Raw genomic sequence first — 57,671 nt, 5'->3', positions numbered from 1 at the left:
GCTTCATGCCATGCTCTCCGCTTTTTCCAGCACCGGCCTGGCAGCCTTGCGCCGCACCACCCACAGGTAGACCCCGCTGCCGAGCACGATGATGGTCAGCACATCCAGGGTCGCCCAGAGGATCTTCATCGGCATGCCGCCGTAGTCACCGAAGTGCAGCGGCTGCGACATGCCCATGGCGTCCATGTACCACGGTCGTTCGGCCACGGCGGTGACTTGCAGGGTGCTGGCGTCGATCAGTACCGGCGTCAGCAGGTGCGAAGTCAGGTGCGTGCTGCCTTTCATGAACACCGCGTAATGGTGCTCGCTGGAAAAGCGCGTGCCTGGGAAAGCGATGAAGTCCGGCTGCATGCCCGGCGCGACATCCTTGGCGATGTCGAGCAAACGGGTCGCGGGCGCGAGTTGCGTCAGTGGTGGTGCATCGCGGTACGGCGCGACCATCGCGCTCAGGCTGTCGTTGCGCCAGGCGGCGATGATCAGGTCGGCGCAGGCACTGATCACGCCAGTCACGCCGACCACCAGGGTCCAGGTCAACGTCACCACACCGATCAGGTTATGCAGGTCGAGCCAGCGCAGGCGTGTGGACTTGTCCTGGCGCACGGTGGCGAACTTCAAGCGGCGCATGAACGGCAAGTACAGCACCGTGCCGGAAACGATCGCCACCACGAACAGAATCCCCATGAACGCCAGCAGCAACTTGCCCGGCAAGCCGGCAAACATGTCCACGTGCAGGCGCAGCATGGTCATCGTGAAACCGCCGTTGGCCGATGGCGTCTCCAGCGCTTCGCCGGTACGGGCGTCGAGCATGAAGGTGTGGGACGAGTTCGGCTCGGTGCCTGCGGTCGCGGCCATGATGGTCAGCACCGCGTTGGGCTCATCATCCTCGAAGCCGAAATACTGCAGGACTTCGCCAGGGCGATGCTTCTCGGCGGCCTGCACCAACTGCTGCAAATTCAGGTGCGGGGTATCCGCCGGCATTTCCTTCACTTCAGGCGCATCGCCCAGCAAGTGGTCGATCTCGTGGTGAAAGATCAACGGCAGGCCGGTCAGTGCCAGCAGCAACAGGAACACCGTACAAATCAGGCTGGTCCAGGTGTGGATCGCGGACCAGCGGCGAATTGTTTTACTTTTCATTTCATAGCCTTCAGAAAAACCAGAACCGTCCACGAAGGACGGCCTGGTCATTGGGCGTGTCAGCTCAATGCGTTACCACTTGTAGGTTGCACTCGCGACGACACTGCGCTGGTCGCCGTAGTAGCAGTAGAAGCTGTCGCAAGTCGAGATGTAGTCCTTGTCGAACAGGTTGGTCGCGTTAACGGCCAGCGAAGCGCCTTTGAGGCTGTTGTCGAGGCGACCGAGGTCGTAGTGAACCACCGCGTCGAACACCGTGTAGGCACCGGCCTTGCCCAGCCAGGTGTTGGCCTGGTCGCCGTAGGTGTTGCCGGTGTAGCGCGCGCCGGCGCCGATGCCGAGGCCATCCAGCACGCCGTTGTGCCAGCTGTAGTCGCCCCACACCGACGCTTGCTGGTTAGGCATCAGTTGCAGGCGATTGCCCTTGTAGATGCCCTCTTGCACTTCGGATTTAGCCAGGGTGTAGGCCGCGGTGACCTTGAGGTTTTCGGTCACGTCGGAAACGGCTTCCAGCTCCAGGCCTTTGACTTTCACTTCGCCGGTCTGGCTGGTGACCGTCACGTTGCCCACGTTGTTGGTAACGGAAACATTTTTCTGGGTCAGGTCATACACAGCCGCCGTCAGCAGGGTGTTGCTGCCCGGTGGCTGGTACTTGATCCCCAGTTCCCATTGCTTGCCTTCAGTCGGCTTGAACGACTCGGTCGGCGAGGCGACGGCATTGCTGGTCGGCTGGAACGATTCGGCGTAGGACAGGTAGGGCACGAAGCCCGAGTCGAACACATAGCTGATCGCCGCGTTGCCGCTGAAGTTCTTGTCGCGTTCGGTGTTGGTGGCATCGCCCTTGTTGAAGAACGTGGTACCGGTGTGGACCCAGTCTTCACGACCACCGAGGGTCAGGCGCCATTGGCCGAGGGCCATCTGGTCCTGGAGGTACAGGCCGGTCTGCTGGGTCTTCTGCTCGTAGTCGTAGAACGCCGTGGAGCGTGCCGGACGTTCAATCGGCAAGCCATAGATCGGGTCGTTGACGTTGATGCCCGGCGCGGTGCCGAAGATCGAGAGGTAGTTGGTGGTGTTGCGCTGGTGGTCCAGGCCGATCAGCAAGGTGTGACTGACATCGCCGGTGATGAAGTCGCCCTGGAAGTTGTTGTCCACGGCGAATTGGGCGATGTCTTCGTCGACATTGGTGGTGCCACGGCCGGTGTTGCCTTGATCGTCGACGACAAACCCGAACTCGGCAAAGTCAGGGTTGTAGCTGTTGACGGTCACTGCCTGGAACGACAGCTCCGACTTGGTGTAGCGCAGGTTCTGCCGGAACTGCCAGACATCGTTCAGGCGGTGTTCGAAGGCATAACCCAGCGCGTAGTAGGTGCGGTCGTAGAAGTCGTAGTTCGGATCACCCAGGTTCTTGTGGTGGGAGATCTCGCCGAACGGCATGTCGATCTTGGTGCCCTGGATCGGATAGAACTGACTGGTGATACCAGTATCGTCACGAGTGAACTGCGTGAGCAGGGTGAATTTGGTGTCTTCGTCGATGTTCCAGGTCAGGCTTGGCGCAATGTTGTAGCGCTTGTCATCGATGTGGTCGATGGGCGTGCCGCCGTCGCGCAGCACGCCGCTGAGGCTGTACAGGAACTGGCCTTCGTCGTCGATCTTGCCGGTGCTGGCGAAGTTGATCTGGCGATGATTGTCACTGCCGTATTGCACTTGGATCTCGCTGCTGGCTTCGGCGCTTGGGCGACGGCTGACCATGTCCAGCAGGCCGCCCGGCGGGGTCTGGCCGTACACCGAGGAGGCCGGTCCGCGCAGCAGCGCCAGGCGGTCGAGGTTCCAGGTTTCCTGTTTAGGGTTGGAGTACACACCTTTTGGCAGTGGCAGGCCGTCGAGGAATTGAGTCGGCTCGAAACCCCGCACACGCAACCAGTCGGAACGGGTGTCGCTGCCGAAGCTGCTGGCGGTGATGCCCGGCAAGTAGCGCACGGCATCATCGAGGGTGTGCACGTTGCGGTCGTCCATCTGCTCACGAGTGACGACCGAGATCGAACGCGGCGCCTCGACCAGCGCAGTGTCGGTCTTGGTGCCGGCGGCGGTGCGCTTGGCCAGGTAGCCCTGTGCCGGGCCCCAGGCGCTTTCAGTGTCTTGCACACCGATCACGCTGGTGGCCGGCAGGTCCATCACACCCTCGGGCACGGCCACCAGGGTGTAGGTGCCCGCACTGCCCTGCTCCAGTTGCAGGCCGGTGCCACGCAGGGCTTCGCGAAGGGCGCTGGCTGCGTCGAACTGGCCTTTGACTGGCGCCGAGGTCTTGCCCGCCGCCAGGGATGGATTCAACGACAGGGCCAAACCCGCCTGGCTGGCGATCTGGTTCAGGGTATTGGTCAACGGCGCGGCCGGCAGGTTGTAGGCGCGGACGCTGGACGCCTGTTCAGCGGCGATCAATTGGCTGCTGGCCAAAGGGGTGCAAAGGGCAATGGCGACCGCCAGCAAACTGCGGCGCAACAGGGAGTCTAGCGAACGAGGCATACAGCGGCTCCTGAATGGAAATATTTCTCAATTGCCTGTGTGCCGAATGAAAATCAAAAAGTGATAGGGCTGGATGAAAATAATTTCGATTCAGAAGTCGGTTGCGGCTGGTATTGGGTCAAACCGGTTTTTGCGGGGAGTCGAGCGCCGCCATCGCGAGCAAGCTCGCTCCCACATTTTGAAATGCATTCCAGTGTGGGAGCGAGCTTGCTCGCGATGACGGTTGATCAGACACAAAGCTTTTCAGGGCTTGGCATTGGCCTTGGCCACCACCTTCACCCACCATTGCGTGTGCTGTTCGATCTGCACCGGCAGGGTTGGCAGCAGGGCATTGAGTGCCAGGTCGGTGTTGCGCAGCGGGAAGCTGCCGGTGATGCGCAGGTCGGCCACTTCCCGTGCGACGCCGACGTAACCGGTTCGATAGCGGCCGATTTCATGCACCAGGTCTTCCAGCCGTGTGTTGTCCACCACCAGCATGCCGCGGGTCCAGGCATCCGCGCCGAGGTTGACGGCCAGCACCGGGCCCAGGCCATTGTTGCGGATCAACACTTGCTGGCCTTCGCGCAGAATCTGTTCGTCCGGGGTGGATTCAGGGTGAACTGCCACCGCAGACTGCAATACGCTCAGGCGCGTTCCGTCTTCCTCACGCTTGACCAGAAACCGCGTACCCAGCGCACGCATGCTGCCTTCACGAGTTTCGACGATGAACGGCCGGGGATCGCCATGGCCGGTTTCCACCAGGATTTCGCCCTCCTGAAGCACGATGCGCCGCTGTTTTTCATCGAAGCGCACATCCAGGGCACTGTGGGTATTGAGATTGATCAGCGTGCCGTCAGCCAGACGCAGGGTGCGCTGCTCGCCAACGGCGGTGCGCTGGTCGGCCAGCCAATAGTCGATCGGCAGGTAACGATCCCAGGCGAACAGGGCCAGGCCGATCACAGTAACGATACTGGCTACACCGCTACTCAGCTTGCGCACTCGCCGACGAATGCCTTCGCGCGATTGCAGCAGGGCCGTGCGGGCCGGGCCACTGGCCACGCTGAAACGTTGGTCGAGCATGCCCAGCTGGCGCCAGGCGCGGGCGTGCTCTTCGTGGGCCGCGTGCCACTTGGCGAACTCTTCGCGCTCTACCGGGTTGGCACAATCCATGGACAACTGCCAGGCAATCGCCGCGTCCAGCACGTTGGCCGATACCGGTTTGGAACTGAGCGGATTCACGTCGGCTCACCATACAACGCGATGTAGCACTGGCGAATGCCTTGGGCCAGGTACTGGCGCACCCGCGGCACCGACACCCCCAGGCGCTCGGCGATGTCTGCGTGGCCGAGGCCGTCGAGACGGTTGTAGAGGAACGCCGCCCGGGCCTTGCTGGAAAGCTTGCCGAGTAAACGATCGATATTTTTCAGGTCTTCGAGAATCATTTGCTGTTCTTCAGCCGACGGTTGTTCGGCCTCGGGAATCAGCATCAACTCGGTGAGGTAAGCCTGTTCCAGCGCGGCGCGGCGGAAATAATCGAACAGCAGGCCCTTGGCGATCGCCACCAGGAATGCCCGGGGCTCGTGCGGGACCTTCAGTTCCTCACGGCCCAGCAAGCGCACGAACGTGTCCTGGCTCAGGTCCTCGGCCCGCTGCGGGCAGGCGATGTTGCGTCGAAGCCAGGCCAATAGCCAACCGCGATGGTCGCGATACAACGCACCGACGAGCTCATTTTGAGGGCTTGGGACTGACGACACGCCGCACACCGATTGGGAAATATTAACTAACGAGAATTGTTCGCGATTGTCTCAGAGGCGAGGGAGGTAAGCAATTGGCGTTGGTCGGATGGGAATTAGGCGACGGCCCCTGTAGGAGCGAGCCTGCTCGCGAAAATCGTCAACGATGACACGGTTTTCTGGAAAGACCGAGGTGTCAGGTGATTTTTCGCGAGCAGGCTCGCTCCTACAGTGATTGCGTATAGGTCAGAAGGACGGCGCCTGCTGCCGGCGCTTCCACTGATTCAAGCGCTGTTGCAGATTCAACGGGCTATGAATCTGCTGCTGTCGCGCACGGCTGAACAGGATCAGCATCAGTTCGGCGGTGGCCAGGGCGTCGGCGCTGGCGTGGTGGCGCTCGAAGACTTCGAGCTTGAACCAGTCGATCCAATCGTCCAGCCCGGCCTCGCGAATGTGCGCCTGGGGGCATAGCAGCGGCGCAATGTCCGCCACATCCAGAAACGGATGCTGCAATTTGAAACCCAGGTGATCTTTCAATGCACGGCCGAGCATGTGCTGGTCAAACGGCGCGTGGAAGGCCAGCACCGGACTGTCTCCGATGTACTCCATCAGGTCGAGCAGCGCTTCTGCCGGGTCGCTGCCCGCCGCAATGGCGCTGGGGCCAATGCCGTGGATCAGCACGCTGGGGCCGAGTTTCACTTGTGGATATTGCAGGGTGCGTTCGAACTGCTGGCGAAAGTCGATGGCCCCGTCCTCGATCACCACCGCGCCAATGGACAACACGTGGTCCTTGTTCAGGTTCAAACCGGTGGTTTCCAGATCGAGCACCACCCAGCGTTGCTCGCGCAGGCTGCACTCAGACAGGTCGGCAGCCGTCGGTAATTGATCCAGCCGATGTTGCAGATGAGCTGGGAGGGTGGGACTCGCCGGGCGCAGCCATGAAAACAGGCTCATAACTGATACCGCAAGGTCAGACTGCTTTGCAGGCGTTGTGCCTGGCGCAGGGACTCACGCAGGATGCGTCGGTCCAGATGATTGAGGCTGTCGGGATCGACCCGATTAGAGTAAGGAAAATTCTCCCGGGTCTGTAGTTGATGTTGCTGCATGCGGGTTTGCTGGATGAAGTGATACGCCTCTTCGTACGCGGCGCCGTCCAGGGGATCGATGACCTCCTTGGCAACCAACTGGCGAAAACGCTCCAGCGTGTTGTTCGCTTCGATACCGTGGACCAGGGCCAGCAACCGGGCGCCGTCGACGAACGGTGCCAGGCCCTGAATCTTCAGGTCCAGGGTGGCCTTCTCGCCATTTTTTCGCGCCAGTACGAATTCGCGGAAACGCCCAACGGGCGGGCGATTGCGCAGCGCATTCTCGGCCATCATGCGCTGGAACAAACGGTTGTCGCCGACCTGATCGAGAATGCCCCGACGCAACTGCTCGCAGCCTTGCTCGCTGCCCCAGACCACGCGCAAGTCGAAATAGATACTCGAACCCAGCAGGTTCTCCGGGGTTGCCTCGCGGATAAACGCCGCAAAGCGCCGCGCCCATTCGGCCCGGGACAGGCACAGCTCTGGGTTGCCGGCCATGATATTGCCCTTGCACAAGGTGAAGCCGCACAGCGCCAGGCTCTGATTGATCTGTTGGGCAATTGGCAACAGCTTGCCGCGAATCTCGGCGGCATGGGCCGCATCCCTGGCTTCGAACAGAATGCCGTTGTCCTGATCGGTGTGCAGGGTCTGCTCGCGACGGCCTTCACTGCCGAAACACAGCCAGCTGAATGGCACACCGGGGTCGCCTTTTTCGGCGAGGGTCAGCTCGATCACCCGGCACACGGTGTGGTCGTTGAGCAAGGTGATGATGTGGGTGATCTGCGTCGAAGACGCGCCGTGGGCCAGCATGCGCTCGACCAGTTGACCGATTTCGCCCCGTAGCGCTACCAGGTTTTCCACCTTCTGGGCATTGCGGATAGTGCGCGCCAGGTGCACCAGGTCGACCCGTTGCAGGGAAAACAGATCGCGCTCGGAAACCACGCCGCACAAGCGTTGCTCCTTGACCAGACAGACATGGGCGATGTGCCGCTCGGTCATGGCAATCGCCGCGTCGAATGCACTGTGATCCGGCGACAGGAAAAACGGCGCCCGGGTCATGTACCCTTCGATGGCTTCATTGAAATCACTGCTGCCGTTGGCCACGGTCTGACGCAGGTCGCGCAGGGTGAAAATCCCCAGTGGCGCCTTGAGTTCATCGACCACCACGATGCTGCCGACCTGTTGTTCGTGCATCAACGTCACGGCTTCGCGCAATGGCGTCTGCGGGGCGCATGTTACCGGGTGGCGCATGGCCAATTCGCCCAGTCGGGTATTGAGCGAATATTGGGTACCCAGGGTTTCCACGGCTTTTTGCTGCACTTGCTGGTTGACCTGATCCAGCAGGCTGCTGACGCAGCGCAGGGCGAAGTTGCGGAAGGTATCCGATAGCGAAAACAGGCGGATGAACGCCGGTTTGTTCAATTGCAGGCAGAAAGTGTCTTCGCCGGCCAGGTGCTCGGTGCGGGTCGCCCGTTCACCCAGCAACGCCGCGAGGGGGAAACATTCGCCAGTGGTGATCTCGAAGACCGTTTCGGTGCCACCCTTGGCCGTGTGCGGACGCTCGCCCACGACCCGGCCTTGCTTGACGATATAGAAGTGCTCGACCGGGCCGTCGGCGGGTTTGATGATGCTCTCGCCGGGGGCGTAAAAACGCAGCTGACATTGCTCGACCAGATACGCCAGGTGAGCGTGTTCCATCTGGTTGAAAGGCGGGAAGCGCTGAAGGAATTGCAACGTGCCCTGGATGTTCTGCAACACCGCGGTTTTCCCTGCCTGTGTGAAGGCGTCCGCTTTACTCATAACCATTACCGCAGTCTTTTTTTGAATTGTTGTAGTCGGATGACCAGGACATGGTCGACCCCTGCGGTCGGGGTGCCCATTGGACGTAAGTCTAGGTAGGCAATCAGGGTGATGGAATGTCGGAAAAACCTTACGCAACTGTGAGAAAAACCTCTCTATCCTGCTATTGGAAAAATATCCGACGGGGTGCACATTGATAGTTCGCTGAGCGATGTCTCACCGCTGTGCCAGGGAATAGTATTGAACATATAGGGAAAGCCATGTCCGACCACGATATTTTGAGCGACGCCGAGCGCGAAGCGCTGAGTGCCGTCATGCTGGAACCTGACCTGCCGCAGCAACGGGTGCTGATCGTCGATGACGACGAAGACGCCCGGGAGCTGCTGTCAGAGATTCTGGCGATGGACCGTATTCACTGTGTAATGGCGTCCAGTGGCGAAGCGGCACTCAAGATCCTGCTGGCCAAGGCAGAGATCAAAAAGCCCTCGATTGGTTTAATGATCACCGACCTGCGAATGGGCCACGTTGACGGGCTGGATCTGATCCGTCAGGTACGCGAATCGGAAAGGGCGGCATTGCCAATCATCATTGTCTCGGGTGACGCCGACGTGAAGGATGCGATCGCCGCAATGCATTTGAGCGTGGTGGACTTTCTGCTCAAGCCGATTGATGCCAGTCATCTGCTGACACTGGTAAAACGCGAATTGGGCATTAAATAATTTGTAATTAAAGTTATCTGGTTCGTCTGCGAAAAAGCTACTCACAAATAGCTTTTTTCTTCTTTCGATTATTCAGTTATCGTTCAGCGCTTGAAGGCTGATGCGGGCATTTATTTGATATCGTATTTGGTTTGATAATGTCTGTCGTAGCACTATCCAGGTTGCCAATTTGGTTCTCCGATTCTAGTTGCTTGAGTATCTCGATGGTTGTCGTGTGCTCAATCTGCGGCCAGTTCCTGTAGATAAAACACTGACAAAGGTCAGGTCATTACTCTTTCTGGATTGTGTGGCTGTGTATCGCATTGAGGACGATATGATAAAGAAAATTGAATTTCGCGATCTTGTACTTATTGTCGGCGTGACAATCATGTGGGGCAGCAATTTTACGGTAATTGATATCAGTCTTGATGGCATCGATCCATTCATATTGACAGCGCTGCGCTTTACTTTCTGTGCATTGCCACTGGTGTTTTTCATCCCGAAACCGAAGGGTGTCAGTACTTTTGTAACTATAGTCTACGGTTTGTTGTTTGGTATTGGAATGTGTTGGCTGATGAACTATGGCATGTTTCTTGATGTCAGTGCCGGCGTAACATCTTTGCTCTTGCAGTTCAGTGCTTTTTTCACGGTCATCTGGGGAGTACTGCTGTTTGGCGAAAAAATGACGGCAATACAAGTGGCCGGCATTCTCATGGCGTTGGTGGGACTGATGTTCATTATCCATGTAACGCACGGTGGTGCCGAAAGTTTTGGACTTTTCCTGGTGCTACTCAGCGCATTGTTCTGGAGTCTTTGCAATGTGCTGGTCAAGAGAAGCAAAGTGGTTGATATATTTTCCTTTGTCGTTTGGTCGAGCCTGTATGCAACGCCTCCTTTATATTTGATGACTTACTGGGTCAAGGGGGCAGCTCCTTTCCAGACGTTGCTAACAGACATAACTGCTCCAGTGCTGGTATCTGTCCTGTTCCAGGCCTATGTGGCGACGGTATTCGGGTATTGGGTGTGGAACCGAATGATTGAGAAGTATCCGGCAAGCCAGGTTGCACCCTTGTCAGTGATTGTTCCGATATCGGGTATCTTGACCTCGTGGTATGTACTCGACGAACCCATTGGTGGCGAAAAACTGTTTGCTCTCATCATCACGGTCCTTGGAATTGCCTTGTTCATGAATGCATCGAGAATAGGCCGCCACATCGCTGCAAACGCGTTGCGTTTCAGGAGATAGTTCTGCATTTGCAGGACGCAGAAACAAAAATCCCCCGGTTTTTCAACCGGGGGATTGCTGTGGAGTGAGCTGGTTTACAACCCGTTCTTCGCCTTGAACTCGCGACGACGACGGTGCAGGACCGGCTCGGTGTAGCCGTTCGGCTGTTTGGTGCCTTCGACCACCAACTCGACTGCCGCCTGGAAGGCGATGTTGCTGTCGAAGTTCGGGGCCAGCGGACGGTACAGCGCGTCGCCGGCGTTCTGACGGTCAACCACCGGCGCCATGCGCTTGAGGCTTTCCATCACTTGCTCTTCGGTGACGATGCCATGGCGCAGCCAGTTAGCGATGTGCTGGCTGGAAATACGCAGCGTTGCACGGTCCTCCATCAGGCCGACGTCGTTGATGTCCGGCACTTTCGAGCAGCCGACGCCCTGGTCGATCCAGCGCACCACATAACCGAGAATGCCCTGGCTGTTGTTGTCCAGTTCGTTCTTGATCTGCTCAAAGGTCCACTGTGGGTTCACCGCCAGCGGGATGGTCAGGATGTCGTCTACCGAGGCATGCGCACGTTTGGCCAGCTCGGCCTGACGGGCGAACACGTCAACCTTGTGGTAGTGCAGCGCGTGCAACACAGCAGCAGTCGGCGACGGTACCCAGGCGGTATTGGCACCGGCCAGCGGGTGGGCGATTTTCTGTTCGAGCATCGCCGCCATCAGGTCAGGCATGGCCCACATGCCTTTACCTATCTGAGCGCGACCTTGCAGGCCGGTGCTCAGACCGATATCGACGTTGGAGTTCTCGTAGGCGCCGATCCATTTTTCCGCCTTCATGTCTGCCTTGCGCACCATCGGGCCGGCTTCCATGGAGGTGTGGATTTCATCGCCCGTGCGGTCGAGGAAACCGGTGTTGATGAACACCACACGTTCGCTCGCCGCCTTGATACAGGCCTTGAGGTTGATCGTGGTTCGACGCTCCTCGTCCATGATCCCGACTTTGAGGGTGTTGCGCGGCAGGTCCAGCACGTCTTCGATGCGACCGAACAGCTCATTGGTGAACGCGGCTTCTTCAGGGCCGTGCATCTTCGGCTTCACGATGTAGATCGAGCCGGTGCGGGTGTTTTTGCGCGAGGTGTTGCCGTTCAGGTTGTGCATCGAAGCCAGGCAAGTCACCAGGCCATCGAGAATGCCTTCCGGCACTTCGTTACCGTCTTTGTCGAGGATCGCGTCGATGGTCATCAGGTGACCGACGTTACGCACGAACAGCAACGAACGACCGTGCAGGCTCAGTTCACTGCCATCGACAGCGGTATAGGTGCGGTCGGCGTTCATGGTGCGGGTAAAGGTCTGACCACCCTTGGCGACGCTTTCCGACAGATCACCCTTCATCAGGCCGAGCCAGTTGCGGTAGATCACCACTTTGTCATCGGCATCGACAGCGGCAACGGAGTCTTCGCAGTCCATGATGGTGGTCAGCGCGGCTTCCATCAGGATGTCTTTGACGCCGGCTGCGTCGGTCTGGCCAATCGGGGTGCTGGCATCGACCTGGATTTCGAAATGCAGGCCGTTGTTTTTCAGCAGGATCGCGCTCGGTGCAGCGGCATCGCCCTGGAAGCCGATCAGTTGCGCGTCGTTGCGCAGGCCGGTGTTGCTGCCGCCTTTAAGGGCGACCACCAGTTTGCCGTCGACGATCTTGTAGCCGGTGGAGTCGACGTGGGAGCCGGCCGCCAAAGGCGCCGATTCGTCGAGGAAGGCACGGGCGAAAGCGATGACCTTGTCACCACGCACCTTGTTGTAGCCTTTGCCTTTTTCCGCGCCGTTGGTTTCGCTGATGGCGTCGGTGCCGTAGAGCGCATCGTACAGCGAGCCCCAACGGGCGTTCGAGGCATTGAGCGCGAAGCGGGCGTTCATGACCGGCACCACGAGCTGTGGGCCGGCCATGCGGGCGATTTCGTCATCGACGTTTTGCGTCGTTGCCTGGAAATCGGCCGCTTCTGGCAGCAGATAACCGATGTCTTGCAGGAAGGCTTTATAGGCCACGGCGTCGTGTGGCAGACCGGCACGGGATTGGTGCCAGCCATCGATACGAGCCTGGAAATCATCGCGTTTGGCGAGTAGGGCTTTGTTCTTCGGCGCCAGGTCATGGATGACCTTGTCGGCACCGGCCCAGAACTTATCGGCGGTGAGGCCGGTACCGGGAATGGCTTCGTTGTTCACGAAGTCGAACAGGACTTTGGCGACCTGCAGGCCACCGACTTGAACGTGTTCAGTCATTGCTTGCCTCACTCTGCTCAGCTATTTCGCTTTTCAGCTCTTCAATTTAACAATGAAGCCTTTGGCCATTTAAACCACAAACCCCTCTACCAGTACATGCCCATTACGGGCGGCTGGGTTGGGACCGATCAACGGCTTGGGGCCTTGCTGACAGGGCTTTCAGGGTTGCGAACGTGCCTGCGGCAGACATCGATCCAGCGTTATGTAGTGCGCGCTGCGGCATACTACATGATGAATTGCGGTTGTGAAAATCAGACTAATTACGTCGTTCTGCGACCACATGACGCATTGCGGTCACGGCGCGGAGCAGGATGTTCTCAAAAAACCAGTGGATTGTTCCAGTTAAATATCGAAAGTTGTACACGATTTGTTGTTCGCAGGTTCATCGGTTGCGACCCTATCGCGAGCAAGCTCGCTCCCACAAAGGCCTGCGCGATCCCTGTGGGAGCGAGCTTGCTCCGGGCGGCGTTCCGACGATGACGTCAGACCTGTCAACACCGAGTCAGCCCTTGCCTATACTTGGTTCTCTATAACAAAAGTCATGACCAGAGGGCTGCGCCATGGACCACCTCGTACTCACCGTATTCGCACCGGACAAGCCAGGGCAAGTCGAGCGCATTGCCCAATGCATCGCCGAACACGGCGGTAACTGGCTGGAAAGCCGCATGTCGCGCATGGCGGGACAATTCGCCGGGATTCTTCGGGTGGGGGTGCCGGCCGAGGCCTACGACGAATTGGTCGATGCCCTGCAGGGCTTGTCCGCCCAGGGCATTCGCGTGTTGATCGCCGAAAGCAGTATCGAACAATTCTGCACCTGGAAGCCGATCGCCATGGAACTGGTGGGCAATGATCGTCCGGGGATCGTGCGTGACATCACACGCTTGTTGAGCGAGCAGGGGGTGAACCTGGAGCGGCTGGTCACCGAAGTGCGCCCGGCACCGATGAGCAGCGAGCCGTTGTTCCATGCTGAAGCGATTCTTGCCGTCCCGCTGACGTTGTCGCTGGACGTACTGCAATCGCGCCTGGAAACCCTGGCGGACGACCTGATGGTCGAGCTGGTGCTGCGTAGTGAACCCTGATCGGGTTATCCAGGTTAAACGTGCACCCGCCTGTGGATAACCTGTAGAGACACCCCGCCAGGCCACACCGGCCGGGGTTCTTCAGGATCTGATCAAAAAACCAGCAGTTTCAGGGACTTGCGCACAAACGGCGGGGATCACGCTGTGGATAACCTTGGGAGCGAATGATGCAGGCCACGGGAGACGTGGCCTGTAGGGTTTTGTGTGTTTTTTGATCAGCTGCGGCGGCGCAAACTTATCCACGCATCGACGCTGTAAACCGCCAGACCGGCCCAKATGAACATGAACGCTACCAGGGTGCTGGACGACAGGTGCTCGCCAAACAGCAGGACCGCTTGCAGCAGCACCAGTGTCGGTGCCAGATACTGGAGAAAGCCCAGTGTCGTGTAGGGCAAATGCCGTGCAGCAGCGTTGAAGCAGACCAGCGGCACCAGCGTGATCGGGCCGGCGGCAACCAGCCACCAGGCTTGGGACGTGGTCCAGAATTCGGCCTGGGCGCTGCTGGCCGTCGGATTGAGCAGCAACCAGCCGAGGGCAATCGGCACCAGCATCCAGGTTTCCACCACCAGCCCCGGCAGCGCCTTGACCGGTGCCTGCTTGCGAATCAGGCCATAGAAGCCGAAGGTCAGTGCCAGCGCCAGCGACACCCACGGCAGGCTCCCCACTTGCCAGACCTGTTGTGCCACACCCACGGCCGCCAGACCCACGGCAATCCATTGCATGCGTCGCAGCCGCTCACCAAGAATCAGCATGCCCAGCAACACGTTCACCAACGGGTTGATGTAGTAACCAAGGCTGGCCTCCAGCATGCGGCCGTTGTTCACCGACCAGACGTAGGTCAGCCAGTTGGCCGCAATCAGTGTACCGCTCAGGGCCAGGGTCGCCATCCTTCGCGGGTTCTCCCGCAGTTCGCGCCACCAGCCGGGATGCTTCCAGACCATCAGCAACAAGGCGCCGAACAGCGCCGACCACAGTACCCGGTGGATGATGATTTCCACGGCGGGCACGCTGGCGATGGCTTTGAAATAGAGGGGGAAAAGTCCCCAGATGATGTAGGCACTCAGGCCCAGAATGTACCCGCGACGCGGGTTGGCGGCTTGCATGCAGAATCCTTGCTTAGGCAGCTAACAAAGAGGGGGATTGTAAGGAGATTTGTCTGTGAATGTCTTACCTGAATAGGTAGGTCATTTGTGAACATCGGTCTCTGTAGGAGCGAGCCTGCTCGCGAAGAACGCAAGGGCAACGCGTTTATCCAGGCAGCACGCGTTATCGTTGACGTCCATCGCGAGCAGGCTCGCTCCTACAGGGGGGCGGGTGGGTCAGAAGAGCTTCAGTGGCTCTTCATTGAGCGCCGCCAGTTGTTCACGCAACGCCAACACCTGATCACCCCAATAACGCTCGGTGCCGAACCACGGAAAACTGTGGGGGAATGCCGGATCGTCCCAGCGGCGGGCGAGCCAGGCGCTGTAATGCATCAGGCGCAGGGCGCGCAACGGTTCGATCAAGGCCAGTTCACGCGGGTCGAAGTCGTGGAATTCGTTGTAGCCGTCCATCAGTTCCGACAACTGGCTCAGGCAATCCTGACGATCGCCGGCCAGCATCATCCAGATGTCCTGCACCGCTGGACCCATGCGACAGTCGTCGAGGTCGACGATATGGAACATCTCGTCGCGGCACATCATGTTGCCGGGGTGGCAGTCACCGTGCATGCGGATGTTCTGGTGCGGCGTGTTGCTGTAGGCATCTTCCACACGCTTGAGCAGATCGCGGGCCACCGATTCGTAGGCCGGCAGCAGACTGCGGGGGATGAAATTGCCGTCGAGCAACGTGGCCAGCGAATCATGGCCGAAATTTTTCACCGCCAGTGCTTCACGGTGCTCGAATGGCCGGGTCGAGCCGACCGCATGCAGGCGCCCGAGCAACTGGCCCAGGCGATACAACTGGTCGAGATTGCCCGGCTCCGGCGCGCGGCCACCACGGCGGGGGAACAGGGTGAAACGGAAACCGTTGTGTTCGTGCAGGGTTTCACCGTTATGGATCAACGGCGCCACCACTGGCACCTCGCAGTCGGCGAGTTCGGCGGTGAACTGGTGCTCTTCCAGAATCGCTTCGTTGCTCCAGCGTTGCGGCCGGTAGAACTTGGCGATCAGTGGCTCGGCGTCTTCGATACCGACCTGATAGACGCGGTTCTCGTAGCTGTTGAGCGCCAGGATGCGCGCGTCGCTAAGAAAGCCGATGCTTTCGACGGCGTCGAGTACGAGGTCTGGCGTAAGGGTTTCAAACGGGTGGGCCATGCTGACTCCTGCGCGCAGCAGGCTGCTGCGTCCGGCCAGGCATGGTAGCGCAGACGGTGGGGTTTTAGTGGCTGGACTGAGATGTGTGGTGTCTGGGCTGACGCCATCGTCGGAACGCCGCCCGGAGCAAGCTCGCTCCCACAGGTCATGCGCCAGATTTGAAATCGCGCCAATCCTGTGGGAGCGGGCTTGCCCGCGAAGAGGCCGGATCAGGCGCCGACGATCCCGCCATCTTCCCGGGTAATCGCCATTACCGAAGACCGCGGCTTGCCATTAGGCAGATGCTCGGGGAAGGTTGAACCGCCGTTTTCACCCGGATGCTGAATCCCGACAAACAGGGTTTTCTGATCCGGCGAGAAGCTGATCCCGGTCACTTCACAACCTACCGGCCCGACCATGAAACGGCGAATCTCGCCGGTCGCAGGATCGGCGCAGAGCATCTGGTTATTGCCCATGCCGGCAAAGTCACCGGCATTGCTCACATCACCGTCAGTCAGAATCCACAAGCGTCCGGCCTTGTCGAAGCCCAGGCCGTCCGGGCTGTTGAACATGTTCTGCGGCGTGATGTTCGACGAGCCGGCCTTTGGCGTACCGGCATGCGCACCCGGGTTGCCGGCCACCACGAACAGGTCCCAGGCAAAGGTGTGCGAGGCGTGATCATCACGCTCGGTGCGCCAGCGCAGGATCTGGCCGTAGACGTTCTTTTCGCGTGGGTTCGGCCCGCCCACCGGTTGCCCGTCTTCGCCACGTTTGGCGTTGTTGGTCAGCGTGCAGTAAACCTGGCCATCCTTGGGGCTGACCACGATCCATTCCGGGCGGTCCATACGCGTGGCTTTCACCACGCTGGCTGCGAGACGGGCGTGGATCAGCACTTCGGCCTGATCGGCAAAGCCGTTGCTGGCGTCGATGCCGTTTTTGCCATGGGTCAGTTCGATCCATTCACCCTGGCCTTTCGGGTGATCGGCGTTGCCGTCGCCCGCATCGAAACGCGCCACGTACAAGGTGCCGTGATCGAGAATGTCGCGGTTGGCCTTGGGGTTCTTGTGGTCGATCTTGTCGCGGCTGACGAATTTGTAGATGAACTCACCGCGCTCATCGTCGCCCATGTACACCACGGCATGACCGTCGCCGGTTTCGGCCAGGGCGGCGTTTTCGTGTTTGAAGCGCCCCAGGGCCGTGCGTTTGACCGGCGTCGACTTCGGATCGAACGGATCGATCTCCACCACCCAGCCGTGACGGTTGAGTTCGTTGGGGTTCTTGGCCAGGTCGAAGCGCTCATCGTGATGATGCCAGTTGATCTCTTTGCTGGTCACCACCGCGCCGTAGCGTTTTTGCGCCGGGTCGAATTTCTGCTCGGCGTTGCTGCTGCCGAAGCAGTCGGTGAAGTTCTCTTCGCAGGTCAGATAGGTGCCCCACGGTGTCTTGCCGTTGGCACAGTTCTGGAACGTGCCGAGGACGTTCTTGCCGTGTGGGTCGGCGCTGGTTTTCAGCAGGGCATGTCCGGCGGCAGGGCCGCTCAGGCTGATCGGTGCGTTGCCGTGAATGCGGCGGTTGTAGCGCGAGCCCTGGACAAACTGCCATTGGCCGTTCTTGCGCTGCACTTCAATCACCGACACACCTTCGCAGGCCAGTGCCTTGCGCACTTCTTCCGCCGATTGCGGCATGCCGCCGTGGGCGTAGAGGTAGCGGTAGTTGGTGTATTCGTTGTTGATTGCCATCAGCGCCCGGTCTTTTTCACCGGGAAACTCGAACAGGCTCATGCCGTCGTTGTTGTCGCCGAACTGGGCTTCCTGATGTTCAGCGCTGCCATTGCCGCTCAGGTCGAACACCGGGCCGTCCTTGTGCAGAGGCTGGCCCCAGCTGATCAGCACCGAGGACTTGTAGCCCGCTGGCAGGGTGATGGAGTCGCTGGTGGCGGCGGGGATGCTGTCGAAGCCCAGCAACTGGCTGTTGCCGGCGCTGACACTGGCAGCCATCACGCTGCGGCTCAGCAGATTGCCGCCGAGGAACATCGCCGCGCCGCACAGGGCACCTGCGCTGATGAAGCCGCGGCGGCTGAGGCCGACCATGGTTTCGAGGTCGGTGGACTGGTTTTCTTCTAATAGACTCATTTCAGGCTCCCTGCGGTTTTGCAGACACCTTAATGCTGAGTAATGAACCTTTTGTTACGGTTTTGCTTACAGCGGCGTGCCCAACAGAACCCTGGACGGCGAAAACTCCACGCGCACCGGTTTGCCGCACGTCAGCCCCAATGCCTGCAGATGCCTCGGCTCGGCCAGGGCGCATAGTGACAAGCCGCTGGGCAGGGTGATGCGTACTTCGCTGGGGCCATCGTCGGCGTCGAGAATCTTCTCGATGGTGCCTTTCAGGCAATTGTTTCCAGGCGTTTCTGCGGAATCGATTCCCAGTACATCGAGCCAGCCGGCCTTGATCAGTGCCACGACTTCGGTGCCGATGTGCAGTTCCAGGCGTTCGGTGCTGTCGTGGGTGATTTGCGCGTCGACGATCACGCCTTCGGCGACCTTGAGGCGAATCAGGTCGTTGCGCCCCTGAGGTTCGATCGCCACCACCTTGCCATGCAACTGATTGCGCGCGCTGGTGCGCAGCATCAAGCGCCCGAGCAGGTCCAGGTCGCTGGCGTCTTCAGCGGCTTCCAGCACTTGAGCCTGCAAGGCTTGCAGCTTCTGGTACAGGCGCAATACGCGCTGACCTTCGATGGACAGGCGTGCACCACCACCGCCCTTGCCACCGACAATCCGCTCCACCAGCGGCTTCTGCGCCAGGTTGTTCAGCTCATCGATCGCATCCCAGGCGGCCTTGTAGCTCAGGCCTGCGCTTTTTGCCGCGCGGGTGATCGAGCCTTGTTCGGCGATGTGCTGCAGCAGGGCGATGCGCTGCGGACGGCGGACAATGTGCTGGGACAACAAGGTAGGCAAGGACATGACAAGTCGCTTTGGGTGGTAACGATGGTGAGGACGTTGGCCGCTTGGGCCGCGCGAGTCAAGTCAGGGTGTTTCGCCGGGTTTGGGCGTGCGGGCCAGGCAATAGACGTCGACCCTTGCCGCACCGGCGTCCATCAGCAGGCGAGCCAGGGCCTGGGCCGTGGCACCGGTGGTCAGGACGTCGTCGATCAGGGCCAGGTGCTGGCCTTTGACGACCGCGCCGGACGCCAGGGCGAAAGCGTTGCGCAGGTTCTTTCGGCGTGCTTCGGCGTTCAATGCCTGTTGGGCGTCGGTGTCCTGGGTTCGCAGCAGCAACCGTTCGTCGCAAGGGATATCGAGACTCGTACCCAGCCACTGGGCCAGCATCGCCGCCTGATTGAACCCGCGTTTGCGCAGGCGCCGGGTTGCCAGCGGCACCGGGATCAGCGCATCGGGTCGCTGCAGATCGTCTTCGAAGCGATGTTTCAGGTATTGAGCAAGAAGTTCGGCGAGCAGGCGGCCAAACGGCCACTTTGCACTGTGCTTGAAGCGGGTAATCAAGCTGTCTACCGGAAAGCTGTAGGTCCAGGGGGCAATCACTTGTTCGAAGGCGGGTGGCTGCTTCAGGCAATATCCGCAGGTCAGGCCTACGGCCGGAAGCGGCAGGGCGCAGGTCTGGCAGTGATCGCCGAGCCAGGGCAACTCGGTTTCGCAGGCCGTGCAGACAGGGACAATGCCGTCGGCCGTTTCATCGCATAGAAGACATGGTTGTTTGTTTTTTAACCAGATGTAAACCAGTCCTTCGTATTGAGGTTGACAGCGCATCACTCTTCCTTAAACATGCCGAAACATCCGTGTCGTGCCTGTGGGTATTCCGTTCCCCCGGCCGCTTGCCAAGCCTGAATAAAGGAATCGCCCATGAGCGCCAGCACCACTGCAACCCTGCGTCATGACTGGACTTTAGCCGAAGTCAAAGCGCTCTTCGTACAGCCATTCAACGACCTGCTGTTTCAGGCGCAGACAGTGCACCGTGCGCATTTCGACGCCAACCGCGTCCAGGTGTCGACCCTGCTGTCGATCAAAACCGGCGCCTGCCCGGAAGATTGCAAATATTGTCCACAGTCCGGTCACTACAACACCGGCCTGGAAAAAGAAAAACTGATGGAAGTGCAAAAGGTCCTCGAAGAGGCCGCTCGCGCCAAGGCCATCGGTTCGACCCGTTTCTGCATGGGCGCGGCGTGGAAGCACCCGTCGGCCAAAGACATGCCTTACGTGCTGAAAATGGTCGAAGGCGTGAAGGCCATGGGCCTGGAAACCTGCATGACCCTCGGTCGCCTGGATCAGGAGCAGACCGAAGCGCTGGCCAATGCCGGCCTCGACTATTACAACCACAACCTCGACACCTCGCCTGAGTTCTACGGCAGCATCATCACCACCCGCACCTACAGTGAGCGCCTGCAAACCCTGGCGTATGTGCGTGAATCGGGGATGAAGATCTGCTCCGGCGGCATTCTTGGCATGGGCGAGTCGCTGGACGACCGCGCCAACCTGCTGATACAGCTGGCCAACCTGCCGGAGCATCCGGAGTCGGTGCCGATCAACATGCTGGTGAAAGTCGCCGGTACACCGCTGGAAAATGCCGACGACGTCGATCCGTTCGACTTCATCCGCATGCTCGCCGTCGCGCGCATCCTGATGCCGCAATCCCACGTGCGCCTGTCCGCCGGCCGCGAAGCCATGAACGAACAGATGCAGGCCCTGGCGTTCTTTGCTGGCGCCAACTCGATTTTCTACGGCGAAAAACTGCTGACCACCGCCAACCCGCAGGCCGACAAGGACATGCAACTGTTCTCGCGACTGGGCATCCTGCCGGAAGCCCGCGAAGAGCACGCCGACGAAGTGCATCAGGCAGCTATCGAGCAGGCGCTGGTGGAGCAGAAGAGCAGCGAGCAGTTCTATAACGCGGCGGTTTAAATCCATCCACCGACTCTTCTGATTGGAATGCAAAACACTGTGGGAGCAAGCTCGCTCCCACAGGGATCGCATTCATTTTGATTTCTGTGATCTGAACGTCGAGGCCTGCATGTCTTTCGATCTCGCCGCACGCCTTGCTGCCCGTCGTGCCGAAAACCTCTACCGCCAGCGACCGCTGCTCGAAAGCCCGCAGGGGCCGCAAGTGGTGGTCGATGGCCAGCCGTTGCTGGCGTTCTGTAACAACGACTACCTGGGCCTGGCCAATCATCCGCAAGTGATCGAAGCCTGGCGTGCTGGCGCCTTGAAGTGGGGTGTGGGCGGAGGGGCGTCACACTTGGTCGTCGGCCATAGCTCCCCGCACCATGCCCTGGAAGAAGCGTTGGCCGACCTGACCGGTCGCCCTCGCGCGTTGCTGTTCACCACCGGTTACATGGCCAACCTCGGTGCGGTCACGGCGCTGGTGGGGCAGGGCGATACGGTGCTCGAAGACCGGCTCAATCATGCGTCGCTGCTCGACGCGGGGCTGCTGTCCGGCGCGCGGTTCAATCGCTACTTGCACAACGACCCGGTGAGCCTGGCCAAACGCCTGGAAAAAGCCACCGGCAATACGCTGGTGGTCACCGACGGCGTGTTCAGCATGGACGGTGATATCGCCGACCTGCCTGCGCTGGCTCGAGAGGCAAAGGCCAAAGGCGCCTGGTTGATGGTCGACGATGCCCACGGTTTTGGACCACTGGGTGCCAACGGTGGCGGCATCGTCGAACACTTCGGCTTGAGCCAGGATGACGTTCCCGTGTTGGTCGGCACCCTCGGCAAGGCGTTCGGTACGGCGGGTGCCTTTGTGGCTGGCAGCGACGAGCTGATCGAAAGCCTGATCCAGTTCGCCCGCCCCTACATCTACACTACCAGCCAGCCACCCGCGCTGGCCTGCGCCACGTTGAAAAGCCTGGAACTGCTGCGCAGCGAACACTGGCGTCGCGAGCATTTGCAGACACTGATCCGCCAGTTCCGCCAGGGCGCCGAACAGATTGGCCTGGAACTCATGGACAGCTTCACGCCGATCCAGCCGATCATGATCGGCGACGCGGGGCGCGCGGTGCGCCTTTCGCAAATGCTGCGTGAACGCGGGTTGATGGTGACTGCGATTCGCCCGCCGACCGTACCCGCCGGCAGCGCCCGACTGCGGGTCACGCTGACGGCTGCCCACAGCGAAGCTCAAGTACAGCTATTGTTAAACGGACTGGCCGATTGTTTTCAACAACTGCAGTCGGAGCCAAGCCATGCGTGATCGTCTGATTCTGCTGCCCGGCTGGGGCCTTGGCGTTTCACCGCTGGAGCCTCTGGCGGCAGCCTTGCGCGGCCTGGATGAGCACCTGCATGTCGAGATAGAGCCGTTGCCGGAGCTGGAGTCGAGCGATCTTGAAGAGTGGCTCGATGAGCTTGATTCGACCTTGCCGCAAGACGCCTGGCTGGGCGGCTGGTCATTGGGCGGCATGCTCGCCTGCGAGTTGGCGGCCCGGCGTGGCGATCGCTGCTGTGGTGTGTTTTCCCTGGCCAGCAACGCTTCTTTTGTCGCTCATGAACAATGGTCAAGCGCAATGTCCGGGGAAACCTTCGATGCGTTTCTGGCGGCATGTTCAGCCGATCCGCGCGCGACGTTGAAACGCTTTTCACTGCTCTGCGCCCAAGGCGCCGAAGACCCGCGCGGATTGTCGCGGTTGTTGCTCGGTGGCGCCCCGAACACCGCCGCGCCGGTGCTGCTCAGTGGTCTGCAAGTGCTCGCGCAACTGGATACACGACAGGCACTGCAATCGTTCCGCGGTCCGCAACTGCATCTGTTCGCCGGCCTCGACGGGCTGGTGCCGGTGGAGGCGGCGGGCGAGTTGTTGGCATTGCTGCCGGATGTCGAAATCGGTCTGATTGAACAGGCCGGCCACGCGTTTCTTCTGGAGGATCCCCACGGTGTGGCGGGGGCGATCCAGGCCTTTTTGCATGAGTCCGGTGATGACTGATTTATCCTTTCCCAACCTGCCCGGCGCCTTGCCAGACAAGCGCCAGGTAGCCGCGTCATTCTCCCGCGCAGCGGCAAGCTACGACAGCGTGGCCGAGTTGCAGCGTGATGTGGGCAGCCAATTGCTCAGGCGCTTGCCACAGGGCTTTGTACCGCAGCATTGGCTGGATCTGGGCTGCGGCACCGGGCATTTCAGTCGTGCCCTGGGTGAGCAATTTCCAAGCAGCCACGGGGTGGCGCTGGACATCGCCGAAGGCATGCTCGAGCACGCCCGGCCATTGGGCGGTGCCACGCACTTCGTGGCTGGCGATGCCGAGCGTTTGCCACTGCAGGATTCGACCTGCGAGCTGATCTTCTCCAGCCTGGCGGTGCAGTGGTGCGCGGACTTCGACTCGGTGCTCAGTGAAGCTTTTCGAGTGCTGAAACCGGGCGGCATCTTCGCGTTTGCTAGTCTTTGTGCAGGGACGTTGTTTGAACTGCGCGACAGCTGGCGGCAGGTCGATGGCATGGTGCACGTAAACCGCTTCCGGGAGTTTGGTGTTTATCAGCAGTTGTGCGCTGCCAGTGGTTTACGGGTCGTCAGTCTGCAAAATCTGCCGCATGTGCTGCATTACCCGGATGTGCGCAGCCTGACCCATGAACTCAAGGCGCTGGGCGCGCACAACCTCAATCCCGGACGGCCGGGCGGCTTGACCGGGCGAGCGCGGATTTTGGGTTTGATCGAGGCTTACGAGCAGTTTCGTCGGGCTCAGGGACTGCCGGCGACTTATCAAGTGGTGTACGCCGTATTGGAGAAACCCTTATGAGCGCAGCCTATTTCATCGCCGGCACGGATACCGATGTCGGTAAAACCACGGTCGCTGCTGGCCTGCTGCATGCGGCGCGTTCGGCGGGCTTGAGCACGGCGGCGGGCAAGCCGGTCGCTTCCGGTTGCGACGTGACGCCCAAAGGCCTGCGCAACGCCGATGCGCTGGCCTTGCTGGCGGAGTGTTCGCTGCCGCTGACGTATGCCCAGGTCAATCCGGTGGCCTTCGAACCGGCCATCGCCCCGCACCTGGCGGCGCGAGAGGCGGGTGTGGCGCTGACGGTGCAGTCGTTGCTGGCGCCAATGCGGCAGATTCTGGGTATGCAGGCGGACTTCACCCTGATCGAAGGCGCCGGCGGATGGCGCGTACCCTTGGCGGATCAGGACAATCTGTCGGACCTCGCCATCGCATTGAAGCTGCCGGTGATTCTGGTGGTCGGCGTGCGATTGGGCTGTATCAGCCATGCCTTGCTGACCGCCGAAGCGATTGCCCGGGACGGTTTGCAACTGGCGGGATGGGTGGCCAACATCATCGACCCGAAAACCTCGCGGCTGGAAGAAAACCTCGCCACCCTTGCCGAGCGCCTCCCGGCGCCGTGCCTGGGGCGTGTGCCTAAACTCAAGGCCGTTACGGCCGAGGCAGTGGCCGAGTACTTGCAACTGGACCTGTTGGACTGACGTTTTTGCAATGCGGGTTTTGCCTATGATAAGGCACTGTGCCATTAGTGTTTTTGTCGAGTGTTTTGCCGGCCACTCTGCTTCAATGGCCGCTGTTCATCCTTTGAAAGGACGAGTTTTCCCATGGAAATCTCAGGAAGCAGCGCTTTTTATGCAGGTCTGAGCACCCTTCAGGCAGGGCTGAACCGTGTCGATCAAGCCGCCGGGCAGATCGCCAACATGACGATCGAGCGATCGGTCACCAGCCAGTCCTCCGAGGCGCAGGTCGATCGTCTGCGATCGGTTGATCGCAGCCAGCAATCGGACCTGAGCAGCAACGTGGTCGAAATGGCCCAAGGCAAGATTCAGGCGGAGCTGGGCGTGAAAGTCGCCAAGGCAGCCGATGAAGTGCTCGGAACGTTGATCGATACCTTCGCTTGATTTTTACAGAATCCGTACTCTCCAGCGCCGCGCCCGTTCGCGGCGTTTTTCTGCGTAAGTCTTTCTTCCTCAACTAATCTTTTCCGCATGGCTGGCCGCTTTGAAAGCGCGGCTGCGCTGTCGTGTGCCTGTGTGTCCAAGCCTGCGATGACGAACGGCAAAAGATCGACGCTTGACAAGAATTGGGCGTAAACGTATGTTTCAAACAACTGTTTGATCGCAACAACAAATCAATGCGGTCGTCCATTCCCGGTTACATCAGCAGAGGTTTATCGCTATGCCTGACTACAAGGCCCCCTTGCGTGATATTCGCTTCGTTCGTGACGAACTGCTCGGCTACGAAGCGCACTATCAGAGCCTTCCGGCTTGTGCCGACGCAACTCCGGACATGGTTGACGCCATTCTTGAGGAGGGTGCCAAGTTTTGTGAACAGGTACTGGCTCCGCTGAACCGTGTGGGCGACATCGAGGGTTGTACCTGGAGCGAGTCCGGCGTCAAGACCCCGACTGGCTTCAAGGAAGCCTACAAGCAATTCGTCGAAGGCGGCTGGCCAAGCCTGGCCCACGACGTTGCGCACGGCGGCCAAGGCCTGCCGGAATCCCTGGGTCTGGCGGTCAGCGAAATGGTTGGCGAGGCCAACTGGTCGTGGGGCATGTACCCGGGCCTGTCGCACGGTGCGATGAACACCATCTCCGAGCACGGTACCCCTGAGCAGCAAGAGGCTTACCTGACCAAGCTGGTTTCCGGCGAGTGGACCGGCACCATGTGCCTGACCGAGCCGCACTGCGGCACCGACCTTGGCATGCTGCGCACCAAGGCCGAGCCTCAGGCCGACGGTTCCTACAAGGTTTCCGGCACCAAGATCTTCATCTCGGCCGGTGAACACGACATGGCCGACAACATCGTCCACATCGTACTGGCCCGCCTGCCGGATGCACCGGCTGGCACCAAAGGCATCTCTCTGTTCATCGTGCCGAAGTTCATGCCGAACGCCGATGGTTCGATCGGTGCGCGTAACGCCGTGTCCTGCGGTTCCCTGGAACACAAGATGGGCATCCACGGCAACGCCACCTGCGTGATGAACTTCGACGGCGCCACCGGTTTCCTGATCGGCCCGGCGAACAAAGGCCTGAACTGCATGTTCACCTTCATGAATACCGCACGTCTGGGTACCGCGCTGCAAGGCTTGGCCCACGCCGAAGTCGGTTTTCAGGGCGGCCTGAAATACGCTCGTGACCGTCTGCAAATGCGCTCGCTGACTGGCCCGAAAGCGCCGGACAAAGCCGCTGACCCGATCATCGTGCACCCTGACGTACGTCGCATGCTGTTGACCATGAAGGCATTCGCCGAAGGCAACCGTGCGATGGTTTACTTCACCGCCAAGCAGGTCGACATCGTCAAGTACGGCGTAGATGAAGAAGAGAAGAAGAAAGCCGACGCACTGCTGGCCTTCATGACGCCAATCGCCAAGGCCTTCATGACTGAAGTCGGTTTCGAAGCGGCCAACCACGGCGTGCAGATCTACGGCGGTCACGGCTTCATCGCCGAGTGGGGCATGGAGCAGAACGTTCGCGACAGCCGCATCTCGATGCTGTACGAAGGCACCACCGGTATCCAGGCACTCGACCTGCTGGGCCGTAAAGTGCTGATGACCCAAGGCGAGGCTCTGAAAGGCTTCACCAAGATCGTCCACAAATTCTGCCAGACCAACGAAGGCAACGAAGCGGTTCAAGAGTTCGTCGCACCGCTGGCTGCACTGAACAAGGAATGGGGCGAACTGACCATGAAGGTCGGTATGGCTGCCATGAAAGATCGCGAAGAAGTCGGCGCGGCCTCCGTGGACTATCTGATGTACTCCGGTTACGCCTGCCTGGCCTACTTCTGGGCTGACATGGCGCGTCTGGCTGCCGAGAAACTGGCTGCCGGCACTTCCGAAGAGGCCTTCTACACCGCCAAGTTGCAGACTGCGCGTTTCTACTTCCAGCGCATCCTGCCGCGTACCCGCACTCACGTTGTCACCATGCTGTCGGGCGCCAACAACCTGATGGACATGAAAGAAGAGAACTTCGACCTGGGCTACTAAGTCCTGGCGCAGTCCTTCATAAAGAAACCGCCGCTTCCTCCGGGAGCGGCGGTTTTTTTGTGCGCTGTGGTCAGGCTTTGATCACCATGGCGTCGGGTCCAGGGGGCCGACGCCAGTCGGGGTACTCACGCCTTCGCCGTTACGTATGAACGGCAGGTGCCAGAAGTCGTTCGGGACGACGGGATCGCCAGGCTTGACACCTTCCGGAAAGATGAACTCGAACACCGGCGCCACATACTGTCCGGCAATCAGCCCATTGGCGACGGTCAGCCTGCCCGCATTCTGGATGCAACCGTCCACGCCGGCCTGGGATAAGCTTTGCTGTGGAACGCAAAGTGACCGTGCAACAACGCGCAAGGTACGTGTCGGCTGGCTAAGTAGCCCGGTGGGCGCTTTGGTCGCGCGTAATCTGGCGCGTTGTGGCTGGGCCCCCGTGTTCTGTGTGGTAATACCACCCGAGGCTCCCAGGCAACTGGCCGCAAGGCCAAGCCCAGGGTTGCATTCACCCGTCATCTCATAGGGTGTAATCCAGCGATTGGTTTGCACACCTGTCGATGGATTGACATCTATCAGATAGATATCGACCGGGGTCTGGATGTCGGTGGTCGAGGCTTCAAGGAAAATCCGGTCCTGCGTCTCTTGGGCTACTCCGCTGATGGCCGTTGCGGCCGGGTCGGCCGTACCGATGCCAAATTCCCCGATAGCCAGGTAGCTGGGCTGCGAACCAGGCTGAGTGTAGATCCCGACATTCGCCTCGATCGTGTGTGCAGAGATGAAGTCCGGGAGCCCCGTTGTTGCTGACTTGAACAGAGTACCGGACCAGCTGATGAAGTCGCCGACTTCGAAGGGTGCCTGTTGTGTCGGGTCGGGGTCCGTCGCCGTGCGTGTAGCATCGCTGAATCTCTTCATGACGTACTGGCTGCAATAGACCTGCCCCACCGCTGGACCCGAGAGCTCTCCACTGGCCGGAGGCGTGACGCCGGCCTGGCTGAAGTTGCGGCAGTTGTTGGTCGTGGTCGGGGTGACCACTTGTGGCCGGTTTTTCTGTGGGCAGAGTGCATCGTCCCCGGAAATCGTGCGCGGCACGCACATCGGGTAGCCGGTGGCGGCATGGATGGTCGGGTTGGCATCATCGACGGAGAAGCGTGGGTCGGGGCTTTGGGCACGGCCAAAACGTCCATTCGGATCGTTGATCTGAATGATCGTGGGTTGCGTCGGGTTTCCGCTGTCAACTTCGAGGTTGCCGTTGGTGTAGTCGATCCGGGTGATGACACCGCTGCCCGCATTGACTGATTGCTGGGAGACAAAGATCAGCCCGGCAATTTGCTTGTTGGAGACAGTATTACCTACCACATGGATCTCGAACGAGGGGTAGGCTGCCGGTGATTTTCCGAGCGCCAGGGTTCCAACCCTGACGAAGTCGGCCCAGGTCAGGGTGTTGGCCGGCATCTGCATAACGGTGTTGCAAGGGACAACAATCGTGACGCCGTTCAACTGGACGGTCCCCCCAAAGCGGCCCGGGTCGCTGGTATTGGGGCAATTCGCATTGGTGGTGTCCAGGGTCATGTTTTGGATAAAGCCGGTAACGTCAAACCCATGAATCGCAGTCGGGTTTGTAAAAATCGGATCGGGCAGTGTGGGTGTCGTGAACGGCGAGGGCAAACCCGGGGGCTTGGCAGTCCCGCCACCACCGCCACCGCCACCGCCAGCTCCGTTTTTGGCAAATGCATCTCCACCACCAATGGCCAGTGCGACAGCGACGGCACCGGCGAGCAGAGCATGGCGACTGAAGATGCCGTTGAATCGTTTGTGAGGCAGCAGCGGTATGGCGAGCGTTTTTTCGAACAAAGATAAGCTCATGGCTCACTCCAGAATCTTGCAGGACCAATTGCCGGCCGATCGAGATCGCGGATCTGCTGATGCGCTGAATCCTGCGCAAGAAAAACGCAAAGCCGTGAGTGTCGAATTGGGGCTCGATCCAGCGGGGTAAGTGCCTGTGTACGGTCGACACTTGCCGTTCGGATGCTTTCACCTGCGTTGCGTTGGCCGGTTACGGACGCAAACGCGAGAGACATTTCCTTGAGCCTGAGGGGCACCTAGCAGTAGTCGTGCCTGATTGGTTCAGTCGCCTTGTTAGCCAGTAAAAATGCGGGCTGCGCTGATGTTGGTGATATACACATAGTTATAGTTATGTGATTAACGCCAAAGTAGGTGGGTATATATGCCCAAATTTGGAGTGCTGTGAAAAGTTTTAGTAGGTGTGTCTCCGTTAGTGGTAGTTGAGAAGTGTTGTCTGTTAAATACTACTAAAGTCGCAGGTGTGCAAAAGGGGGGTGAAGAGGGTGGAGAAAAAATAGTCGTGTATGGGAGGTATAAATAAAAAGACAATAGCTAACGCAGTGCAACTTGCGCACGAATGGGTTTTATATGTTTGATGGATGTTTTTTTTGGCTGGCGATGCGGTTTTACAGGTGTTTTTTAAGTGCCGTTTACACCGGGGTATTTGGATGAGCAAATACTCTGCCAGCTTCAAAAAAACGCAGTCTGGTGACGTGATGCCCTTTAAATGCTGGCTTTTAGAAGTCGTTGGTGATCACCGGATGCGGGCTGTTTGGGGAATGGCACCCAATAATTGGGTGAAGTTTAACCAGAACTGAGGAATAGTGCGCAGTTGCTGTTGATAGTAGGGTTTCTTGATTTGACTTAAATGAAAAATGTAGAAATTTTCATGTTGAAATGTTTTGTTGCAGCTAGAGTTGCATCAAGCGCTATCCAGTAGTGCCAAATATCATTTTTTAAAAAGGCCTGGGCCACGAGAGTGCTTTGCCAGTTGGGTCTCGCATTGTCCATGCAACTTCAAGTTGATGTGGTTACTCGAGCGAGCAGCAACATTCATGGCGATGAGCTCATCTCGCAACAGGGCAACCGCGGAGCCTGACTACTCCGTACTGAATCGGGAACGTCGTCATGTTTAATTATTTGAGCATCTTTCGAACCACCTGCTTGCCCCGTGCAATGGTGATGACACTCTTCGCCATTGGCCTGCCCGTCATGAGCGTTTGGGCCGCAGACCCGGTCGTTCCGGCCGTGCCGGACGTGCCTGGTCTGCAGTCACTGCGCGGCATGACGCCTCCCGACCCTTCGGGAACCGAAGGCGGGCGCAAGGTCGACCTGATGACCGACTACGTGCTCAATCGCTCGGCGGCAGTGCTCCTGGGCAAGGCACTGTTCTGGGACATGGAGATCGGCAGTGACGGCTCCACCGCTTGCGCGTCCTGCCACTTCCACGCGGGTGTCGATCACCGCACCACCAACCAGATCAACCCGGGCCAGGCGAATACCAACGCGAACGTCTCGTCGATCTTCAACAAACCGTTCACCGCGTCGGATATTCCGGGCGACGTGCCGAGCTACACCACCAGGTCCGGTGGCAAGGGCGGTCCGAACTACCTGCTGAAGAAAAGCGACTTCCCGACCCACGTGCTGGCCGATCCGCTGGATCGCAACTCGGCGATTGTCTATTCAAGCGATGATGTCATCGGCTCCCAAGGCGTGTTCGACGCCAACTTCGTCAAGCCCAATCAGTCGCGGTTCGACAAGTGCATTCAGCAACCGGACGGTATCTTCCAGGTGGGCGGTATCAATGTTCGCCGTAGCACCGGGCGCAATGCGCCAACGGTGATCAACGCTGCGTTCAACGTGCGCAACTTCTGGGATGGCCGGGCCAATAACGTATTCAATGGCTTCTCGCCGTTCGGCAATCGCGACCCTGACGCCGGGATTTTCGTGACCAGCGATCGCGGTGGCGTGGCGACCAAAGTCAGGCTGGCGCTCAAGGATGCTTCCGCCGCCTCGCAAGCGGTAGGGCCTCCCGGCAGCCCGGTAGAAATGTCCTGCGGCGGACGTACCTTCGCCGACATTGGCCGGCGCATGCTCGACACCTTGATGCTCAAGCAGCAACGGATCTCGTCCACCGACTCGATACTCGGGCCGGTATCCGGTGGTCATCGGCCGACCTACCGTGAACTGATCAAGAACGCGTTCCAGCCGCGCCTGTGGAATGCCACGCAGCAGGTCTTGCTGGGCGGTGCGCCATACACCCAGATGGAGGCGAACTTCCCGTTGTTCTTCGGGCTGGCGATTCAGATGTATGAGTCCACGCTGATCTCGGACCAGGCGCCGCTGGATGCCTATTTGCAGGGCGATCATACGGCCATGAACGAGCAGCAGGTCCAGGGCATGAATCTGTTCCTGGGCAAGGGCAAGTGCATCAGTTGCCACGGCGGTGCGGAATTGACCAACGCCGGCAGCCGCTTGCTGTTCCATCCTCGGGAACGGATCGAACGCATGGTCATGGCCGACAACCTGACCACACTGTATGACAACGGCTTCTACAACACCGGGGTGCGTCCGACCTCGGAAGACCTGGCGCTCGGTGGCTCGGATGCCTGGGGCAATCCGTTGTCCTTCACTCGTGAGTACAACACCGTACTGCAGGGCGGCCAGATCCCTGACCCGCTGGAAGTCGATGTGTGCACCTTCGAAGTGCCTTTGAGCCCGGCCATCCCTTGTGATACGACGCTCAAGCCCAATGTCGGTTTCCGCGATGCGGTCGATGGCGCCTTCAAGACGCCGACCTTGCGCAACATCGCGTTGACCGGACCGTATTTCCACAATGGCAGTCGCGCAACGCTGCAACAGGTGATGGAGTTCTACAACCGCGGCGGCGACCGGCGTGGYGAAGATGCCAGCAACACCAGCGGCTTCGTGCATCCGGCGGTCAATCAGCACAACGGCTCGAACCTCGATCCGGACATGACCCGGCTGAACCTGGCCCCGGATGAAGTGGATGCGCTGGTCAAGTTCATGGAAGTCGGGCTTACCGACCCTCGGGTCGCGTGGGAACGGGCGCCGTTTGACCATCCATCGCTGGTACTGCCACAGGGCGAAAAGGGTGATGAAAACTCGGTCGGGCAAAAACCGGCCAGTCCGAAGATCACTACCCGGCAGGCGCAGGACGCCGAAATCCAGCTCAATCCGGTCGGTGCCGAAGGTCGCACAGCGCTGGAAGGGCCGCTGCAACCGTTCAACAACGACCTGTAACCGTATCGCCCTTGCGTCACTGGCGACTGATGGACGCCAGTGACGACCTTTTACAAATACCTCAGTATTTCACTCAGCAAATCGGGGGGGCTGCCGTTAAAGTGGTGGGCACATTGCCATCTATTGATCTGACCGGTCGGAGCTTTACCCTTGCCGCGCTCTTCCGCTGTGCGTTTCAGTCATTTTCTGCCGTCATTGCTGCTGTTACTGGCGGGGCTTGCGGCTGCGTACATCAAGGATCTGAACGTCTTCTTCACCTCGCTGTTCAACGTGCTGCCCACCCTGGTGCTGTTGCTCGGTGGCGCCTATTGCGCGGTTTACCGACGCCAGCGTGAACTGTTTCTGATGGTCACGGTGTACATCGCCTACTTCCTGCTCGACACCCAGACCGACTATTACCGCGACAACGGCAAAGTGCGTGACGATGCCGCCGTGGTCTTTCATTTGTGTTGCCTGCTGCTGCCGCTGCTGTTTGGCGTGTTCGCGGCTTGGCAGGAGCGTACCCATCTGTTCCAGGACATGGTGGCGCGTTTTGCAGTACTTTTGGCGGTTGGCAGCGTGGCTTTGGGGCTTGAGCAAAGCTATCCGCACGCGCTGCTGGTCTGGCTGTCGGAGATTCGCTGGCCCGCCTTGCATGGCGCCTGGATGAGCCTGATCCAGTTGTCCTACCCGGTGTTCATCGCTGCGTTTCTGCTGCTGGCCTGGCAATACTGGCGCAATCCGCGACCGCTGCACGCCGCGCAATTGGTGGGGCTGCTCGGGCTGTTCTGGATGTTGCCGAAAACCTTCATCCTGCCGTTCACCCTCAACATAATGTGCAGCCAGGTGATGCTGATGATCGCCGCCGCCGTTGCCCACGAAGCCTATCAAATGGCCTTCCGCGACGAACTGACCGGGCTGCCAGGCCGTCGTGCGCTAAATGAGCGCATGCAACGGTTGGGGCGCAACTACGTGTTGGCCATGAGCGACGTCGACCACTTCAAGAAATTCAACGACACCCACGGCCACGACGTAGGCGATCAGGTGCTGCGGCTGGTGGCCAGCAAACTGTCGAAAATCGGCGGAGGCGGTAAGGCGTATCGCTATGGCGGCGAGGAGTTTGCCCTGGTGTTTGCAGGCAAGACCCTCGAAGAGTGCCTGCCGCACCTGGAAGTCATCCGCGATTCCATCGCCACATACAACATTCAACTGCGCAATCAGGAAAACCGCCCGCAGGACGATAATCAGGGGCGCCAGCGGCGTGCCGGTTCCGGGGCGTCGAGTGTATCGGTGACAGTCAGTATCGGCGTTGCCGAGCGGATCGATCAACGCACCCCTGAAGAGGTGCTCAAGTCCGCTGACAAGGCGCTCTACAGCGCCAAGGGTGCCGGGCGAAACTGTGTGATGGCGTTCGGGCAGAACCGCCGTGGCGCCGTGCGCATGGACGCCGCTACGGTTGAGTGATGATGGCGCATTCAGCGAGCGGTAGGTGGTTGTGAGGCACGGCCGGCGGCAGTAGGTTGAAGAAATCTGCCGACGGAGAATGACCATGCCCGAGTACAAAGCTCCCTTGCGCGACATGCGCTTTCTGATCGACCACGTCTTCGACTTTCACAGCAACTACGCCGCGCTGGGGGCCACCGATGCCAGCCCGGACATGGTCAATGCGATCCTCGAGGAGGGCGCGAAGTTCTGCGAAAACGTGCTGTCGCCGCTCAACCGCAGCGGCGATGAAGAAGGCTGTCATTTCGACAATGGCGTGGTCACAACGCCCATGGGCTTCAAGCAGGCATTCGCCCAATATATCGAGGGCGGCTGGCATGGCTTGGCGGCGGATCCGCTTTACGGCGGTCAAGGGCTGCCGATCTCTCTGGGCCTGGTGATCAGCGAGATGGTGGGCTCCAGCAACACTTCATGGGGCATGTACCCCGGCCTGACCCACGGAGCGATGTCGGCGATCCACGCCCATGGCACCGAGGCGCAGAAGCAGACCTATTTGAAGAAGCTTACCGCTGGCCAATGGACCGGCACCATGTGCCTGACCGAAGCCCATTGCGGCACCGACCTGGGCATCATCAAGACCCGCGCCGTGCCTGCGGCTGATGGCAGCTACGCGATCTCTGGCAGCAAGATCTTCATCTCCGCCGGCGAGCACGACATGAGCGCCAACATCATTCACCTGGTGCTGGCCAAATTGCCGGACGCACCGGCCGGGACCAAGGGCATTTCGCTGTTCATCGTGCCCAAGTTCCTGCCCGATGCGACGGGCGAAGCGGGCGAGCGCAACGGTGTGTCCTGCGGCTCGATCGAACACAAAATGGGCATCAAGGCCTCGGCCACCTGCGTGCTGAACTTCGACGAGGCCAAGGGCTTTTTGATCGGTGAGCCGAACAAGGGCCTCAACTGCATGTTCACCATGATGAACCACGCGCGGCTGGGCACCGGCATGCAAGGGCTGTGTCTGGGCGAGGCGAGCTTCCAGGGCGCGATCAAATACGCCAACGACCGTTTGCAGATGCGCGCGCTGACCGGCCCGAAAGCCCCGGAAAAAGTTGCCGACCCGATCATCGTTCACCCTGATGTGCGGCGGATGTTGCTGACCATGAAAGCCTTCAACGAAGGCAATCGCGCGCTGACCTACTTCACCGCGCAGTTGCTCGACGTTGCACACCTGAGCGCGGACGAAACGGCGCGTCAGGATGCCGAAGACTTGTTGGCGTTCCTCACGCCGATCTGCAAAGCCTTCATGACCGACACCGGCCTGGAGGTGACCAACCACGGCATGCAGGTGTTTGGCGGCCACGGGTTCATTCGCGAATGGGGCATGGAGCAACTGGTTCGCGACTGCCGGATCGCGCCGATCTATGAGGGCACCAACGGCATTCAGGCGCTGGACCTGCTCGGGCGCAAGGTCCTCGGCAGCCAGGGCAAGCTGCTGCGCGGGTTCACCAAAATCGTCCACAAGTTCTGCGCGGCGAATGCCGAGCATCCGCAACTGGCCGGGTATGTGGCGCAGCTCAATCAACTGAACCAGCAGTGGGGTGAGTTGACCACCAGGGTCGGCATGGCCGCGATGAAAAACCCTGACGAAGTGGGTGCCGCGTCGGTGGATTACCTGATGTACAGCGGTTACATCATCCTTGGCTACCTGTGGTTGCGCATGGCGCTGGTGGCTCAGGCGCAGCTCGATGCTGGCAGCGGCGATGGCGACTTCTGCAGGGGCAAACTGGCGACCAGCGAGTTTTACTTCAAGCGTCTCTTGCCACGCACAGCTGCTCATCGGGCGGCCATAGAGGCGGGTAGCGATTGCCTGATGCAATTGCCGGCGGAGTTGTTTGCGCTTTAGTCATATAAATCCGTTACAACGAAGCTCGCCTTGCGCGGGCTTTTTTGTTGATGACTAAAAATAACAAAATGGTCATGAGTTGACCCTATGTGTCACAAAAGTTGTTGGGGTACACTCCGACCCAACGAAAACACACTTCCTGTGAATCACCTGTATAGATCTTGCGAGGTTTGCCATGGCTGACTACAAAGCGCCCCTGCGCGATATGCGCTTCGTCCTCAATGAAGTTTTCGAGGTCGCCAGACTCTGGGCCGAGCTGCCTGCACTGGCTGAAACCGTCGATGCAGAAACGGTCGAAGCCATCCTGGAAGAAGCCGGCAAAGTCACCAGCAAAAGCATCGCACCGCTGAGCCGTGCCGCGGACGAGGAAGGTTGCCATTGGGCAGACGGTGCCGTCACCACGCCGGCAGGTTTCCCACAGGCCTATCAGACCTACGCTGAAGGCGGCTGGGTCGGTGTCGGTGGCGATCCGGCCTACGGTGGCATGGGCATGCCCAAAGCAGTTTCGGCCCAGGTTGAAGAAATGGTCAACTCCGCCAGCCTGTCGTTCGGCCTGTACCCGATGCTGACCGCCGGCGCCTGCCTGTCGATCAACGCCCACGCCAGCGAAGAGCTGAAAGCCGCGTACCTGCCGAACATGTATGCCGGCATCTGGGCCGGTTCCATGTGCCTGACCGAGCCACACGCCGGTACGGATCTGGGGATCATTCGCACCAAGGCCGAGCCTCAGGCCGACGGTTCCTACAAGGTCAGCGGCACCAAGATCTTCATCACCGGTGGCGAACACGACCTCACCGCAAACATCATCCACCTGGTGCTGGCGAAGCTGCCGGATGCACCGGCGGGGCCGAAAGGCATTTCGCTGTTCCTGGTGCCGAAGTTCATGGTCAATGCCGATGGCAGCCTGGGCGCGCGCAACCCGGCGAATTGCGGTTCGATCGAACACAAGATGGGCATCCAGGCGTCCGCGACCTGCGTGATGAACTTCGATGAGGCCGTGGGTTACCTGGTCGGCGAACCGAACAAAGGCCTGGCGGCGATGTTCACCATGATGAACTACGAGCGACTGGGCGTCGGTATCCAGGGCCTGGCCACTGGCGAGCGCTCGTACCAGAACGCCGTGGAATACGCCCGCGACCGTCTGCAAAGCCGTGCGCCAACCGGCGCGCAGAACAAGGACAAAGTGGCTGACCCGATCATCGTCCACCCGGACGTGCGTCGCATGCTGCTGACCATGAAAGCCTCGAACGAAGGTGGCCGTGCGTTCTCCACCTACGTGGCGATGCAACTGGACACCGCCAAGTTCAGCGAAGAAGCCGCCACCCGCAAGCGTGCGGAAGACCTGGTGGCGTTGCTGACACCGGTGGCCAAGGCGTTCCTGACCGACCTCGGCCTGGAAACCACCGTACACGGCCAGCAGGTCTTTGGCGGCCACGGTTACATCCGTGAGTGGGGCCAGGAGCAACTGGTGCGTGACGTGCGCATCACCCAGATCTACGAAGGCACCAACGGCRTKCAGGCGCTGGACCTGGTCGGGCGCAAGATCGTGGGCAGCGGCGGGGCGTACTACAACCTGTTCGCCGACGAGATTCGTCACTTTACCGCAACCGCGAGTGCGGACCTCGCCGAGTTCACCAAGCCGCTGAACGACGCAGTGACCACCCTCGATGAATTGACCGCGTGGTTGCTTGACCGTGCGAAGAGCAATCCGAACGAAATCGGCGCGGCGTCGGTCGAGTATCTGCAGGTATTCGGTTACGTGGCGTACGCCTACATGTGGGCCCTGATGGCCAAGGCGGCTTTCGGCAAGGAAGCGCAAGACGATTTCTACGCCAGCAAACTGGGCACGGCGCGGTTCTATTTCGCTCGCCTGCTGCCGCGTATTCACTCGTTGAGCGCGTCGGTGAAGGCCGGTAGCGAATCGTTGTTCCTGCTGGATGCAGGACAATTCTGATGAAGTAACGTTATGTAAGCATTCTCTTACATAACGTGCTGCTGTTCTCCCATAGATGCAAATTGGATCCAGAGCTAATCTACTTCTCATGGACGTAGCGCAGGAAGCGCAAAGCAACAACAGGGACACGTAGGATTCTGCCAGGACGGCGGAGTGAAATGGATGTCAGGGAAACAGTCTGCAAAGCCCCGCTTCGGCGGGGTTTTCTTTTGCCTGAAGAAAAGTTTTCAGCTTGTCCCATCCAGCGTATGCGCGCTGTTCAAGCGCCCGTCCGGGCCATTATCACTTCTTCCAGCAATGTCCGCAGCAATGCCAGCGAGGCCTGCTGCCGTTGCACATCCCGACAAACCAAACCGACTCTCAGCGGTACGCGGGGTTCGCTCAGGGGTTTCCACAGCAGTTCGTGGTTGCCATGGGTCTTTTGCGAACGCCCGGGCAGTACCGTCGCCAGGCGCGTGTGCGGCAGGCTGTCGAGGATGCCGGCCATGTTGTTCAATTCGGCTTGCACCTGTGGGCGACGTCCCAGGCTTGTCAGCTGTGCCTGCCAGATCTGCCTTATCTGAAACTCCTCGCCCAGCAACAACATCGGCAGTTCGGCGGCCTGACTCATGGACACTTTCTTGAATTCACGCAGTGGATGCTCTGCCGGAATGACCAGGGTCAGTTCATCTTCGTACAGCATCACGCCATGCAAGCCAGGCTGGCGGGGCGGCAGGTAGCCGATACCGATATCCAGAGAACCGTTGAGCAGTCGCCGCTCGATTTCCAGCCCGGTCAGTTCATAGATCTGCACCACCAGATGCGGCTGCGCCTTGCGCACCCGCTCGAGCATCTGCGGAACGAGGCTGGTATGCACGGTCTGCAATACACCGATGGCCAGGGTGCGTAGCGCCTGACCCTTGAAGTTGCCGAGCGCTTCCCGTGCCCGTTGCAGGCCATCGAGCAAAGGCAATGCGTGGTTGTACAGCGTGTGGGCCGCGAGGGTCGGCAACAGGCGTTTGCTGCTGCGCTCGAACAGACTCACATCGAGGTTTTGTTCCAGGTGGCGGATTTGCTGGGACAGCGCCGGCTGGGAGATGGACAGGCGCTCGGCGGCCCGGCCCACGTGGCCTTCTTCATAGACCGCGACGAAATAACGCAGTTGCTTGAAATCCATAAGTATTACTTATCGAAAATGCTGGGAAATCGAAATGGCTGAACGCCTCGTCTGAGCCTAGTCTAACCGCATTCACAGGGCTTACAGGGCCATAGAGCGCGATGAATACCCTTTGCTTCGATGGTGTTTACATAGGTAAGGCAAAAAACCTCATCAGAGGTTTTTTCAGATGAATCTGTTCAGTCTGCGCCGCAGTCCTCCCAGTCTTGATGATCTGGTCATGGACACCTCCCCGCCATCCCAAGGCAATAACCTTTCCAGCGAGTACTTGATGCCCAGTGTCGAGCGGCCGAAACAGGTGTTTGTGCGTGGCCAGGGTTCATGGTTGTGGGACAGCGATGACCGTGCGTACCTGGATTTTTCCCAGAGCGGTGGGGCCAACAGTCTTGGTCATAGTCCTTCGGTACTGGTCAATGCAATCACTGCCCAGGCCCAATCGCTGATCAACCCGGGTTTCGGCCTGTACAACCGCGGCATGCTCAGCCTCGCCGAACATCTGTGTGCCAGCACCGGCAGTGATCAGGCCTACCTGCTTAATACCGGCAGCGAGGCCTGTGAGGCGGCGATCAAACTGGCGCGCAAATGGGGTCAGCAGCATCGTGGCGGTGCGTCGCGAATCATTGTGGCCAACAACGGATGCCATGGCCGTAGCCTGGCGACGATTTCGGCGTCGGACAGTTCGACATTGACCAACCGATTCGAGCCGCAATTGCCAGGCTTCAGTCGTGTTCCTTTCAATGACTTGCCAGCGTTGCATGCGGCCGTGGATGAGCGGACCGTAGCGATCATGCTCGAGCCGATCCAGAGCGAAGCCGGCGTGATCCCGGCCACCGCACATTACCTCAAGGGTGTCGAACGCTTGTGCCGTGAACTCGGCATTTTGCTGATCTTCGACGAAGTGCAAACCGGCATTGGTCGTTGTGGCACATTGCTCGCGGAACAGTCCTGCGGCGTAACGGCGGATATCGTCGTGCTCGGTAAAGGGTTGGGCGGCGGCGTGCCATTGGCCGCGTTGCTGGCGCGTGGCAAGGCCTGTTGTTTCGACACTGGCGAGGTGACGGGCACTCATCACGGCAATGCGTTGATGACCGCTGCGGGACTTTCAGTGCTCGATACGGTGCAGGACAAGGCTTTCCTCAATCACGTCGCAGAATCCGGTCAGCACCTGCGTGAAGGCTTGGGGCGTTTGGCCCATCGTTACGATCACGGCGAGTTGCGCGGACAAGGGCTGCTTTGGGGGCTGACGCTGTCGGACGATTCCGCTGATGCGGTAGTCAAGGCCGCGCTGTACGAAGGCCTGCTGCTCAATGCTCCGCAACCCGACTGCCTGCGCTTTACCCCAGCGCTGAATGTCAGCAACGCCAACATCGATGAAATGCTCCTGCGCCTGGCGCGTGCCTTCTCCCGAGTACGCACCGCGCAATTGCAGTGCCGTAAAGGGATTGCCGTCTGATCAGGCGCGCCCTGCACAATTTCCAGAACCGTCTCGCGGTAATACGCACGTCCCACGCCCGACACTTTTGGCGTGGGGCGTTTTTTTGTGGCCGGGTTTTTCCAAAGGCAATTTCGGCTTGAGCGGTTAGCACATCAATGGCTTTCTAGCGTGCATCGGCAGGGAGTGTCGGTGCCAGCGAAACGGTATTACTGTCGCGTTTGTTTTGATTTCTATACCACTGGGTGGTATGTTTTATGGAAGGGATGCCGATGTCACCAAGGCTGTTCAAGACAAAGCGCTTCGCAATGCAGGCTGCCAAGGCCTGGATCGGTGATGACGAACTCCGGGAGGCATTCACCGAAATGCTCAATGGTCAGGCTGACAATTTGGGCGGCGGGGTCTGGAAGAAGCGTTTGAATGCCAACCGCCATCGCTCGATTATCCTGGCCAAGGGCGGTGCTCATTGGGTCTATCAGTTCCTGTACGCAAAAAAAGATCAGAGCAATATCAGTCCCAGGCATTTGCTCGACTTGCGAGAGTTGGCCAAGACATATGGTGGACTGACCGAAATGGAAATTCAGCGCTTGCTGGATGCAAAGGAGTTTGTGGAGATACCAAATGAGTAAAAAATTCAAAAGTGAGCTATCGGAATCGATCCACGAATCGGCCAGTGCCTTGTACGCCATAGGTGCAATCAGCAAGGCGACCATGCGTGAATTCGATGAGTCCTGTCTTGCAAGGGTGCCGGATGCGATTCCCGCGCAGGAGATCAAGGCATTGCGCGAGCGTAACAATGTCAGCCAACCGGTGTTTGCGCGCTACCTGAATACCAGTGCTTCCACGGTCAAGCAATGGGAAGCAGGGGATAAGCACCCCAGTGGCATGGCGCTGAAGTTGCTGAGTGTTGTGCGCAAACACGGTCTGGAGATACTGGCCTGAGGAATCGGGCTGAACCCTGACAAACGGCACAGGTCGATTAGCTGTAGGACTCGAACGAGTCCACCCGAATCAGGAGCTGTCCCATGGACTTTATTCGCATCATCATCGCCATCCTGTTGCCGCCACTGGGTGTGTTTCTGCAAGTAGGATTCGGCGGGGCGTTCTGGCTGAATATTCTGCTGACGTTGTGCGGTTACATTCCGGGGATCGTGCATGCGGTGTACATCATCGCCAAGCGCTGAGCTGAGTGTCGGCAGGTAGACCGCCTTCGCGAGCAGGCTCGCTCCCACAGAATTTGTGCATGTCACAGAACCTGTGGGAGCGGCGGTGCGGCGATCCGACTTGCCCGCGAAGGGCGCGCCACCGTTTCGGCAATGAGCGCGGGCTTCAGTCCACTAAATCCATCACCCGCCGATAAAACAACCACTCCTGCTCCAGTGCATGGGCCTGATTGCCGGCCTTGCGAAAGCCATGGCGTTCATCGGCGTAGTAATGCGCTTCGACCAGGATGCCGTTGTTCTGCAGGGCCTCGACCATGTCGCGGGTCTGCTGCGGGATGACCACGGCGTCCAGTTCCCCCTGGAAGAAGATCACCGGCACGCGGATGTTGCCGGCATGCAGCAGAGGCGTGCGGGCCGCGTAGCGTTCGGCATCCCGCAGAGGATCGCCGATCAACCAATCCAGATAATCGCTTTCGAATTTGTGGGTCGTGCGCCCCAGCGCCACCGGATCGCTGACCCCATACAGACTGGCGCCGGCGCGGAACACGTTGTGAAATGCCAAGGCGCAAAGGGTGGTGTAACCGCCAGCACTGCCGCCGCGGATGAACGCTTTGTCGCCATCGATCAAGCCACGTTCGGCGAGATGACTGACCACCGCGCAAGCGTCTTCGACATCCACATCGCCCCAGCTCAAATGCAGCGCCTGACGATAGGCCCGGCCATAACCGCTGCTGCCGCGATAGTTGAGGTCGGCCACGGCGAAGCCCCGCTGAGCCCAGAATTGAATGCGCGGATCGAGCATCGGGTAGCACGCCGACGTCGGTCCGCCATGGATGAATACCACCAGTGGCGGTTTCGCCTCGCCGGTCATCGCCGGGTAGAAGAAGCCGTGTGCTTCGCCTGAGCCACTCGGGTAGCGCAAGGTTTGCGGGCGGCTGATCTGGTCGGGAGCAAGCGGTGCAATGCCGCCGGCCAATACTTTCACTTGCCGGCTCTGGCGGTCGATGGCGATGACGGCGGTTGAACTGACGGGCGACGCCGCGATGCAATAGATGAACTGCTCATCCACGGCGAGATGGCGGAAGCGGCTGTAGGCGCCAGTGAAGTCTGCGCTGGCGTCGCCGCAAATACCCAATCGGCCAAACCCGCCTTCGGTCCAACTGGCCAGATAGCTGTTTTCGTTCAGCGGTATCCAGGTGCAGCCGCCAAGTTGCCAGGGCGCGGGACCATGGTCCGCGGTGCTACATGGCAACGGACTCAGGCCATTTGCAGATTCTTTCCATGGCTGCCAGTAACCAGCGCGATCCGTCAGGCAATACAAGCGACCGCCAGTATCAAACCGCGGTTGTTGCACAGACTCTTGAACGCCGTCGCCCGCCACACAACGAGCCTCGGCAAACCCGCCGTTGGCGAGGCGCTCGGCAACCATCAAGCGGGTCGCTGTCCATGGCTGATCCGGGCGACTCCACTCGATCCAGGCCAGGCGCCGGGCATCAGGGCTCAGCGTCGGCGCCGCGTAGAAATCAGCACCCTCGGCCAGCAGGTGACGTGCGCCATCGAGCAGATCGATCGCCACCAGTCGGTGTTGGTCGCGGTGCTCCTCGACCGCCAGCACCTGGCCGTTGGTGAACTGCAGATCGCCATAACGGCACGCACCGGACGTCAGCCTTTCGGGCAATTCGTCTTGTAGTGATTGCCGATACAACTGCTGGTCGGCCTCGTTGACGAAAACGATACCGTCGTCCGTCAGACAAAACGCGCCACCGCCATATTCGTACACCCGGCTGCGCACACTGAACTCAGGTGGCGTCAGGCATTTCGCTGCACCGTCACGCCAATGCCAGATCCGGCACGCCGCGTCTTCAGGTCGGTACTCGTTCCAGAACAGGCCCTGTCGACCGACCTGCAGTTCGGCAAAGTCGATACCGGCGGCCACGGCTTTGGCAGCGCTGAAGGGTTCAGCTTTTGGCGATGAGGCGTGAGTTTCGTTCATTGCGAAAGGCCAGTTGGTCGATGGTCTGGGTAGCGTGCCTGGCTTCTTCGCGAGCCTTGAGGATCACGCCGTGTTGTGGCGACTTGCTGCACACCGGGTCGGCGTTACTTGCATCACCGGTGAGCATGAACGCCTGGCAGCGGCAGCCGCCGAAGTCTTTTTCTTTCTCGTCGCAGGAGCGGCACGGCTCGGGCATCCAGTCATAACCGCGAAAGCGGTTGAAGCCGAACGAGTCATACCAGATGTGCTGCATGCTGTGCTCGCGCACGTTGGGAAACTGCACCGGCATCTGTCGGGCACCGTGACAGGGCAACGCGGTTCCGTCTGGCGTGACCGTCAGAAAAATACTGCCCCAGCCATTCATGCAGGCTTTCGGGCGCTCTTCGTAATAGTCCGGGGTGACGAAAATCAGCTTGCACGGATGCCCTTCGGCTTCGAGTTTGGCGCGGTACTCGTTGGTGATGCGTTCGGCGCGCACCAGTTGTTCTTTGGTCGGCAATAGCCCGACGCGATTGAGTTGCGCCCAGCCGTAGAACTGGCAGGTGGCGAGCTCGACGAAGTCCGCTTCCAGGGCGATGCACAGCTCGATGATGCGGTCGATCTGGTCGATGTTGTACCGATGGGTCACGAAGTTCAGCACCATCGGATAACCGTGGGCTTTCACCGCCCGGGCCATTTCCAGTTTCTGCGCAAAGGCCTTTTTCGAACCGGCCAGCAGATTGTTCACTTGTTCGTCGCTGGCCTGGAAGCTGATCTGGATGTGATCGAGACCGGCCTTCTTGAAGTCGCTGATTTTCTGCTCGGTGAGGCCGATGCCGGAGGTGATCAGGTTGGTGTAGAAACCCAGCTTGCGGGCCTCGGCAATCAACTCGGCGAGGTCCTGGCGCACCAGCGGTTCGCCACCGGAAAAGCCCAGCTGCGCGGCGCCCATTTCCCGCGCTTCGCGGAACACCTTGATCCACTGTTCGGTGCTCAGCTCCTTGCCTTGTTCGGCGAAATCCAGCGGATTGGAGCAGTACGGGCATTGCAGCGGGCAGCGGTACGTCAGCTCGGCCAGCAGCCATAGCGGCAAGCCGATTTCAGGTTTGGGCGGCACTTGCACCGATGAATCAGGCAAGTTCGATCCAGTGCTGCGCACGGGCAACCTCCATGAATTGCTCGATGTCGTCACCGAGCTCGGGCACGCCGGGGAACTGTTGGTCGAGCGCATTGATGATCGCCGCGACATCCCGTTCACCGTCAATCAAACCACCGATCAGCGCGGCACTTTCGTTGAGCTTGATCATGCCTTCCGGGTACAGCAGCACGTGGCCTTTCTGTGCCGGTTCGTACTGGAAACGATAGCCGGGACGCCAGGTCGGGGTCTTGCTGCGATCGAAACTCATAAGGTGATTCCTTTATGCCAGACCCGTTCCCCGGTCACGCTGTGATACGGCGGGCGTTTCAGTTCGTAGGCCATGCTCATGGCATCGAGCATGCTCCAAAGAATGTCCAGTTTGAACTGGAGAATTTCCAGCATGCGCTCCTGGCCTTCACGGGTGGTGTAGTGCTGCAACGTGATCGCCAGACCATGCTCGACATCCCGCCGTGCCTGGCCCAGGCGCGTGCGGAAATACTCGTAGCCGGCCGGGTCGATCCATGGGTAATGCTGAGGCCAACTGTCCAGGCGTGACTGGTGGATTTGCGGGGCGAACAGTTCGGTCAGCGAGCTGCTCGCGGCCTCCTGCCAACTGGCACGGCGGGCGAAGTTGACGTAAGCGTCCACGGCGAAGCGCACGCCGGGCAGCACCAGCTCCTGGGAACGCAGCTGGTCCGGGTCGAGGCCCACGGCCTGGCCCAGACGCAGCCAGGCTTCGATACCTCCGTCTTCACCGGGCGCGCCGTCGTGGTCGAGCAGGCGCTGAATCCATTCGCGGCGGATCTCGCGGTCCGGGCAGTTAGCGAGGATCGCCGCGTCCTTCAGGGGGATGTTCACCTGATAGTAGAAACGGTTGGCGACCCAGCCCTGAATCTGTTCGCGGGTGGCCCGGCCTTCGTACATCGCCACATGGTAGGGGTGATGGATGTGGTAGTAGGCGCCTTTGGCGCGCAGGGCCGCTTCGAATTCGGCGGGGGACATTGGGGTGTTGGTCATTGCGGTTCTCCAGGAACAACCATAGAGGTGTAGTGCTTGTACCTGCCTCATCGCGAGCAAGCTCGCTCCCACAGGGTTACGCGGTCAACTGTGGGAGCGACGGTGCGGCGATCCGACTTGCTCGCGATAGGGCCATCCGCTACAACACAATACTCATGCCGTCATACGCCACTTCAACCTGGCGCCGATCCAGCTCCGCACGCTCCGGCGAGTCTTCATCGAGAATCGGGTTGGTGTTGTTGATGTGGATAAGTACCTTGCGCTGCTCGGGCAGTTGTTCCAGCACTTCGAGCATTCCACCAGGGCCGTTCTGTGCCAGGTGGCCCATTTCGCGACCGGTACGGGTACCGACGCCGCGCCGCTGCATTTCATCGTCATCCCACAAGGTTCCATCCACCAGCAGGCAATCGCTGCCGGCCATGATTTCCAGGAGTGGCGCATCAACCTTGCCCAGTCCCGGTGCGTAGAATAGTTTGCCGCCGGTGTTGAGGTCTTCGATGATCAGGCCAATGTTGTCGCCCGGATGCGGGTCGAAGCGGTGTGGCGAGTACGGCGGCGCGGCACTGCGCAAAGGCAGCGGGGTGAAGCGCAGGTTCGGGCAGGCGGGGATGGTGAAGCTTTGATCGAGTTCGATACGGTTCCAGTTCAGCCCGCCGTTCCAGTGAGTCAGCATGTTGAACAGTGGGAAACCAGTGCTCAGATCCTCGTGGACCATGTCGGTACACCAGACCTGATGCGGGCAGCCCTCGCGCAGCATGAGCAGGCCGGTGGTGTGGTCGATCTGGCTGTCCATCAGGATGATCGCGCCGATCCCGGTATCGCGCAGGGCGCGGCCCGGCTGCATCGGGGCGAAGCTCTGGAGTTGGGCGCGGATGTCCGGGGAGGTGTTGCACAGCACCCAGTTCACGCCGTCATCGGAAATCGCGATGGACGATTGCGTCCGCGCCTTGGCCCGCAGGCTGCCGTCACGAAAGCCTGCGCAGTTCACGCAGTTGCAGTTCCACTGGGGGAAGCCGCCGCCGGCAGCGGAACCTAGAATCTGGACAAACATGGGCGCTCCATCATTTCAACGCTGAAAATAAAACGCCTCGGGATAACCGAGGCGTTAGCTGCAGTCTGCCAAGGCAGATTAGCGGCTGGCGAAGTACATGGTGACTTCAAAGCCGATACGCAGGTCGGTGTAGGCAGGTTTGGTCCAGGCCATAAGTTGAACTCCTTCAGGTGGGGGTGAGACAGCGCTATCTATAGGTATAGTCCACCTCAAATCAGAGATGTTCCAGACAGTTAGGTGGCTATGTTACTCAAAATTTCGAAGGGATTGCCCGTGAAACTTTGAGAAAGCGCCTTACAGCTCCGGTAATGATCATTTTGTCGCTTGCCAGGGAGTGCCGGGTGCAGGGCTGTTCGCCAGGCAGCGCCAACCGCCCTCGGCCTGATTCAATCGCTTTACGGCGGCCAGCAGTTCGGCCCGCTCGATCAGCAGGATTGCCTCGGGCAATTGAGTCAGATAATCCGACGAGCGGCCGCCCAACTTGCCCTGCCAAAGCATTTCCGCAGCTTGGGCAGTGGGCAATGCGGCGCTGGAAAACTGCTCGGCCAAGGTCTGGCGCTGGGCGATGAACGAGGTGTCGTCGATGGCGTTGATCAGCTCTGGCAATCCGCTGAGGAATTGCTCGATGTGTTGCAGCAGCTCCGCCGGTGCAACGCTTGGCGATTGCACGCCGAACAGCAACCCGGTTTGCCCGTGAATCTGTCGCAGGGCGCTGAACACTGCATAGCCGAGCTGCAGCTCAACCCGCAGGCGCTGGTAGAACGGCGTCTGGCAGAGGTGTGCCAGCAAACGCCACGCGGCTTCGTCGGCCATTTCATCGGTAGCTGTAGGGCAAAACAGCAGCAGCGCGTGCTCGCTGGAGCCGGTATCGACAGTGTTCCACAGACGTTGTGAATGGATCGAGGAGGGTGGCGTCAGCTGATTGTCCGGCGTGCCGGGTATGCGGCTCAAGGCCAGGCCCATGGCCGCTTGAGTCTGAGCCGATAAGCCGATGGCCAACCCATCCCATCGCGCACTCGACCAGAGTTGCTGCAGGTCATCCGAGCTCGTGCTGTGCTCGAGGCAGTGATCGGGCAATGTTTTGAGCAGTTGCCGAATCGGAATTAGCGCAACACTCGTCGGTTCGGATTGTGAGACAACGGCATCAGGGTTTGTCAGTTCTTTCAGCACATGCTCAAGGACGCTGGGCATCGGTTCCTGTAGCCCGGTCATTTTCAGCAGCCATTCGCTGCCCGACGCGCTGAAGGAAAAATCCACACCGGCCTGGCGCGCGTCTTCGCGCAACGGTTGCAGGTGGTTTTCCAGTCGTGATTGAAGATGGCTGCCGGGAGCCGAGTCCAGGCGCCAGCGCAGATAAATCGCACCATCCGCGTTGTTGTCCGGCCATGCCTGGCTGAATTGCATCGGCGAACGTTCACGACGGCTGCGCGAGCGATCCTGGGCAAAAGTGCGCAGGCCGCGGTGGGCGCTGGTTTGGCCGCGAATCAATCCGGCGTTGGGTGCCGGTGCTTCGCAGCATAAGAACGGGTTGGGTGCTGGCAAATGCCAGGGGCCGCTGAAGTTATCCACAGCACCGATTTGTTTGAGGACTTGCTTGAGGGCCGTAACGCCTTGGTCAGATAACCCGACTTCGCGTTGTTCGCTGTCCAGTCGGGCCAGTTGCAAGGCGCTGCTGACTTGCTGTTGGCGCTGGAGCAGGGTTGCGTATTCTTCGCGCAATCGGCTCCAGTCTTGCCTGGCGAAGAAGCCCAGCCAATCCATCAGCCGCTCGCGAATCCCGGTTGCCAAAGAGTTGGCGGGCAATGTGAACTCGAAGTGCAGTAAGGCTTGCCCGGCGAATTGATACAGCGACTCGGCCTTCAGTTTTTCGGCCAATCCACGCTCACGCAAATCCGCCAGCAAACCGCCCGGTTTCTCGGCGTTCAGCCAGTGACACAGAAAACCCAATGCTTCGGCGGCGCAGTCGGGTAGCGCCTGGAGGGCAAACAGCAAATCCAGTCGGCGCTCGCCAGCCTGTTGATAACTGGCGTTTGAGGTCGCCATCAGCGGTGCCGGGGATTGTTGCGTGGCCTTTTCACCGCCGGCAATGACGCTGGCAAATGTCTCGGCCAAAGCTCTTAGTTCATCGAGGCTCTGCGGCCCGGCCAGGCTCAAGGTCATCTGCCCGGTCTGGTAAAACCGCTGATAAAAATCCTGCAATGCCTGCTGAAATTCGGGTTGCGACACCGGGAGGCTGTCGCGATTGCCGGCATGGAAGCCGCGCAGCGGATGAGCCTCAGAAAGCCCATCGAACAACGCCCGCTGTTGTTGCGCCACTGGATCCTGCGACCAGGCGACAAACTCCGCCTGCAACACTTCCCGTTCCCGCTGCTGATCGTCCGGATTCATACGCGGATGGGCGAGCATGTCTGACAGACGCTCCAGCCCACCGGCAAACGCCTGGGGTGGCAGTTCGAAAAAATAGTCCGTGGTGCGTTCGCTGGTTCGCGCGTTTACCTGGCCGCCATGACTCTGGACGTAGGCCATCAGCCCTTGCCCGGCAGGAAAACGCTCAGTTCCCAGAAACAACAAATGCTCAAGAAAATGCGCCAGGCCGGGCCACGCCAGCGGCACATCATGGCTGCCCGCGGCGACCCGCAAGGCTGCTGCGCAGCGTTTCAAATTCGGGGCATGACGCAGCGTCACCCGCAGGCCGTTGGCCAGGGTTTCAGTGTGGGGGCGAAGGGGATTCAGCGCGGGCATGGGCACTTCCAGAACAGTGAAGTGCCAATGCTAGCGGATTAGGACTTGTTCAGCTCGCCGTAAAGCTCGGGACGACGATCGATCAGGTAGCGATTGGCGGCGCGGGAGTCGACCATCAACTGACGATCCAACTCACCGACAATCAATGCTTCATCAAGGCCTGCCTGAGCGATACGGCTGCCATCCGGAGCGGCGATGCTGCTCTGGCCGCAATAATGGATGTCGCCTTCATGGCCGCAGTAGTTGGCGTAAGCCACATAGCATTGGTTTTCGAAGGCGCGGGAGCGCACGGTGACATCGGCGACGAAATCGAACGGAATCATGTTCGCGGTCGGCACCAGGATCAGCTCGGCACCGGCCAGGGCCAGGCGTCGGGCGTTTTCCGGAAACTCCAGGTCGTAGCAGATCAGAAAACCGAGTTTCCAGCCGTTGAGCTCAACGATGGGAAACTCGTCGGAACCTGCGCTGAACATCGAGTGATCCAGATCGCCGAACAGATGGGTCTTGCGGTAGTTGCAGATGCGCTCACCGTTAGCATCGATCAACTGCACGGCGTTGTAGATCTGCCCGTCGGCGGTGCGCTCCGGGTAGCCATACAGGATGGCGATCCCGGCTGTCTTGGCAATGCGCGCGATCTGCTGCGCCGACTCACCGTTATGCACCTCCGCCAACACGCTGACGGCATCGACGCCGATGTTGTAGCCGGTCAGGAACATCTCCGGCAGCACCAGCAGATCGGCGCCTTTTGCCTCCAGCGCAAGCTGCTGCACGCGCTGCAGGTTGCCGGCGACATCCAGGGGCAGTGGTGGACATTGGTAAAGGGCTACGCGCATTTCGGATTCCTCTTACTCGGGCAGGGCGATCGGTCCGATCTCGTTGAACACATCTCCTGGACCCGGATTCTCGGCGTGAGTTGCACCGCCGAAGTGTTTCATGATGCCCCACACCGCGTTGAGCGAGGTCTGCACCGCGCCCTCAACCCAGGCCGGCGTCCACGAAACGTCGTCACCGGCGATGAAGATCCCGCGCTGCTCGGCAGGCATGTCGTCCTGCATGAAGTGCGCGTACATGCGCTGGTTGTAGCGGTAATGGCCGGGCAGGGCGCCTTTGAATGCACCGAGGAAATGCGGGTCGGCTTCCCAGGACACGGTGATCGGGTCGCCGATGATCCGCGCTGCAATGTCGACTTTCGGGTAGATCTTCTTCAGCGCATCCAGCGCCAGTTTCACGCGTTTTTCCACCGGCKGTGGGAGCATTTTCAGCGCGTCGCTCATCCACGAGTACGAGAGGCAAATCACGCCGGGTTTGTCGTCGCCGTTGTCGAACAGGTAGGTTCCGCGGGTCAGGCGATCGGTGAGGGTCATGCTCATCAGGTCGCGGCCGGTTTCCGGATCCTTGTCCTTCCAGAACGGGCGGTCGACCATCACGAAAGTCTTCGACGACTGCATGTAGCGGGTGCGGTCCAGGGCCATCCACATCTTTTGCGAGAACAGGGTTTCGTCGCACTCGATCTGGGTGGTCAGCAGCCAGCTCTGGCAGGTGGTCAACACGGCGGCGTATTCGCGGGTGTCGCCCCAGTTGTCGGTGACGGCGAAACGGCCGCCCGGCGCGTGGGCGATCTTCTTCACGCCGGTACGCGGTGCGCCGTTGTGCAGGGAGCTGAGGCTGGTGCCGGCCGGCCAATGCGCGCAACGATCCGGCACGTGGCGCCAGATGCCCTGTGGCACCTGTTCTACACCGCCGACCACCAGATGCTGATGGTCGTCGCAGTTGGTCATCACCACGCGGAAAATTTCCAGCATCGAGTTGGGGAAGTCCGAGTCCCAGCCGCCGGTGCCGAAACCGACCTGGCCGAACACTTCGCGATGATGGAACGAGAGCTTGGCGAATGCCTTGGAGGTGGCCACGAAATCGTAAAAGGTGCGGTCGTCCCACAGCGGCACCAAGGTGTTCCACAGCTCTTTCAGGCGTGGAACATCACGATCACGAATGGCTTGCTGGATATCGGAGAACTGCGAACCGGCTTCCAGGGCATCGGCCCAGGCGTCAGCCACTTCCTGGAACAGTGCAGGAAGGTCCGACAGCTTCTGTGCGTAATGGGTCTGGCCTTCGAGGTCGATCACCGTGCTGCCCGACGCGGGCGTCAGCGGGTTAGGGAAAGGTTTGGTTTCAAGACCCAGCTTGTCGACGTAGTGATAGAACGCGGTGGACGACACCGGGAAACGCATCCCGCCCAGCTCGGCAACGATGCCTTCGGCGCCATTGAACGCTTGGGAGCGCAGGCGGCCGCCCATTTTCGAGGCTTCGTAGACGACCGGTTTCAGGCCCAGCTTCATCAGCTCATACGCCGCCACCAGACCCGCGATCCCACCGCCGACAATCGCCACTTCGGCACCGTGATTATGCTCGGGAATGCTACCCAGACCGGCCGGATGCTCAATCCAGTCGTCGAAGGCGAAAGGAAAGTCCGGGCCGAAAATGGTGACTGGCTTCTTACCGTCTGCAGGATGGCGATTGTTCTTGTTCATGGCTGACCTTACTGGCGACCCGACGCGGAATGCGCATCTGAGTATAGGAAAAGATGCCAGCCATTCTAGAGAGCACAGAACACGTTAATAAGACGCAAAGTGTCGTCGTTTTGCCATTTTATTGGTCAATATGACGATCTGGTAATACACACTGTCCCCTGTGGGAGCGAGCTTGCTCGCGATAGCGTCAGTTCAGTCACCGATGAACCCAGGCCTGAAAACTCAAACCGGCTGCCCCCGATCAATCTTGCTGCTCAAGATGATCGAGGTCGTGGTCTTCTCCACCCCATCCACACTGCCAATCTGATCCAGCAACTGATCCAGCTGCTCCGGTGAATCGGTGCGCAACCACGCCACATAATCAAACTCGCCACTCACCGCACACAATTGCTGCACCTGCGCCATTGCACTCAGGCGTCGCAACACCTCCTTGCCGGAACGCGGTTGCACAGTGATCCCGACATACGCCTGCAGCCCGCCATCCACCACCCGCTGACCGAGGCGCACACCGTAGCCGGTGATCACTTTGGCCTTTTCCAGCCGCGCCAGACGCGAGGTGACCGTGGTACGGGCGATGCCCAACTGCCGGGCAAGCATGGCCACGCTCTCGCGGGCGTTGATCTGCAGGGCTGCGATCAGTTGGCGATCGATTTCGTCGAGAACAGGGGGGCGAGTGTCGGGCAACGGCGTGGCTCCAGAGGCATGAATCAATGGTCAAGCATGTTACAGGCTCGTTCGACGCGACGCTTGTGGCCGAAAGAGAGGGGGGCAATCGACTAAGATTGATGCAGTCGAGGGTGAGAGGCCAAGGACATGACAACAAAGCTACCTGCTGCTGTGCGGGACCGTGCATTGCAGATCGCCCATCACGAAATGGGGCACTACGTGGTGGCCCGCGCCCTGGGATTTGAAACGGGCGGCGTGACGCTGACAGTGACCAAGGATTTGCGGCACCAGGGAGGGGCCTCCATTACCTTGGTGCGCCCAATTTCGTCGATGGAAGCCATGAAGGAACATCTGGAAGCCCGGATGATGGTGCTCCTGGCTGGCGCAATGGCGCAGACCCTGCCTTCAAAGCCTTCAGCCGCAAAACGCGTCGACAAGCGCAAAGCCGCTGCCATCCTCAAAGGCGAGCAAGGGGCGGAACAGGATTACGCAAAAATCAGGGAGCTTCAGCATCTGCTGCGTAACATCGCCTATCCCGATACCGATCCAGCGTCGTCTGAACGCATAACGGCGCAGCTCAAAGCGATGGCTGATCGGGTGTGGGGTCGGACGCAAAAAATCATCGAGGATCAGGCCGGGACGATTGCCGAATTGGCTGTGGCGCTGGTGGACGGTATGGCTCTAGTGGAGCAATGGGGGCGGGCGGCGGATACGTATGAGGTCGTGTTGACGGGGCAGATGCTGGAACGGCTGCGGGCAGTGCAGGCCATACCTTCGTTACGTGTTTGGACTGACAGCTGCAGCGATGTCGTTCAGCACTGGAGGTAGCGAAGGGCGAAAAGTCTGGTGCTATCAGTCCCAAAAAGGGAACGCTCGGTCCCTTTTTGGGACTTTTCAGGCTGCGTGATTACGCGTTGTTCTATCGATCTGCTTCAGCTCTCGTTTGAACAGACCGCCGCGTCAGCACTTTCGCCACATCATCAATCACCGCTTTGCTCATCGTCGTCAGGTAATGCGCGGCCCAGGCGTGGCGGTCGGAGTCTTGGGCGTAGGCGGCGTCAATGGTCAGGGACTTGGCGAGGAACAGCAGGTCGGAGGCTTGGGCCAGGGCGTCGGCGATGGGGACGTCGCGGCAGACGTGGAACAGGGGTTGATTCGAGAGATACAGGAAGGGGGTGAAACCGATGGTTTTGAGTTCTGAGGGCGAGGGCGGATCAGTTTTAGTCATGGTCGTACTCCAAGATTAGAGTAGTCGCCACGTTCGTTTCCAAGCGAATGGGTGGCGGCTGTGCGCAGGTTGGAAAACCGGGGACCACAGAACCGGCACGCCCGAAGGCGTCCCGCACACAGCTGCCATAACACAAAATTCGCAGTAGTAAAAAACGTCTGGAATCGTGGTAGGAGTACTGTTGCACTGTGATCCGACGGGTTTCCAAGCCCGATCGCTGAATGGTCAGCGACGTCCGGAGACTATCCCGTCGAAGAAACGCGCAACAAGGCGGCAATGTGCCCAAATAGAAGATTCGGAGTTTGCCTACAAGGTCCTAAGGCGTCATCTGATATTTCGACACCTTAAGTAAACAAAACTAAACAATCAGGCAAAACAGCGGCATATGAACGAGGCGTTTAAGTTTTACGTATAAGCCCAAGTGCGGTCGCACAGCCTCCAATCAGTACCGACACGATAATCGGGGCGGTCGTAAAATGGCTTGACTGGAAAACTTTTCTTGTGCGACAAGTGTCCACGTTTTATGGAATGTGGACAGTGGGGCTTTTGGAGTTCATGAAGAGTCAAGATATTTTGCTTCTTTTTAAAATGGCTAGCCTCCACGCGCAGGAGGAGAAGCTATTTGGAAGAATGGAATCGGAGTCAATGGCGGATTTATTTGAACCGCTGCTGGAACCCGGTGTGAGCCCACCAATGGTGGCTGGCGATCCGGTGGGTCGCGCATTGGCTGCTCACAATCCTGATCCTGAAGACACAGTTTATCGCGTGCAGGAGCTTGATAACCCCAGGGGCGATGCTGACAAGTGGGAGGGGTGGTCGGACGCGGTTCCATCCCCTCCAGTGTCGAGCTGGATTGAAAGTTACTCCTTGCGCGCACTCTCGGCATCTCTTGGCCTGAGTAAAAGTGAGGTTTCGAACTCGATGGCACGGTGTCGTGAGGCGGGGTTGCTCACCAACGACTACGACACCGCTCTTCCGAAGGTGAACCGCCGAGAGCTCGTGAAAATCACGGAGCATGCCCTCAAATACTTTTACCCGGTAAAGCCAGGTGCAATTGTTCGCGGCATCCCCACCGGCTTTGCAGCGCCGGCGCTGTCCAAGAGCCTTAAAAGTGCGGGTGGGCTCATTCCAGTTTGGCCTGATGCTTTCGGGAGTGAGCGCGGTCAGGCGATTGAGCCGCTCTACAAAACCGTTCCAGACGCGGTGAAGAAGGACCGAACCCTTTATCATTACTTGGCGCTCGTTGATGCGATCCGCGTTGGCGGACCGAGAGAGTGCGCAGTAGCGGTCAACATACTCAAGGCAGGGATGGGGCTGAAATAAGATGGCTTCAAATGCTGACCATAATTACGAGCTGATCGAGTATGTGGCTGAAGGTCTGGGCAAAGAATTATTGACTGAAGTTGCCTTTGTCGGTGGATGCACGACGGCAATGCTGGTGACCGACACCGCTGTCATGGATGACATCCGGTTTACTGATGATGTCGACTTGGTAATCGAGTTGGCGGGTGTTAGTGCCTGGCAACGCCTCACAGAACGCCTGGCGGCCAAAAAATTCAAAATCACAGGGGAAGACGAGGTCAACTGTCGATTTCGTTTCAACGATGTCATCGTGGATGTGATGCCTTCGGATCCGGCTGTTCTCGGCTATGCGAACCGTTGGTTCGTGGAAGGGCTCGCTCACGCTGTGAAGTTCGCGCTACCCAGTGGTCTGGAGATACAGATCTTCAAGTCGACTTACTTTCTTGCTACGAAGCTGGAAGCCTTCAGCGGGCGCGGAGAAGGCGATCCTTATCACAAGGATGTTGAGGACATCGTTATCCTGATTGATGGGCGTCCGGAGCTGTTGGAGGAGGTCCGAGGGGCGGAAACTGAATTGCTGCAGTTCATCGCCAAGGGAGTTGGTGAGCTGCTTAGGCTCAGTGGCATCGACTATGCGATTCAAAGCTCAGGCTCGGTTCGGGCAAACCCCGCTCGTGGCATGCTCATCCATCAGCGTATGAAGGATCTGAGCCTGCTCGCATGAGATACGAAATCAGATCGGTAAAAGGGCGAGCCCGAGAAGCCAACCATGATTGCGCTGGCGCGGTATTCGATGGCGTGAGGGGGCTGTTTGTTGTCGTGGATGGCACTTCGAAGCCCGGTAGCGGCCAGTTGGCCCATGGATTTGTGCAAGCAGTGATGGATGCCTGCCAGGCCCGTATTAGTCAAGGCGCTGAAGACACTACTCATAGTGACGTCCAGCAGCTGCTACGGTCTGTACTTACAGATTTACACGCTCCACTGTTTGCTAAGCAGACCGGTACAACAAGCTACTTGGTTGGTATTGCTTCTCATGGGCAGCTCACCCTTGCATATGAGGGCGACTGTTCATGTGGTGTTGCCGGTGCGGAGGGTGGAATCGAGTGGTTCACACCACCGCATTGCAAGGCGAACTGGAGGCGCGACCGATCACATCGGGAACTTGCGCTTGATCCGGCCCGCCATCTGATCACCCGTTGCTATAGGGCCAACCGTTCCCCGGATCCAGATTTTGTTTTCCGTTCAGTGGCTGCAGGCGAGCGCCTGGTGTTCGCAACGGATGGCTTTTGGGCGGAGCTGACCGACGCTCGACAGGATGACGTGCTTGCAGCTCCTGCCATTGCAATCACTGATGTAGACGATGATGTGACTTGGATTGATGTGAGGCTGTAAAACATTGCGAGCTGGCCGGTTTTTTCATTGAAGGCGCGCCACTTGCGTATGAAGTGGGTCGAAGGGCTTGAAATGGGGCCGAAGTCATTCCAGCTGAAGAGTTCCAGTCGCTCCCACCGACCAGACACGAAAAAGCCGCGTAAAAACGCGGCTTTCTTGTTTGGTGGGCCCACACGGACTTGAACCGTGGACCAAAGGATTATGAGTCCTCTGCTCTAACCAACTGAGCTATAGGCCCTCAGTAGGCCGCGGATTATAACGACGGTTTCGCGGCTGTGCTATCTGAAAAAACCATTACGGTTGTACGAAGAAATGTCGCGGCAAATTCGTCCGCCGTCAGGGGCAGGCTGACGATGTAGCCCTGGATTTGTTCGCAGCCCTCAGCGGCGAGGAATTGTTGTTGCGCCAGGGTCTCGACCCCTTCGGCAATCACGGTGAATGGCATGCTGCGTCCGAGCGCTATGATGGCCCGGACGATCGCCGCATCATGGGGATCGTCCGGCAGGCCGCGGACGAAGGACTGATCGATCTTGAGGATGTCCAGTGGCAGACGCTTGAGGTAACTCAGGGACGAGTAACCGGTGCCGAAGTCATCGATGGCCAGTTGCACGCCCAGATGTTTGAGTTGGTGCAGCACCGCCAGCGCTTCTTCGGCCTGGCTCATGATGAAGTTTTCGGTGATTTCCAGTTGCAGGAAGCCGGGGTTGAGGCCGTTGTCCTTGAGTAGCTGCTCGATACGGCCCAGCAGGTTGGGTTGGCGCAATTGGGCGCCGGCAAGGTTGACCGACAGCGGGCCGGGACTTCTGTACAGCCGGTGCCATTCGGCCATCTGCCGGCAGGCGGTTTCCAGGACCCAGTCGCCGATTTGCAGGATCATGCCGTTTTCTTCAGCCAGCGGGATGAAGTGTTCTCGCGGCACGTCGCCAAAGGTCGGATGGCGCCAACGGATCAGGGCTTCGGCACCGACCAGGCTGTAGTCTTCGAGGCTGATTTTCGGTTGGTAGCACAGGTGCAACTCATTGCGTTCGATGGCGCGGCGCAGTTCGTGTTCCAGTGCCACGCGTTCGCTGGCCTGGGCGGTGAGGTCGCGGGTGTAGCTTTCGACACGGTTGCGGCCCTTGGCCTTGGAGCGGTACATCGCGGCGTCGGCGTTCTTGATCAGTGTGGCAACGTCGCAACCATCCTTCGGATAGAGGCTTGTGCCGATGCTGGCGCTGATGAAAAACTCGTGTTCGCCGGCCTGGAACGGCGCGGCGAAACAATTGAGCAACTTGGTGGCGATGTGGTCGGCATCGCTGGATTGTTGCAGGCCCGGCAGCAGGATAATGAATTCGTCACCGCCCAGGCGCGCTACGGTGTCGATATCGCGCAACTGCTCCTTGAGGCGTACGGCAATGCCCTTGAGCAGCAGGTCGCCGACCGGGTGGCCGAGGCTGTCGTTGATGTGCTTGAAGCGGTCGAGGTCGAGGAACAGCACAGCGCCCTGGCCACCGTTTTCCTGCTGGCTGTTGAGCGCAGTCAGCAAGCGGCTTTCGAATAGTGTGCGGTTTGGCAGGCCGGTCAGCGGGTCGTGGTGTGCCTGGTAGTCGAGTTTGGCCTGGGCATGCTTGAGGCTGGAAATGTCGGCGAACACCGCGACAAAGTGGGTGATGAACTTGTCGCGGTTGCGCACGGCACTGATGGTCAGCCAGCTCGGGTACAGCTCGCCATTCTTGCGCCGATTGGAAATCTCGCCTTGCCAATGACCTTCGGCGGTCAATTGATGCCACATGGCCGCGTAGAATGCGCTGTCA

General features: G+C 59.5%; 49 protein-coding genes and 1 tRNA gene (2 of these 50 running past the window's edge). 22 read left to right on the top strand and 28 right to left on the bottom strand.

Annotation, left to right across the window (positions count from 1 at the left end):
• The 7 genes from AC1DRN_RS09200 to AC1DRN_RS09170 form a co-directional block, all read right to left on the bottom strand.
• A protein-coding gene (locus tag AC1DRN_RS09200; protein WP_223456850.1) for a hypothetical protein crosses the window boundary here: on the bottom strand, nucleotides 1–7 show its 5' end (the start). Its footprint begins 173 nt before the window's first position; only the first 7 of its 180 coding nucleotides appear in the window; its start codon is at nucleotides 5–7; the stop codon falls past the left edge of the window.
• On the bottom strand, nucleotides 4–1,134 hold the full coding sequence (locus tag AC1DRN_RS09195) for a PepSY-associated TM helix domain-containing protein (RefSeq protein WP_223456852.1): 1,131 nt from the start codon (nucleotides 1,132–1,134) through the stop codon (nucleotides 4–6). Before AC1DRN_RS09195 ends, AC1DRN_RS09200 begins: the two co-directional genes overlap by 4 nt.
• A gap of 72 nt (nucleotides 1,135–1,206) precedes the next feature.
• Entirely contained in the window at nucleotides 1,207–3,651 is a 2,445-nt protein-coding gene (locus tag AC1DRN_RS09190) for a TonB-dependent siderophore receptor (protein ID WP_223456854.1), read from the bottom strand.
• Nucleotides 3,652–3,894: 243 nt separating this feature from the next.
• Nucleotides 3,895–4,869, bottom strand: coding sequence for a FecR domain-containing protein (locus tag AC1DRN_RS09185; protein ID WP_223456855.1), 975 nt, complete (start codon nucleotides 4,867–4,869; stop codon nucleotides 3,895–3,897).
• Nucleotides 4,866–5,384, bottom strand: coding sequence for an RNA polymerase sigma factor (locus AC1DRN_RS09180; protein ID WP_223456856.1), 519 nt, complete (start codon nucleotides 5,382–5,384; stop codon nucleotides 4,866–4,868). Before AC1DRN_RS09180 ends, AC1DRN_RS09185 begins: the two co-directional genes overlap by 4 nt.
• A 225-nt stretch (nucleotides 5,385–5,609) precedes the next feature.
• On the bottom strand, nucleotides 5,610–6,317 hold the full coding sequence (locus AC1DRN_RS09175; RefSeq protein ID WP_223456857.1) for a 3'-5' exonuclease: 708 nt from the start codon (nucleotides 6,315–6,317) through the stop codon (nucleotides 5,610–5,612).
• The gene (locus AC1DRN_RS09170) at nucleotides 6,314–8,254 is read right to left on the bottom strand and encodes a putative nucleotidyltransferase substrate binding domain-containing protein (protein WP_223456858.1); all 1,941 of its coding nucleotides are present in this window, start codon (nucleotides 8,252–8,254) and stop codon (nucleotides 6,314–6,316) included. Before AC1DRN_RS09170 ends, AC1DRN_RS09175 begins: the two co-directional genes overlap by 4 nt.
• A gap of 254 nt (nucleotides 8,255–8,508) precedes the next feature.
• On the opposite strand from AC1DRN_RS09170, the gene AC1DRN_RS09165 reads away from it, so the two are divergent.
• Together AC1DRN_RS09165 and AC1DRN_RS09160 are read left to right on the top strand one after the other, a co-directional pair.
• The gene (locus tag AC1DRN_RS09165; protein ID WP_223456859.1) at nucleotides 8,509–8,967 is read left to right on the top strand and encodes a response regulator; all 459 of its coding nucleotides are present in this window, start codon (nucleotides 8,509–8,511) and stop codon (nucleotides 8,965–8,967) included.
• A 313-nt stretch (nucleotides 8,968–9,280) separates the two neighbouring features.
• The gene (locus tag AC1DRN_RS09160) at nucleotides 9,281–10,192 is read left to right on the top strand and encodes an EamA family transporter (RefSeq protein ID WP_223456860.1); all 912 of its coding nucleotides are present in this window, start codon (nucleotides 9,281–9,283) and stop codon (nucleotides 10,190–10,192) included.
• 74 nt (nucleotides 10,193–10,266) lie between these two features.
• Here the strand turns inward: AC1DRN_RS09160 and AC1DRN_RS09155 are convergent, their stop codons facing one another.
• Nucleotides 10,267–12,444 carry a malate synthase G gene (locus AC1DRN_RS09155; protein WP_223456862.1) on the bottom strand — a complete coding sequence of 726 codons (2,178 nt, stop codon included), beginning with the start codon at nucleotides 12,442–12,444 and terminating at the stop codon, nucleotides 10,267–10,269.
• A 560-nt stretch (nucleotides 12,445–13,004) separates the two neighbouring features.
• Here AC1DRN_RS09155 and AC1DRN_RS09150 point away from each other — a divergent pair.
• Complete coding sequence (locus AC1DRN_RS09150; protein WP_223456864.1) at nucleotides 13,005–13,523, top strand: glycine cleavage system transcriptional repressor; 519 nt, start codon at nucleotides 13,005–13,007, stop codon at nucleotides 13,521–13,523.
• A 215-nt stretch (nucleotides 13,524–13,738) separates the two neighbouring features.
• Here the strand turns inward: AC1DRN_RS09150 and rarD are convergent, their stop codons facing one another.
• From rarD to AC1DRN_RS09125, 5 genes are all read right to left on the bottom strand, one after another.
• Nucleotides 13,739–14,626, bottom strand: a complete 888-nt coding sequence (rarD, locus tag AC1DRN_RS09145; protein ID WP_223456866.1) for an EamA family transporter RarD — start codon at nucleotides 14,624–14,626, stop codon at nucleotides 13,739–13,741.
• Between the two features lie 216 nt (nucleotides 14,627–14,842).
• Nucleotides 14,843–15,817: a serine/threonine protein kinase gene (locus tag AC1DRN_RS09140; protein ID WP_223456868.1), complete on the bottom strand. Its 975-nt coding sequence runs from the start codon at nucleotides 15,815–15,817 to the stop codon at nucleotides 14,843–14,845.
• A gap of 209 nt (nucleotides 15,818–16,026) precedes the next feature.
• Nucleotides 16,027–17,928, bottom strand: coding sequence for a PhoX family protein (locus AC1DRN_RS09135; protein ID WP_223456870.1), 1,902 nt, complete (start codon nucleotides 17,926–17,928; stop codon nucleotides 16,027–16,029).
• A 66-nt stretch (nucleotides 17,929–17,994) separates the two neighbouring features.
• Complete coding sequence (locus AC1DRN_RS09130) at nucleotides 17,995–18,759, bottom strand: TOBE domain-containing protein (RefSeq protein ID WP_223456872.1); 765 nt, start codon at nucleotides 18,757–18,759, stop codon at nucleotides 17,995–17,997.
• A gap of 63 nt (nucleotides 18,760–18,822) precedes the next feature.
• Complete coding sequence (locus tag AC1DRN_RS09125; RefSeq protein WP_223456874.1) at nucleotides 18,823–19,563, bottom strand: ComF family protein; 741 nt, start codon at nucleotides 19,561–19,563, stop codon at nucleotides 18,823–18,825.
• 93 nt (nucleotides 19,564–19,656) lie between these two features.
• On the opposite strand from AC1DRN_RS09125, the gene bioB reads away from it, so the two are divergent.
• From bioB to AC1DRN_RS09090, 7 genes are all read left to right on the top strand, one after another.
• Nucleotides 19,657–20,712: a biotin synthase BioB gene (gene bioB, locus AC1DRN_RS09120; RefSeq protein WP_223456876.1), complete on the top strand. Its 1,056-nt coding sequence runs from the start codon at nucleotides 19,657–19,659 to the stop codon at nucleotides 20,710–20,712.
• Nucleotides 20,713–20,821: 109 nt separating this feature from the next.
• Nucleotides 20,822–22,000, top strand: coding sequence for an 8-amino-7-oxononanoate synthase (bioF, locus tag AC1DRN_RS09115; RefSeq protein WP_223456878.1), 1,179 nt, complete (start codon nucleotides 20,822–20,824; stop codon nucleotides 21,998–22,000).
• Nucleotides 21,993–22,724 carry an alpha/beta fold hydrolase gene (locus AC1DRN_RS09110; protein WP_223456880.1) on the top strand — a complete coding sequence of 244 codons (732 nt, stop codon included), beginning with the start codon at nucleotides 21,993–21,995 and terminating at the stop codon, nucleotides 22,722–22,724. Before bioF ends, AC1DRN_RS09110 begins: the two co-directional genes overlap by 8 nt.
• On the top strand, nucleotides 22,717–23,529 hold the full coding sequence (bioC, locus tag AC1DRN_RS09105; RefSeq protein WP_223456882.1) for a malonyl-ACP O-methyltransferase BioC: 813 nt from the start codon (nucleotides 22,717–22,719) through the stop codon (nucleotides 23,527–23,529). The genes AC1DRN_RS09110 and bioC overlap by 8 nt, the downstream gene beginning before the upstream one ends.
• A complete protein-coding gene (bioD, locus tag AC1DRN_RS09100) occupies nucleotides 23,526–24,206 on the top strand; it encodes a dethiobiotin synthase (protein ID WP_223456885.1) in 681 nt (226 codons plus the stop codon). The genes bioC and bioD overlap by 4 nt, the downstream gene beginning before the upstream one ends.
• Before the next feature lie 123 nt (nucleotides 24,207–24,329).
• Nucleotides 24,330–24,626 (top strand): pyrroloquinoline quinone biosynthesis protein PqqE, encoded by a 297-nt coding sequence (locus AC1DRN_RS09095; RefSeq protein ID WP_223456887.1) that lies wholly within the window; start codon nucleotides 24,330–24,332, stop codon nucleotides 24,624–24,626.
• A gap of 277 nt (nucleotides 24,627–24,903) precedes the next feature.
• Nucleotides 24,904–26,709, top strand: coding sequence for a phenylacyl-CoA dehydrogenase (locus AC1DRN_RS09090; protein ID WP_223456889.1), 1,806 nt, complete (start codon nucleotides 24,904–24,906; stop codon nucleotides 26,707–26,709).
• Between the two features lie 81 nt (nucleotides 26,710–26,790).
• Here the strand turns inward: AC1DRN_RS09090 and AC1DRN_RS09085 are convergent, their stop codons facing one another.
• Complete coding sequence (locus AC1DRN_RS09085; RefSeq protein WP_223456892.1) at nucleotides 26,791–28,569, bottom strand: hypothetical protein; 1,779 nt, start codon at nucleotides 28,567–28,569, stop codon at nucleotides 26,791–26,793.
• 1,107 nt (nucleotides 28,570–29,676) lie between these two features.
• On the opposite strand from AC1DRN_RS09085, the gene AC1DRN_RS09080 reads away from it, so the two are divergent.
• From AC1DRN_RS09080 to AC1DRN_RS09065, 4 genes are all read left to right on the top strand, one after another.
• A complete protein-coding gene (locus AC1DRN_RS09080; RefSeq protein WP_223456894.1) occupies nucleotides 29,677–31,812 on the top strand; it encodes a cytochrome-c peroxidase in 2,136 nt (711 codons plus the stop codon).
• A gap of 150 nt (nucleotides 31,813–31,962) precedes the next feature.
• The gene (locus AC1DRN_RS09075; protein ID WP_223456896.1) at nucleotides 31,963–33,255 is read left to right on the top strand and encodes a GGDEF domain-containing protein; all 1,293 of its coding nucleotides are present in this window, start codon (nucleotides 31,963–31,965) and stop codon (nucleotides 33,253–33,255) included.
• An 85-nt stretch (nucleotides 33,256–33,340) separates the two neighbouring features.
• On the top strand, nucleotides 33,341–35,137 hold the full coding sequence (locus tag AC1DRN_RS09070) for an acyl-CoA dehydrogenase C-terminal domain-containing protein (protein ID WP_223456897.1): 1,797 nt from the start codon (nucleotides 33,341–33,343) through the stop codon (nucleotides 35,135–35,137).
• Nucleotides 35,138–35,312: 175 nt separating this feature from the next.
• Nucleotides 35,313–37,091 carry an acyl-CoA dehydrogenase C-terminal domain-containing protein gene (locus AC1DRN_RS09065; protein WP_477786674.1) on the top strand — a complete coding sequence of 593 codons (1,779 nt, stop codon included), beginning with the start codon at nucleotides 35,313–35,315 and terminating at the stop codon, nucleotides 37,089–37,091.
• A gap of 259 nt (nucleotides 37,092–37,350) precedes the next feature.
• Here AC1DRN_RS09065 and AC1DRN_RS09060 read toward each other — a convergent pair whose 3' ends face one another.
• Nucleotides 37,351–38,247 carry a LysR family transcriptional regulator gene (locus tag AC1DRN_RS09060; RefSeq protein ID WP_223456899.1) on the bottom strand — a complete coding sequence of 299 codons (897 nt, stop codon included), beginning with the start codon at nucleotides 38,245–38,247 and terminating at the stop codon, nucleotides 37,351–37,353.
• Between the two features lie 169 nt (nucleotides 38,248–38,416).
• Between AC1DRN_RS09060 and AC1DRN_RS09055 the strand changes: the two genes are divergently transcribed.
• The 4 genes from AC1DRN_RS09055 (at nucleotide 38,417) to AC1DRN_RS09040 (ending at nucleotide 40,863) form a co-directional block, all read left to right on the top strand.
• Nucleotides 38,417–39,700 (top strand): aspartate aminotransferase family protein, encoded by a 1,284-nt coding sequence (locus AC1DRN_RS09055; RefSeq protein WP_223456900.1) that lies wholly within the window; start codon nucleotides 38,417–38,419, stop codon nucleotides 39,698–39,700.
• A 251-nt stretch (nucleotides 39,701–39,951) separates the two neighbouring features.
• Entirely contained in the window at nucleotides 39,952–40,308 is a 357-nt protein-coding gene (locus AC1DRN_RS09050) for a type II toxin-antitoxin system RelE/ParE family toxin (RefSeq protein WP_095944832.1), read from the top strand.
• Complete coding sequence (locus AC1DRN_RS09045) at nucleotides 40,301–40,621, top strand: helix-turn-helix domain-containing protein (protein WP_223456901.1); 321 nt, start codon at nucleotides 40,301–40,303, stop codon at nucleotides 40,619–40,621. The genes AC1DRN_RS09050 and AC1DRN_RS09045 overlap by 8 nt, the downstream gene beginning before the upstream one ends.
• A gap of 83 nt (nucleotides 40,622–40,704) precedes the next feature.
• A complete protein-coding gene (locus AC1DRN_RS09040) occupies nucleotides 40,705–40,863 on the top strand; it encodes a YqaE/Pmp3 family membrane protein (RefSeq protein ID WP_003228885.1) in 159 nt (52 codons plus the stop codon).
• Nucleotides 40,864–41,008: 145 nt separating this feature from the next.
• Here the strand turns inward: AC1DRN_RS09040 and AC1DRN_RS09035 are convergent, their stop codons facing one another.
• From AC1DRN_RS09035 to AC1DRN_RS08990, 10 genes are all read right to left on the bottom strand, one after another.
• Complete coding sequence (locus AC1DRN_RS09035; RefSeq protein ID WP_223456903.1) at nucleotides 41,009–42,835, bottom strand: S9 family peptidase; 1,827 nt, start codon at nucleotides 42,833–42,835, stop codon at nucleotides 41,009–41,011.
• Nucleotides 42,801–43,937: a pyrroloquinoline quinone biosynthesis protein PqqE gene (gene pqqE, locus AC1DRN_RS09030; RefSeq protein ID WP_411740678.1), complete on the bottom strand. Its 1,137-nt coding sequence runs from the start codon at nucleotides 43,935–43,937 to the stop codon at nucleotides 42,801–42,803. Before pqqE ends, AC1DRN_RS09035 begins: the two co-directional genes overlap by 35 nt.
• 7 nt (nucleotides 43,938–43,944) lie before the next feature.
• Nucleotides 43,945–44,220 carry a pyrroloquinoline quinone biosynthesis peptide chaperone PqqD gene (gene pqqD / locus AC1DRN_RS09025; RefSeq protein WP_223456907.1) on the bottom strand — a complete coding sequence of 92 codons (276 nt, stop codon included), beginning with the start codon at nucleotides 44,218–44,220 and terminating at the stop codon, nucleotides 43,945–43,947.
• Nucleotides 44,217–44,969 carry a pyrroloquinoline-quinone synthase PqqC gene (gene pqqC, locus AC1DRN_RS09020; RefSeq protein ID WP_223456910.1) on the bottom strand — a complete coding sequence of 251 codons (753 nt, stop codon included), beginning with the start codon at nucleotides 44,967–44,969 and terminating at the stop codon, nucleotides 44,217–44,219. The genes pqqD and pqqC overlap by 4 nt, the downstream gene beginning before the upstream one ends.
• Nucleotides 44,970–45,108: 139 nt before the next feature.
• Nucleotides 45,109–46,020, bottom strand: coding sequence for a pyrroloquinoline quinone biosynthesis protein PqqB (pqqB, locus tag AC1DRN_RS09015; protein ID WP_223456912.1), 912 nt, complete (start codon nucleotides 46,018–46,020; stop codon nucleotides 45,109–45,111).
• Between the two features lie 78 nt (nucleotides 46,021–46,098).
• The gene (pqqA, locus tag AC1DRN_RS09010) at nucleotides 46,099–46,173 is read right to left on the bottom strand and encodes a pyrroloquinoline quinone precursor peptide PqqA (RefSeq protein ID WP_003444522.1); all 75 of its coding nucleotides are present in this window, start codon (nucleotides 46,171–46,173) and stop codon (nucleotides 46,099–46,101) included.
• A 159-nt stretch (nucleotides 46,174–46,332) separates the two neighbouring features.
• Nucleotides 46,333–48,762, bottom strand: coding sequence for a pyrroloquinoline quinone biosynthesis protein PqqF (gene pqqF, locus AC1DRN_RS09005; RefSeq protein ID WP_223456914.1), 2,430 nt, complete (start codon nucleotides 48,760–48,762; stop codon nucleotides 46,333–46,335).
• Nucleotides 48,763–48,800: 38 nt separating this feature from the next.
• Entirely contained in the window at nucleotides 48,801–49,595 is a 795-nt protein-coding gene (locus AC1DRN_RS09000) for a carbon-nitrogen hydrolase family protein (RefSeq protein ID WP_223456916.1), read from the bottom strand.
• Between the two features lie 12 nt (nucleotides 49,596–49,607).
• Nucleotides 49,608–51,290 (bottom strand): flavin monoamine oxidase family protein, encoded by a 1,683-nt coding sequence (locus AC1DRN_RS08995; protein WP_477786673.1) that lies wholly within the window; start codon nucleotides 51,288–51,290, stop codon nucleotides 49,608–49,610.
• Nucleotides 51,291–51,512: 222 nt separating this feature from the next.
• Nucleotides 51,513–51,974 carry an Lrp/AsnC family transcriptional regulator gene (locus AC1DRN_RS08990; RefSeq protein WP_007980298.1) on the bottom strand — a complete coding sequence of 154 codons (462 nt, stop codon included), beginning with the start codon at nucleotides 51,972–51,974 and terminating at the stop codon, nucleotides 51,513–51,515.
• Between the two features lie 129 nt (nucleotides 51,975–52,103).
• On the opposite strand from AC1DRN_RS08990, the gene AC1DRN_RS08985 reads away from it, so the two are divergent.
• Complete coding sequence (locus tag AC1DRN_RS08985; RefSeq protein WP_223456920.1) at nucleotides 52,104–52,784, top strand: zinc metalloprotease; 681 nt, start codon at nucleotides 52,104–52,106, stop codon at nucleotides 52,782–52,784.
• A 91-nt stretch (nucleotides 52,785–52,875) separates the two neighbouring features.
• Here the strand turns inward: AC1DRN_RS08985 and AC1DRN_RS08980 are convergent, their stop codons facing one another.
• Nucleotides 52,876–53,184 (bottom strand): DUF3077 domain-containing protein, encoded by a 309-nt coding sequence (locus tag AC1DRN_RS08980; RefSeq protein ID WP_223456922.1) that lies wholly within the window; start codon nucleotides 53,182–53,184, stop codon nucleotides 52,876–52,878.
• Between the two features lie 528 nt (nucleotides 53,185–53,712).
• On the opposite strand from AC1DRN_RS08980, the gene AC1DRN_RS08975 reads away from it, so the two are divergent.
• The 3 genes from AC1DRN_RS08975 to AC1DRN_RS08965 are packed head-to-tail and all read left to right on the top strand — an operon-like array spanning nucleotide 53,713 to nucleotide 55,878.
• On the top strand, nucleotides 53,713–54,507 hold the full coding sequence (locus tag AC1DRN_RS08975) for a MarR family transcriptional regulator (protein ID WP_411740679.1): 795 nt from the start codon (nucleotides 53,713–53,715) through the stop codon (nucleotides 54,505–54,507).
• Between the two features lies 1 nt (nucleotide 54,508).
• A complete protein-coding gene (locus AC1DRN_RS08970; RefSeq protein ID WP_223456924.1) occupies nucleotides 54,509–55,210 on the top strand; it encodes a hypothetical protein in 702 nt (233 codons plus the stop codon).
• Complete coding sequence (locus AC1DRN_RS08965; RefSeq protein ID WP_223456926.1) at nucleotides 55,207–55,878, top strand: serine/threonine protein phosphatase; 672 nt, start codon at nucleotides 55,207–55,209, stop codon at nucleotides 55,876–55,878. Before AC1DRN_RS08970 ends, AC1DRN_RS08965 begins: the two co-directional genes overlap by 4 nt.
• Nucleotides 55,879–56,039: 161 nt before the next feature.
• On the opposite strand, the gene AC1DRN_RS08960 is transcribed toward AC1DRN_RS08965, so the two are convergent.
• Together AC1DRN_RS08960 and AC1DRN_RS08955 are read right to left on the bottom strand one after the other, a co-directional pair.
• A tRNA-Ile gene (locus AC1DRN_RS08960) sits at nucleotides 56,040–56,116 on the bottom strand.
• 15 nt (nucleotides 56,117–56,131) lie between these two features.
• Nucleotides 56,132–57,671 carry the 3' portion of a bifunctional diguanylate cyclase/phosphodiesterase gene (locus AC1DRN_RS08955; RefSeq protein ID WP_477786672.1) on the bottom strand. It continues 2,207 nt past the right edge of the window, so only the last 1,540 of its 3,747 coding nucleotides appear in the window; its start codon lies beyond the right edge, outside the window — the gene reads right to left on this strand; the stop codon is at nucleotides 56,132–56,134.

Source organism: Pseudomonas sp. P5_B3, from assembly GCF_056400405.1.
Note: the sequence above shows the minus strand (reverse complement) of the source record. Positions and strands in the feature narration are given on the sequence as shown.

Bases quoted from the DNA above. Each gene is read 5' to 3' on its own strand.
- AC1DRN_RS09195 (WP_223456852.1), bottom strand. From the start codon at position 1,134: ATGAAAAGTAAAACAATTCGCCGCTGGTCCGCGATCCACACCTGGACC.
- AC1DRN_RS09190 (WP_223456854.1), bottom strand. From the start codon at position 3,651: ATGCCTCGTTCGCTAGACTCCCTGTTGCGCCGCAGTTTGCTGGCGGTC.
- AC1DRN_RS09175 (WP_223456857.1), bottom strand. From the start codon at position 6,317: ATGAGCCTGTTTTCATGGCTGCGCCCGGCGAGTCCCACCCTCCCAGCT.
- AC1DRN_RS09170 (WP_223456858.1), bottom strand. From the start codon at position 8,254: ATGGTTATGAGTAAAGCGGACGCCTTCACACAGGCAGGGAAAACCGCG.
- AC1DRN_RS09165 (WP_223456859.1), top strand. From the start codon at position 8,509: ATGTCCGACCACGATATTTTGAGCGACGCCGAGCGCGAAGCGCTGAGT.
- AC1DRN_RS09160 (WP_223456860.1), top strand. From the start codon at position 9,281: ATGATAAAGAAAATTGAATTTCGCGATCTTGTACTTATTGTCGGCGTG.
- AC1DRN_RS09155 (WP_223456862.1), bottom strand. From the start codon at position 12,444: ATGACTGAACACGTTCAAGTCGGTGGCCTGCAGGTCGCCAAAGTCCTG.
- AC1DRN_RS09150 (WP_223456864.1), top strand. From the start codon at position 13,005: ATGGACCACCTCGTACTCACCGTATTCGCACCGGACAAGCCAGGGCAA.
- AC1DRN_RS09140 (WP_223456868.1), bottom strand. From the start codon at position 15,817: ATGGCCCACCCGTTTGAAACCCTTACGCCAGACCTCGTACTCGACGCC.
- AC1DRN_RS09135 (WP_223456870.1), bottom strand. From the start codon at position 17,928: ATGAGTCTATTAGAAGAAAACCAGTCCACCGACCTCGAAACCATGGTC.
- AC1DRN_RS09130 (WP_223456872.1), bottom strand. From the start codon at position 18,759: ATGTCCTTGCCTACCTTGTTGTCCCAGCACATTGTCCGCCGTCCGCAG.
- AC1DRN_RS09125 (WP_223456874.1), bottom strand. From the start codon at position 19,563: ATGCGCTGTCAACCTCAATACGAAGGACTGGTTTACATCTGGTTAAAA.
- bioB (WP_223456876.1), top strand. From the start codon at position 19,657: ATGAGCGCCAGCACCACTGCAACCCTGCGTCATGACTGGACTTTAGCC.
- bioF (WP_223456878.1), top strand. From the start codon at position 20,822: ATGTCTTTCGATCTCGCCGCACGCCTTGCTGCCCGTCGTGCCGAAAAC.
- AC1DRN_RS09110 (WP_223456880.1), top strand. From the start codon at position 21,993: ATGCGTGATCGTCTGATTCTGCTGCCCGGCTGGGGCCTTGGCGTTTCA.
- bioC (WP_223456882.1), top strand. From the start codon at position 22,717: ATGACTGATTTATCCTTTCCCAACCTGCCCGGCGCCTTGCCAGACAAG.
- bioD (WP_223456885.1), top strand. From the start codon at position 23,526: ATGAGCGCAGCCTATTTCATCGCCGGCACGGATACCGATGTCGGTAAA.
- AC1DRN_RS09095 (WP_223456887.1), top strand. From the start codon at position 24,330: ATGGAAATCTCAGGAAGCAGCGCTTTTTATGCAGGTCTGAGCACCCTT.
- AC1DRN_RS09090 (WP_223456889.1), top strand. From the start codon at position 24,904: ATGCCTGACTACAAGGCCCCCTTGCGTGATATTCGCTTCGTTCGTGAC.
- AC1DRN_RS09085 (WP_223456892.1), bottom strand. From the start codon at position 28,569: ATGAGCTTATCTTTGTTCGAAAAAACGCTCGCCATACCGCTGCTGCCT.
- AC1DRN_RS09070 (WP_223456897.1), top strand. From the start codon at position 33,341: ATGCCCGAGTACAAAGCTCCCTTGCGCGACATGCGCTTTCTGATCGAC.
- AC1DRN_RS09060 (WP_223456899.1), bottom strand. From the start codon at position 38,247: ATGGATTTCAAGCAACTGCGTTATTTCGTCGCGGTCTATGAAGAAGGC.
- AC1DRN_RS09055 (WP_223456900.1), top strand. From the start codon at position 38,417: ATGAATCTGTTCAGTCTGCGCCGCAGTCCTCCCAGTCTTGATGATCTG.
- AC1DRN_RS09050 (WP_095944832.1), top strand. From the start codon at position 39,952: ATGTCACCAAGGCTGTTCAAGACAAAGCGCTTCGCAATGCAGGCTGCC.
- AC1DRN_RS09045 (WP_223456901.1), top strand. From the start codon at position 40,301: ATGAGTAAAAAATTCAAAAGTGAGCTATCGGAATCGATCCACGAATCG.
- AC1DRN_RS09040 (WP_003228885.1), top strand. From the start codon at position 40,705: ATGGACTTTATTCGCATCATCATCGCCATCCTGTTGCCGCCACTGGGT.
- AC1DRN_RS09035 (WP_223456903.1), bottom strand. From the start codon at position 42,835: ATGAACGAAACTCACGCCTCATCGCCAAAAGCTGAACCCTTCAGCGCT.
- pqqD (WP_223456907.1), bottom strand. From the start codon at position 44,220: ATGAGTTTCGATCGCAGCAAGACCCCGACCTGGCGTCCCGGCTATCGT.
- pqqC (WP_223456910.1), bottom strand. From the start codon at position 44,969: ATGACCAACACCCCAATGTCCCCCGCCGAATTCGAAGCGGCCCTGCGC.
- pqqB (WP_223456912.1), bottom strand. From the start codon at position 46,020: ATGTTTGTCCAGATTCTAGGTTCCGCTGCCGGCGGCGGCTTCCCCCAG.
- pqqF (WP_223456914.1), bottom strand. From the start codon at position 48,762: ATGCCCGCGCTGAATCCCCTTCGCCCCCACACTGAAACCCTGGCCAAC.
- AC1DRN_RS09000 (WP_223456916.1), bottom strand. From the start codon at position 49,595: ATGCGCGTAGCCCTTTACCAATGTCCACCACTGCCCCTGGATGTCGCC.
- AC1DRN_RS08985 (WP_223456920.1), top strand. From the start codon at position 52,104: ATGACAACAAAGCTACCTGCTGCTGTGCGGGACCGTGCATTGCAGATC.
- AC1DRN_RS08980 (WP_223456922.1), bottom strand. From the start codon at position 53,184: ATGACTAAAACTGATCCGCCCTCGCCCTCAGAACTCAAAACCATCGGT.
- AC1DRN_RS08975 (WP_411740679.1), top strand. From the start codon at position 53,713: ATGTGGACAGTGGGGCTTTTGGAGTTCATGAAGAGTCAAGATATTTTG.
- AC1DRN_RS08970 (WP_223456924.1), top strand. From the start codon at position 54,509: ATGGCTTCAAATGCTGACCATAATTACGAGCTGATCGAGTATGTGGCT.
- AC1DRN_RS08965 (WP_223456926.1), top strand. From the start codon at position 55,207: ATGAGATACGAAATCAGATCGGTAAAAGGGCGAGCCCGAGAAGCCAAC.